The following is a 57,671-nucleotide window of genomic DNA, read 5'->3' on the forward strand; positions in this document are numbered from 1 at the left end:
CACAACGGTATGCTAAGAACAAAAATGCCGTTCACTCTTAAGTGAACGGCATTAGCCTATTGAGGCGCCTTTTTCTGTTATTCACTTGCTGTCATTTGCTTACTGTTATTGGAAAGTAAGCGAGCAACAAGATTGTTTACTGCTCTTGTTCGCGCGCAATCGCACGGTAACCAATATCATTGCGGTGGAACATACCATTCCAGCTAACTTGCTTCGTCAACGCGTAAGCGCGCTCTTGAGCCTCAGAAACCGTATTGCCCAGTGCTGTTGCACAAAGTACACGACCGCCGTTTGTCACAACGTCGCCAGCTTCATTATTTGTCGTACCCGCGTGGAAAACCTTTTGGCCTTCAACTTCGCTTGTTGGTAGTGAAATAACGTCACCTTTTGCGTAGTCAGCAGGGTAACCGCCAGCCGCAAGAACAACACCGATAGAAGCGCGTGGATCCCACTTCGATTCTGCTTCGTCGAGCTTCTCGTCGATAGCCATTAGGCAAAGTTCAACAAGGTCTGACTCCATACGCATCATGATAGGTTGCGTTTCAGGGTCGCCAAAGCGGCAGTTGTATTCGATAACTTTAGGTGTGCCGTCAGTATCGATCATTAGGCCAGCGTAAAGGAAACCTGTGTAAGGTGCGCCTTCTGCGTCCATACCACGTACCGTTGGGTAGATAACTTCCTCAAGGATACGGTTGTGGATTTCTGGAGTTACAACCGGCGCAGGAGAGTAAGCACCCATGCCGCCCGTGTTTGGCCCAGTGTCTTTGTCGCCAACACGTTTGTGATCTTGGCTGGTGGCCATAGGAAGCACGCTAGAGCCGTCAACCATTACGATGAAGCTTGCTTCTTCGCCTTCGAGGAACTCTTCGATAACAACGCGGCTGCCTGCTTCGCCAAAGGCGTTGCCCGCTAGCATGTCTTTGATTGCGTCTTCTGCTTCTTCAAGGGTCATCGCAACGATAACGCCTTTACCTGCCGCAAGACCGTCAGCTTTCACTACGATAGGAGCGCCTTGCTCGCGAACGTAAGCGATAGCTGGCTCAATCTCAGTGAAGTTTGAGTAGTAACCTGTTGGGATATCATGACGAGCTAGGAAGTCTTTAGTGAATGCTTTAGAGCCTTCAAGCTGTGCTGCAGCTTGAGTAGGGCCGAAGATTGGCAAACCTACTTCGCGGAATGCATCAACCACACCGATAACCAATGGTGCTTCAGGGCCCACGATAGTCAGTTCGATTTTTTTATCTTGAGCAAACGCGACTAAACCAGCGATGTCTTCAACGCCGATGTTTACGTTCTCTAGTTTTGGCTCAAGTGCAGTACCTGCGTTACCTGGAGCGATGAATACTGTTTCAACGTTTGGGTTTTGTGCTGCTTTCCAACCTAGTGCATGCTCACGACCGCCAGCACCAATAATCAATACATTCATGTTTTAAACCTTCAATCAAAATTGATAGTAGTAGAACTAAAAAATGTCTGAGCAACACTAAATGATAGTGTTGCTCATCTCGGAGCGCAGCGTTCTCGTTTCCCGTAGCGAAGCGCTCTCGTATCTTTTCTTTCTAGTGGCGGAAGTGACGCATGCCCGTAAAGATCATCGCCATGCCGTGTTCGTCTGCTGCTGCGATAACTTCGTCATCACGCATAGAGCCGCCCGGTTGGATAACACACTTGATGCCAGCCTCTGCAGCCGCGTCGATACCGTCACGGAATGGGAAGAATGCATCTGATGCCATCACACAGCCTTCAACCTGTAGACCTTCGTCTGCAGCTTTGATGCCTGCGATTTTCGCAGAGTAAACGCGGCTCATTTGGCCAGCGCCAACACCAATTGTCATGTCGCCTTTCGAGTAAACGATAGCGTTAGATTTAACGTATTTCGCTACTTTCCAGCAGAATAGAGCATCTTTCAATTCTTCAGCTGTAGGTTGGCGCTTAGAAACCACTTTAAGGTCATCTTCAGACACCATGCCTTGGTCGCGGTCTTGAACTAGCAAACCACCGTTAACGCGTTTAACGTCAAAGCCAGTTGTCTTCGTTGTCCACTCACCACACTCAAGTAGGCGAAGGTTTTTCTTAGCCGCTACGATTGCTACTGCTTCAGCAGAAACTGATGGTGCAATGATAACTTCAACGAATTGACGCTCAGTGATAGCCGTTGCTGTTGCAGCGTCTAGCTCACGGTTGAAAGCGATGATGCCGCCAAATGCAGAAGTTGGGTCTGTTTTGAATGCACGGTCGTAAGCTTCTAGGATGTCTTCACCTAGTGCAACACCACATGGGTTAGCGTGCTTAACGATCACACATGCTGGCTGGTCGAACTCTTTCACACACTCAAGTGCTGCGTCGGTGTCAGCGATGTTGTTGTAAGAAAGGGCTTTACCTTGAATCTGGCGAGCTGTAGAAACTGATGCTTCTTCAGGGTCTGCTTCAACGTAGAATGCGGCTGCCTGGTGGCTGTTCTCACCGTAGCGCATGTCTTGCTTTTTCTCGAACTGTTGGTTGAACGTGCGAGGGAATTTAGACTCTTCGTCAGCCTTCTTTCCTTCTTCATCAAGTAGAGAGGCACCGTAAGATGGAACCATAGTGCCGAAGTAGTTTGCGATCATGCCGTCGTAAGAAGCGGTGTGCTCGAATGCTGCGATAGCGAGGTCGAAGCGAGTCTCTAGTGTTAGAGATTTATCGTTCGTGTCCATTTCAGCGACAACGCGCTCGTAGTCGTGTGCGTTAACAACGATCGTTACGTCTTTGTGGTTTTTCGCTGCAGAGCGAACCATTGTAGGGCCGCCGATGTCGATGTTCTCAACAGCATCAGCAAGGGTACAACCTTCTTTAGCAACGGTTTCTGCGAATGGGTATAGGTTTACAACAACCATATCGATAGGGTTGATACCGTGAGTTTCCATCACGTCATCATCTTGGCCACGACGGCCTAGAACACCACCATGAACTTTTGGGTGCAGAGTCTTAACACGGCCATCCATCATTTCTGGGAAACCAGTGTAGTCAGATACTTCTGTAACAGAGATGCCTTTTTCAGCAAGCAGGCGAGCAGTGCCACCGGTAGATAGGATATCTACACCACGGTTAGCAAGAGCTTGTGCAAATTCAACGATACCAGTTTTGTCTGATACGCTGATTAGAGCGCGGCGAATTGGACGAGCGTTATTCATGCTTCCATCTTCCTCAAATTCATGGGGTTAAAATAAAGATATTTGCCAAAAAAGAACTTGTTTCTATCTTCTTAGCGTGGATTATCTTAGATACCAGTAAGAGATAAAATATTGGCCAGTTTTGGTAAAGACCTTTTGGGTTAGTCTTATGATTAAGCTATAAGATAACCAACTCCAAATTTGATGGCGCAGATTCTAACTAATTTATTACAAAAAAGCTCGCGCAATCGTTTGGCATCTCAAAATTAATTATGAAAAGTGCCATTTCAGCCTGAAAAGTAACGATAAGGTTAATTGTGGAATGGACGAAACAGTAGGAAAAAACATGTTTCAGATCGGTGAATTAGCGAAGCGATGCGGTGTGACAGCCGATACCTTGCGATTTTATGAGAAGAATAACCTGATCGCGCCAGCCAGTCGCAGTGACTCGGGTTATCGCCTATATGATGAAAATAACCAGAAACAGGTGACGTTTATTCTCAAATCTAAAGCGTTGGGGCTGAGTTTGGACGAGATTAAAGAATTGCTTGAGATTCGCCTCGAGGCCACACAGCACAGTTGCGCTGAAGTGAAGTCGATTACCTCAGCAAAGCTAGAGATGATTGATGAGAAGATTACCGAGTTAACTAAGATTCGCACCGCACTTAAAAAGATTAATGATGCGTGTTGTGGTCACGTAGACGATGATGCAAGCCATTGTTCGATTCTAGCAGCCTTGGACTCAGCAAACGTCGACAAAGGTCGCTGCTGTCGCACTGGAGAGTAATCAGCGACTATCACGGATCGACAAGCCAAAAAAAAGCCAAACTCAACAATGAGCTTGGCTTTCAATTCAATAAATTACGAAAGAACGATTAGTTCATGCCGTATTTTTTAAGTTTCTTGCGAAGAGTACCGCGGTTAATACCCATCATGGTTGCTGCGCGAGTTTGGTTACCGCGAGTGTACTGCATGATAGTGTCTAGTAGTGGCTGTTCAACTTCAGCTAATACTAATTCGTATAACTCGCTGACTTCTTGACCGTTTAATTGAGCAAGGTAATTTTTCAATGATGCTTTAACTGAGTCACGTAGTGGCTTCTGCGTGATTTGGTCTTGTGATGTAACTGTAGTTACTGTCAATGCTTCTGAAGTCAGATTTTGTTCGAACATATTCGGTCTAGCTCTTCTCGTAATTATGGTGCAACGTTATCAAAAAAACCTTCTAGCGCTTCAAGCTGCAGATCACCTGCTTCGAATGCGTTGAAGGTACGGCGAAACTCACTCGCTTGTTCATGTTCTTTTAGATACCAACCCACATGCTTACGAGCGATGCGAGGGCCTAAAAACTCTCCATAAAATTCATGTAGAGCGTGCACATGACCAAGCATGATGTCTTTCACTTCCGAAATCGGGAGTGGGTCCATCGTGGTGCCGTTTTCCAAATAGTGTAGGATTTCGTTAAAAATCCAAGGACGTCCTTGGGCAGGTCGACCTATCATTAAAGCATCAGCGCCGGTGTACTCCAGCACAAACTTCGCTTTTTCCGGACTATCGATATCACCGTTAGCGATAACCGGAATAGATACTGCTTGTTTCGCTGCTTTAATGTGTTTGTATTCTGCCTCACCTTTGTACATACAAGCGCGAGTTCTTCCATGGAGCGCAAGAGCTTGTATGCCGCAGTCTTCGGCTATTTTCGCGATTTGGACACAGTTTCTATTGTCTGTATCCCAGCCTGTGCGCGTTTTCAACGTTACTGGAACGTCGACAGCATTGACCACCGCTTTCAGAATGTCTTCAATGAGTTCTGGATGCTGCAGTAAGGCTGAGCCCGCAAGCTTCTTATTCACTTTTTTGGCTGGACAACCCATGTTGATATCGATGATTTGCGCACCGTTATCGACATTAAATTGAGCAGCCTCGGCCATAAGCTGTGGATCTGCACCAGCGATTTGTACTGAACGAATGCCCGATTCGCCTTCATGTACCATACGCTGCTGAGACTTTGACGTTTTCCAAACTTTCGGATTGGAGGACATCATTTCACTGACTGCCATCCCCGCACCGTAGCGAAGACACAACTCACGGAATGGTCTATCCGTTACGCCAGCCATAGGAGCGACGATTAGATTGTTCTTAAGTTGATAATTTCCGATTTTCAAAAATGTCATCACAGTTCTGTACCAGCAAGGGCGCGCATTTTACGCATTTTTTCGCTGCGTGAAAAGACTAATATTTGAGCATTTACAATTTGTTTTTGTAATTTGTTTAAATTTCAGTCAATTAGCGCCCAAAGTCTTGTCTAGCCTTGCTTGCGACCTGAGATTCGACACCATTCTTGTTGTTCGATGATCGGATCAATGTGAAGCTCATCACGATAATAAGTGGCAACATCTTCTGCTTGTGTATCTAAAACACCCGACATCGCAAGTACACCATTTGGCTTAACTAGGCCCTTGATGATGCCAGAAAGGTCGCGTAATGGACCCGCAAGAATGTTGGCAACAACAACGTCTGCTAGCAAACCTTCCGGTTGATCTTGTGGCAAGAACACCTCTAGTTGCTCAGCAACGCCATTGCGTTGTGCGTTGTCTTTTGATGCAAGCAGAGCTTGAGGATCAATGTCGATCCCGATAACTTTTGCTGCGCCTAGTTTGATCGCAGCGATCGCTAGGATGCCTGAGCCACAACCGAAGTCGATCACGGTTTTGCCTGCAAGGTCTAAGCCTTCAAGCCACTCAAGACACAATGCCGTTGTCGGGTGAGTACCTGTACCAAATGCAAGGCCAGGGTCTAGCATTACGTTAACAGCGTCAGGTTCAGGGATATCGCGCCAGCTAGGGCAGATCCATAAACGCTCACCAAACTTCATTGGGTGGAAGTTGTCCATCCATTCACGCTCCCAATCCTTGTCTTCAATTTGCTCTACTTTATGAGCAAAGTCTGCAGGGAACATGTTGCTTGCTTTAATCTGCGCTAGAACGACACCAGTATCAGTCTCAGCGTCGTAAAGCGCGAGAATGTCAGTATCACCCCAAAGGCGAGTTTCGCCTGGCAGAGGCTCAAATACAGGGGTATCTTGTGCATCCAGGAAAGTTACAGAAAGAGCACCAGTCTCTTCCATTAACATGTCGCCGATTTGTTCGGCATTTTCATTGGTAGCATTAAGCTTGATTTGAATCCAAGGCATGGCTGCATCTTCTATATGAGAAAAATTGGATGGCGATTCTAGCAGAAAATATGAGCAAATTCACCAAAACCCCACGGAATATAATGGGGATTAAAGATTGATTTTTTCGGCGGTTCAAAAACAAAAATGCTCACCGAAGTGAGCATTTTGACTGTTCTTAAACGAACGGATTATGACAAACCAAGTTTCTTCTCAAGGTAGTGGATGTTTGCACCACCGTGTTGGAAGTTTTCGTCGTTCATAATAGACAGTTGAAGCTCAGTATTAACGTTAATACCTTCAACAATCATTTCACCCAATGCGTTCTTCATACGAGCGATAGCAACATCACGGTTCTCACCGTAAGTGATCAGCTTACCAATCATTGAATCGTAGTGTGGTGGCACTGTGTAACCCGTGTAGATGTGAGATTCCCAACGTACGCCCATGCCGCCTGGTGCGTGGAAACGTTCAATCTTACCTGGTGAAGGTAGGAAACGAACTGGATCTTCAGCATTGATACGACATTCGATTGAGTGGCCACGCAGCTTAATGTCATCCTGAGTGAATGATAGAGGCTGACCAGCTGCAATACGTAGCTGTTCTTTCACTAGGTCGATACCCGTTACCATTTCAGTAATCGTGTGTTCAACCTGGATACGAGTGTTCATTTCGATGAAGTAGAATTCACCGTTCTCGTATAGGAATTCAAATGTACCTGCACCGCGGTAACCGATCTCAATACATGCACGAGTACAACGTTCGCCAATGTACTTACGCATCTCTTCAGTGATACCTGGAGCTGGCGCTTCTTCCACAACTTTCTGGTGACGACGTTGCATTGAACAGTCACGCTCACCTAGGTGGATAGCATTACCTTGGCCATCTGCAAGCACTTGTACTTCAATGTGACGTGGGTTTTCTAGGAATTTCTCCATGTAAACCATGTCGTTGTTGAAACATGCTTTTGCTTCAGCACGAGTCATCGCGATAGCTTCTGTTAATTCTGCTTCAGAACGAACAACACGCATACCACGACCGCCGCCGCCGCCAGATGCCTTGATGATAACTGGGAAGCCAATGCGTTTAGCGTGCGCTTTGTTTTTCACTTCATCATCATCAAGAGGGCCGTCAGAACCTGGTACACAAGGTACGCCAGCTTTCTTCATTGACGTGATAGCTGACACTTTGTCACCCATCATGCGAATGGTTTCAGCTTTAGGGCCAACGAAGATAAAGCCACTGCGCTCTACCTGTTCTGCAAAGTCTGCATTTTCAGATAGGAAGCCGTAGCCAGGGTGAACAGCTACTGCACCTGTAACTTCAGCTGCGCTGATGATACGAGGGATGTTTAGGTAGCTATCGATACCACGAGCTGGACCGATACAAATGGTTTCGTCTGCAAGCAGTACGTGCTTAAGGTCACGGTCAGCAGTTGAGTGAACCGCTACCGTTTTAATGCCAAGCTCTTTACATGCACGCAGAATACGTAGTGCAATCTCACCACGGTTCGCGATTACTAATTTATCTAACATAATGAGTGCTCTCTATTATTCGATAATTACTAGAGCTTGGTCGAATTCTACTGGTTGACCGTCTTCAACTAGGATAGCTGTTACAACACCAGATTTATCAGCTTCGATTTGGTTCATCATTTTCATTGCTTCAACGATACATAGCGTTTCGCCAGCAGTTACAGATTGACCAACTTTAACGAATGGTTTTGCGTCTGGGCTTGGAGCGCCGTAGAAAGTACCAACCATTGGAGAAAGAACTTGGTGACCAGCTGGAACTGCAGGAGCTGCTGCTTCTGCTGCTACAGGTGCCGCCGCAGGAGCTGCTGCCGCTACAGGTGCTGGAGCAGCTGCATATTGAACAGGTGCTACAGGTGCAGTGCTGTTACGACTGATTCGTACTGACTCTTCACCTTCAGAGATTTCTAGCTCAGAAATACCAGACTCTTCAACCAATTCGATTAGCTTTTTGATTTTGCGAATATCCATTGTTTCTTTCTCTTTATCTGTTAATTGAACTTACTCTATGACTGAGTAGGTTAGTAATAGTTCGTTGTTTATGTTTACTTTGAGTTGAGCTTGCTGAGCGCAGCGGTCAAAGCAAATTGATAACCTTGGGCACCTAAGCCACAAATCACACCTTCTGCTTTATCAGATAGGTAAGAGTGGTGACGGAATGGTTCACGCGCGTGAACATTCGATAGATGAACCTCAATAAATGGTATGGCAACGCCAAGTAGTGCATCACGCAGTGCCACACTGGTATGTGTAAAGGCTGCTGGGTTGATAATAATAAAATCAACATTTTGATAAGCACTATGGATAGCTTCAATCAGTTCGTACTCACGATTTGACTGTAAGTGAGATAGCTCAACATCGTGTGCTTTCGCTTGCTCGGTCAGTGAGCTAATAATCTGGTCAAGTGTTTGAGAACCGTAGTGTGCGGGCTCTCTAAGGCCTAACAGGTTAAGGTTTGGGCCATTTAAAACTAGAATGCGAAACTTTGTAGACATCGTGGGGCTATCTTCCTTTATCGTGTTTACGAACGTGAATGTTGCCATTTTATTGAAAATTTGCGGTTAATTTCCAGTGAGAAAAACCCAAATTTAAAAATTAGAACCAGATTATAGCTAATTCAGCGCAAATCGCAGCAATTTACTGGTCTAATCTCCTATTGATACAGCTTGGAATTGTTACCAACTTAACAAAAAAGCGTCTTAGCCTTAATTTGGGGCGGGATATTTGAGATCAAGATCAGCCATAAAAAAAACCGCCACATAGGTGACGGTTTAGAAAGTGCTGTTTTAAACAGTGATTAGCTGCTGTGACTGGTTGCTTATGCCAGTTCTGCTTTCTCGGCAATCAGCTTATCAACCACACTTGGGTCGGCCAGTGTCGAGGTATCACCTAGGTTACCTGTATCGCCAGTCGCGATTTTACGCAGGATACGACGCATGATTTTACCCGAACGAGTTTTTGGTAGAGAGTCGGTCCAGTGCAGTACATCTGGCGTTGCAATTGGGCCAATCTCTTTACGTACCCAGTCTTTTACTTCTTTATGAAGCTCTGCGGTTGGGAACTCACCATCATTCAGCGTGATGTAAGCGTAAATCGCTTGGCCTTTAATATCATGAGGGATGCCCACAATCGCGGCTTCTGCAATCTTATCGAACGCGACTAGAGCCGATTCAATCTCAGCAGTACCCATACGGTGACCTGATACGTTAAGTACATCATCGACACGCCCCGTAATCCAGTAGTAACCGTCTTCATCACGACGAGCGCCGTCACTGGTGAAGTACATGCCTTTAAAGGTCGAGAAGTAAGTCTGTTCGAAGCGGTCATGATCGCCATGAACGGTACGCATTTGGCCTGGCCAAGAGTCAAGAATCACTAGGTTGCCGTCTGTTGCACCCTCAATGATGTTACCCATGTTATCAACCAGTGCCGGTTGCACACCGAAGAATGGACGAGTTGCAGAGCCCGGTTTCAGGTCTGTTGCGCCTGGTAGCGGTGCAATCAAGATACCGCCCGTTTCTGTTTGCCACCATGTATCAACAATTGGAGATTGCTCATTACCGATTGTTTTGTAGTACCACTCCCACGCCTCTGGGTTGATAGGTTCACCCACTGAGCCCATGATTCTTAGGCTGTCACGAGAAGTACCTTCAACGGCTTCATTGCCTTTCGCCATCAATGCACGAATAGCCGTTGGCGCCGTATAAAGAATATTAACTTGGTGCTTATCGACCACTTCGCTCATGCGGCTGGTGTTCGGGTAATTTGGCACGCCTTCAAACAGAATCGTTTTTGCGCCATTAGCAAGCGGTCCGTAAACAAGATATGTGTGACCGGTAATCCAACCCACATCGGCTGTACACCAGAAAGTCTCGCCTTCTTGGTAATCGAATACGTATTTGAAGGTCATCGCAGCATAAACAAGGTAGCCACCTGTGGTGTGCATAACGCCTTTAGGTTTACCTGTTGAGCCTGACGTATAAAGGATGAATAGTGGATCTTCTGCGTTCATCTCTTCTGGTGGGCAATCTGCAGATACATTAGCAATAGCATCGTGCCACCACACATCGCGATGTTCGTGCCATGCCACATCACCGCCAGTGCGTTTGAATACAACAACCTTCTCGATGTTTTTCACTTCAGGGTTCGTCAGTGCTTCATCGACATTCTTTTTCAGTGGAACAGCACGGCCGCCACGCACGCCTTCATCGGCAGTGATAACGACTTTAGAATTTGAATCGATAATACGACCAGACAGTGCTTCTGGTGAGAAACCACCAAATACGACTGTGTGAACCGCACCGATACGGGTACACGCCAGCATGGCTACTGCCGCTTCTGGCACCATTGGCATGTATAAACAAACCACATCACCTTTGCGCACGCCTTGCTCTTTTAGAGCATTCGAAAACAGGCACACTTCTTTATGCAGTTCATTAAAAGTTAGAGTTTTATCATCTGCCGGGTCATCGCCTTCCCAGATGATAGCGACTTCATCACCGCGCTCAGCAAGGTGGCGGTCGATACAGTTAGCCGAAACGTTAAGCGTGCCATCTTCAAACCAGCGAATATCAATGTGGCCAGGGTCGAAAGAGGTGTTTTTTACTTGTGTGAAAGGTTTGATCCAATCAACGATTTTTCCGTGTTCACCCCAAAAGTCTTCAGGGTCAGAAACAGATTGCTGGTACATGGCTAGGTAAGTGTCATTGTCCGCGTGTGTGGTTGATTTAATATTTTCTTTTACCGGATAAACGTGGGCTTCACTCATTGCATCTCTCCTTGTGCCTACATTCCTAATGAACTGGCAACTTCCTTTGTGTTCAGTTTCTAGGTCTATTACAGAACCGTCTTTGTGTTATCACTCTCGGCTAGGACGGCGATTTCCACAATTAGACTTTAGGATGAGACGCTGCTTTTCACTTACAAAATAGCGAGTTAAGTTCAACTTTGAGATGTTGCTCTCTATGTGAAGCGCCAGTGGTTGAATTAAGAATAAGAAGAGTTGAAACGGGGAAGGTCACCATGTTTCAGGCGCACAAAGATCAGCGCAGCGGAGATAGCGTCTTGTAATGCATCATGTTTATTGACCGGGATAGGTAAATCGAGTTGGCGACAGATGGCGTCCATACTGAGATCAAAATAGGCATTGGGCAGCTGTCTTTCGAGTTTGTCTTGATAGAGTTGGCTCACTTCGACTAATCGGTTAGGCAGTGGAAATCCAAGCTGTTTTAAACAGGCGCGGTCGAGAATTTTTTTATCATAGCGGATGTGATAGCCGACTAAAGGACGATTTCCAATGAAGTTCAGTAGCTCGATTAAAGCCTGTTTTTCTTCGATGCCGTGCTTTAGATCTTGATGACGGATACGGTGGATTTTTATTGAATTGCAATCGAGCGATTGGGGGGCGCGCAACCGGACTTCAAAAGGTTGGCTGGTAATGATTCGGTTACCTATGATCTTGGTCGCGGCAATGGTAACTAATTCTGCCTGATTGGGATCTAGGCTGGTGGTTTCACAATCGAGCGATACATATTCATGATCAATAGGCGCGGTAAACAGAGGCTGATAGAGGGAGCCTTTGAGCTTGTGATGCCAGTAATAGCGAACCAACCTATTCATCGTTCAATGCCTAATCCCGTATCTGATAGTGGTAGCCGAGCCATTGCTTGAATTTCTTCACCACGTGCAGGCTATGACGAAGCAGATCCCTGTCTGCTCGTTCCATCAGTTTGACGTTAATCTTGTTGCTGCTGTGCTGCTGAGAAAGCCTTTGGGCTAAGCGCCACTTAAAGAATTGCTTGAGTGCTTCACTGAGATTATCGGCAGTACTTTGCTCTAATACTTTCTTGCTGACCAGCTGCTCAATGCGTTCGAAGGTGTTGTTGACCGTGACACCATGTTCTAGGCAAAGCGCTCTCACACCATGCACGATAGGGAAAATACCGCCTTGTTTGATATCGAGTCCGGACTTAGATTGCTTCACATTACCAAACAGGGTCAGGGGAACTGAGAAGTTCAGCGCCGGGCGGCAGAACTCCGTCAGAATCAATTCTTGTCCGAGCATTAAATCACTGAGGTGCTGCTTTACAGGTTTTAATAACTCTCTATTCCCCGCTACTGCGTGTGCATCTGCCATGATCGCGATATCCATCACGGTGTCTGGCGTGGCTTTTTTTACCCAATGGGTGAGGGTTTGTTTCCACTCTTGTTCTGAATGCACCCATTTCGGATTGTTGACCATTACGTTGCCCGGGCACAGTGGGTAACCCAATTGTTGAAGGGTATGGGTGAGGTCGTTCATGGCACTTTGGCATTGATGCCATTCCAAACCATCTTGAATAATCAGAGCGTTGTCTTGATCGGTTTTGAGAATTTGCTCTCCACGCCCCTCAGAACCCAGCACGATTAGGCAGCAATGATTATGCAGTGCAGGTGGGATCACCAACTCAAAAGCCTTCTCTATGATCTGTTCGTTGACCGCAGAAATCAGCTCCATGATAAAGCGTGTGCGAATCCCATTACTGAGCAAGCTCTCGACCAGTTGACGTTGTTTGTTGGATGCCATTGCCAATTCTTCAACGCTGGTGGCGCGCGCAATACGCAAAGTAAGAACGTGGGAGTGTGTGGAGAATGCACTGAGAATCTGTGTCATATCCACCATGCCGACCGCATTTTTACCATCACAAACCATCAACCTTTTTACTCGATTTCTGGTCATGGTAATCATGGCGTTAAATAAGAAATCGCCTTGGTTCACGTGCATCACCGGAAACGTTGCGATCTCACCGACAGGCGCATCCAGTGTGAAATTATCGAGCATCACAGCATGCAATAAATTGGTTCGAGTGACGATTCCATACGACAAGGAACATGATGATCCAAAAGCTTTTGGATCATTATGTTCCAAATGGACTAGGGCCGAGTCTAACCCTTGTTCTTTAAGGGTTTGAGTGACTTGGTTGATCGGTTGGTTTGGTTCAAGTATCAGTGGTGGGTGATAGATAGAGTCATCCACTTTGGTTAATATAAACTCGGCAAGATTCTGTTGCTGTTGGGCGGCTTCTATCAAAGCTTTTCGTGTTGATAGGTTGCTATCAAAGTAGGCAGCGAATTGGCCATTGGCGTGGTAAAGCTCAAGAAAAATATCGGTGGGCAGCAGATAACTTAATGTATCTTCGAGTGCGATATATTGGTGTTTGGTGTGGGGTTCAAACTGGCTGCGGACATCAAAAATATCGTCATTGGCATAGTGTGCGTAAATCTCACCATCACTGCTCGCGCGCTCTTCAACAGCTCCTTTGATCAAAATATGCAGGTGTCGGCTCGGCCTTTCAGCTTCCAGTATCACTTCTTGAGAGCGGTAATACACCACGTCTAATGAAGAGCGAAGCTTCAACTGTTCGGCGTCGGACAGGCTATCGAAGGGCGGGTGCTGCATATTAAATTTGTCAGGCATAAGCATCACAAGAAGAAATGGGAGTCTTTAATCAGTCTGACAAAATACCAGCGAAGCTCCAGACGACTTTAGTCTAAATGCGAGTATGAGTATTGATGAGCGTGAAATCTCTTGTTGAAATGCGATATCCAGACCCATTGAATATGGGAATACTATCCCAGTAATAATTCCCTTTTTCATCGTATGCGAGATAGGCATAATTGGTGCTGCCTTTTTCCGCACACTTTATAGGTCATTTATGTTTAGCCCTTCACCCTATGGCTGGATCTCTCAGTATTTTCTTGGTTTCTTTTTTGCGTATGGCGTGTATTTGCCATTTTGGGCGTTGTGGTTTGAAGACCAAGGCGTGTCTGCTGGTGATATTGGCGTATTGATTGGTATCGGCTTTGCGACTCGTTGTGTGGCCAACTTAGTGATTACGCCGCGTATCCATAAAGTGGAACACTTGATGCCAGCGCTACGCTGTTTGAGTTTCGCTGCGCTGCTGTTTGTCGGTTTCCACTTCTTCACCGGTGGCAGCTTTATACTGATGTTGTTGGCAACGGTACTGTTTAACCTCTGTTGTGGGCCGATCATTCCTCTTTCTGATGCGATGGCTAACCATTACAGTCGTTTGAAAATGCTCGACTACGGCCGAACTCGTCTTTGGGGATCAATTGCCTTTATCGCAGGTTCAACGGTTGTTGGCTATTTGGTGGCACAATTCGGCACTGACATGATTTTGTATACTGCGCTTGCCGGTGTGTTGCTGTCATTGATTCTTGCGATGAGAAACCCCAATGTGATGCCAGTAACACAATCTGAGCAACAAGCGGCGCGACCAAAACTAGGTGAACTGCTGCGTGAGTCGTCAGTGGTAAAGTTTTTAGCCTTGATGGCGCTGCTGCAAGGTAGTCATGCGGCTTACTACAGTTTTAGTGCGATTTATTGGAAAGAAGCGGGTCACTCAGAAGCTATCATCGGTTATTTGTGGAGTTTAGGTGTTGTTGCTGAAGTGGCCGTATTTGCTCTGAGTAAGCGATTATTCTCAGGCTGGTCACTGCGTACTTTGTTTGTCGTCGCGGCTATTGGGGTGATGGCGCGTTGGGGTATAACCGCATCAACCACGGCGATTTTTGCACTGGTGATGGTGCAGTTGCTGCACGGTGTGACATTTGCCATGGCACACATCGCCGCGATTCAATACATCCAATCTGAAGAACAAAACAAGATGGTTGCGCTACAAGCCCTGTATAACGCGATTCCATTAGGTGCCTTTATTGCACTGATGACCACCTTAAGTGGTTGGGGTTATGAGCTTTGGGGCGCAAATATCTTCTGGGGCATGGCTGCAATGGGTGCACTTGCTCTGTTCATTAAGTTGGATGAAAGAAGTTCAGTGGTTGAGATTAATCAATCAGATTCGGAACAGTCAGAATCTCACAGCAAATGCTGATAATTAGAGTCTAAAGCACAGAATTTAAGCGATGCGATTGAGTTAATCACCCATCCTTAGTTAAATGAAACCTCTCCCTTATGGAGAGGTTTTTTTATGGATGAAAAAGGGTTTTCAATGCAAGGATGGATAGTAATTCCAGTCTCTTTAGCCTACTTGGGCGTGTTATTTCTGATCGCTTGGTATGGAGACAGGCAGGTTCGTTGGCTATCGCGTTGGCGCCCGTGGATCTATAGCCTTTCGATTGCCGTGTATTGTACCTCTTGGACCTTCTATGGAACGGTCGGGCAGGCGAGTAACAACCCTTGGTCTTTTTTACCCATTTACCTCGCCCCGATTCTAGTCTTTACACTAGGCTGGCGGATCTTGGCGCGGCTGATCCTGATTGCGAAGCGGGAACATATCACCTCCATTGCCGACTTTATCGCGGCTCGTTATGGAAAATCTCAGGGCTTAGCGGTGGCGGTGACGGTTATCGCCGTGGTTGGTATCCTTCCTTATATTGCTCTGCAACTGCGTGGTATTACCATGGGGTTGGATATTGTTGCACCCAACCTAGCGGCTGACTTCGGTTATCAGGACTATCATGTGTCTTGGTTTGTGGTCGGTGCTTTGGCTATTTTCACCATGCTGTTTGGTACAAGACACATTGATAACACAGAGCATCACCGTGGCATGATGATGGCGGTGGCGTTTGAATCCATCGTTAAGCTCGCGGCATTCCTGATCGTTGGCCTATTCATCATGTATCTGGCGATGAGCAGCGACAAGATCGACTTGCTTGATGTGGCGGCTTCCACCTACGAATCACCCAATATTCCGACCTTAATTATTCATACCGTTTTAACCATGTTGGCGATTGTCTGTCTGCCACGCCAGTTCCATACCATGGTGGTAGAGAACGAACGTCCTCAAGACCTGCATACCGCTCGTTGGTTGTTTCCGCTTTACCTGATTTTGATGGGACTGTTCGTGCTGCCAATTGCTTGGGCAGGACAAGGACTACTTACTGGTATGCCAGCGGATACCTATGTGATCAGTGTGCCAATGTCAGAAGGCGCTAATCACATTGCCTTGCTGGCTTTCCTTGGTGGTACGTCTGCGGCAAGTGGCATGGTGATAGTGTCGACCATCGCCTTGGCGATCATGGTGTCGAATGATTTAGTGATGCCATTGTTACTGCGCCGTATGCGCCTAACTCAAAGAACCCATCGACACTTTTCTGGCCTGCTATTGGTGATTCGCCGCGGGCTAATTTTACTGCTGTTACTGGGTGCTTGGCTGTTTTATCAGGCGCTCGATACCATCCATTCACTGTCAGCGATTGGCTTTCTTTCCTTTGCTGCGATTGCTCAATTCGCGCCAGCACTTATTGGTGGTTTGTACTGGCGCCCGGGTAACCGCAAGGGCGTGTATGTCGGCTTAATGGTGGGCTCGTTGATTTGGCTGATTACCTTGATGAGCCAAACCAGCATGTTGGCTGGCGACAGTGACAGTAACCTTTTACTGTGGATTATCACGCCGCCAGAACTGCTCAGTAGCTGGAATATCAGCAGTTCAAACTGGGGCATTGTGCTGAGTATTGTACTTAATACCTTGTGCTATGCCGTAGTTTCGATGTCGACCAGGCCAAGCCTAAGTGAGCGCTTACAATCAGCAGCATTTGTTGGCACGCCGCTGCCTGAAAACGAGAATATCAGCCTTTACCAGAACCGAGTGACGGTCGCTGAATTAGAGATGCTGGCGTCGCGTTTTGTGGGTCGCAAACGTGCGAAAAGTGCCTTACACAGCTATTGGCAACAACACGGTCAGCCGCTGCTTCCTAATCAACAAGCGCCTGCAAGTCTGATTCGACACGCAGAGCGCGTGCTCGCCGGAGTATTCGGTGCTTCGTCTGCTAAGTTAGTACTTACTTCCGCTTTACAGGGAAGAAACATGCAGCTTGAAGAAGTCGCGACCATCGTGGATGAAGCTTCGGAACTGTACGACTTCAGCCGTGGTTTACTGCAAGGCGCGATTGAACATATTGGCCAAGGCATCGCAGTAATCGACAAACAAATGAGGCTGGTGGCGTGGAATCAGCGCTATCTAGAATTGTTTGAGTTCCCTGCTGGTTTGATACAAGTGGGCAGGCCGATCTCCGATGTGATTCGCCATAATGCTCAGCAAGGTTTGTGTGGTCCGGGTGACCCTGAAGATCATGTGCGTCGCCGTGTTTATCATTTGGAGCAAGGCACTCGACATACCTCTTCTCGCATTCGTCCTGATGGTCGAGTGATTGAAGTGCAAGGTAACCCGATGCCAAGTGGTGGCTTTGTGATGAGCTTTACCGACATCACGGTATTCCGACAAGCAGAGCAAGCGCTAAAAGATGCCAACGAAAGTTTGGAATCGAGAGTGCATGAGCGAACTCAAGAACTCGAAAAACTGAATCATCGCTTGGTAAAAGCCACGCAGATTTCGGATCAAGAATCACAATCTAAGAGTCGTTTTCTAGCCGCGGTAAGCCACGATTTGATGCAGCCGCTCAATGCCGCACGTCTATTTGCTTCGTCACTGTCTGAGGTGGCAAAAGAGCAAGAGGTGAAGCAATTGTCATCTCACATCGAGAGTGCACTTGGCGCCGCAGAAGATTTGATTGGTGACTTGCTGGATATCTCTCGATTGGAGTCCGGAAAGTTAGAAACCAACATTCACGCGATTGCCGTGCATGACGTATTAACCAATTTGAACGCGGAATTTAGCGCTCTAGCGAGACAACAGAAAATTGAGTTTAAGATGATTCCGTCGTCATTGTTCATTCATTCAGACCCTAAGCTGTTGAGGCGTGTGATTCAGAACTTTTTGACCAATGCGTTCCGCTATAACCCGGAAGGGAAAGTGGTACTGGGTGCGAGAAGAGTGAATGGACAGGTTCGAATTGATGTGTGGGATAATGGAACCGGTATCGATGAAGACAAGCAACAAGAAATCTTTGAAGAGTTTACTCGTGGCAGCCAAGTACGAGCCGATCAAGGATTGGGGTTAGGGCTGGCTATCTCGAAAGGTATTGCTCATGTGCTTGGCCATCAAATTTCGATGCGCTCATGGCCGGGGCAAGGCAGTGTCTTTTCCATCACCTTAGCGAGAGCTGAAAAGGTGGCTCCGGTTGTACAAGCTTCGACGCCAATGGCGACTAGTGATATCGAGCACTTGAAAATATTGTGTGTCGACAATGAACGAGAGATTTTAGTCGGTATGGAGAACTTGATTGGTCGTTGGGGTTGTGAGGTTAAGACAGCCGTTGATCTAGTCGAAAGCTTGAAGTGCCTAGATGATGGTTGGCAGCCGGATGTGATTTTCTCTGATTATCGTTTGGATAATGGTCGAACCGGACTCGAAGTCCTGCAGCAGTGTCGCTTGCGCCTCGGAGACTCTTTTGAAGGGGTCATCATTAGTGCCGATAGAACCGATGACATGTTGGCAGCGATAAAGGCCAACAGCTTTCGCTTTATTGCCAAGCCAGTGAAGCCACTTAAGTTAAGAGCGGTCTTGAATCGAGTGAGCTAGTTTGGGTTAACAGGCTCGGATTAGTACGTTCGTGAGCGGATAGTGAAAAGGCCTCAGATGAGGCCTTTTTTGTCTCTGTTTTTTTTGCGAACGCCGATTCGCTTGTTAATTCAATAACTAACCAGCAATGCCACCTTGTGTCAGTGTGGTTGGATCAAGCAGTTTACTGAGCTCTTCTCGGCTAAGATCGGTTTCTCTTTCTGCGACATCCAGAATTGGTAAGCCTTCTTTGTAAGCTTTCTTGGCAATATCAGCCGCCTTCAAGTAGCCAATCACAGGGTTAAGTGCGGTCACTAGGATTGGGTTCTTTGACAGTGCCAAATCGAGATTGTCTTGGCGTACCGTGAAGGTCGCGATGGCTTTGTCCGCTAAAGCGACTGAGCTGTTTGCCAATAACTCAATACTTTCCAACACGTTATGAGCAATCACTGGCAGCATCACATTAAGTTGGAAGTTACCTGATTGTCCGGCTACGGTAATGGTGGTGTCGTTGCCAATGACTTGCGCCGCCGCCATAGCTGCAGCTTCTGGAATCACAGGATTTACCTTGCCAGGCATGATCGATGAGCCTGGTTGTAGAGCCTGTAATTCAATTTCCCCTAAGCCAGCCAACGGCCCAGAGTTCATCCAGCGAAGATCGTTTGAGATCTTCATGATCGCAACTGCTGCCGTTTTGAGCTGACCTGACAGCGCAACGATCGCGTCTTGACTGCTGAGGCTAAAAAAGAAGTTTTCACTCGAGCTAAAACTGATCTTTGTCGATTGAGACAGGTTACTCGCAAACTTATCGGCAAAGCGTGGGTCAGCATTGATCCCTGTTCCAACCGCAGTACCACCTTGTGCTAAAGCCTTGATAGCGGGCAGGGTGTTCTCTATTGCTTGCTTAGCGTGTTCTATCTGAAATTTCCAACCACCTAGCTCTTGAGCAAAGGTCATTGGCATCGCATCCATTAGATGAGTGCGGCCGGTCTTCACGACCTCCGCAAGTTCCTGTTGTTTGATGGTGAGTGCTTCAGAAAGGTGAGTTAATGCAGGTAATAGCTTATTTTCAGCCATCAAAGCAACGCTCACTTGAATTGCGGTTGGCACCACATCGTTACTGCTTTGGCCCATGTTGACGTGATCATTGGGGTTCACGTCGCCTTGCAAGCTTCTTGAGGCAAGCGTAGCAATCACTTCATTGGCATTCATGTTGGAACTGGTACCTGAACCGGTTTGGTAGACATCGATAGGGAATTGATCGAGGTGTTTACCCTCAATGATCTCTTGGCTGGCTTCGGCTATCGCGTTGGCAATATCACCTTCCAGTAGACCTAACTGAGCATTGGTATCTGCCGCTGCCTGTTTAATTGACGCCAGTGCTTGAATAAAACTGGTCGGCATCTTGTGAGAGCTAAACGCGAAGTTATCCGCTGCACGCTGAGTTTGTGCTTGGTATAGCGCATCGGCAGGGACTTTCACTTCGCCCATGCTGTCTTTTTCAATCCGAAATTGTAGGGTCATGTTCTATCCTTGTTAGCCAAGTGGGGCTTGGACTTGTTTTAGTGTTTGGCTGAGATTCAAAAAACGCGCTTGGCCTTGAGGTTGCTGGCAGTAGTGGCGCTTCAAATAAAATAGTGGTGAGTGAATAGAGTCTAGGCAGATATGACGAAAGGCGAAACTGCGCTGAGGAGACTCAATCGCTTCAATCAAATGAAAGAAAACTTGGCGTAGATACAGCTCGCACAACAAGATGTTTTCTTGAGCGGCATGCTTTTCATAGTAAGCCGAAAGCGTCAGTGCACACTCGATATACTCTCGAATTACAAACGGCTCATGGCCTTGAACTTGTTCTAATGAAGCAAAGCGATCCTGTGCTTTGTAAAATCTCGAATAGAGAACCTGCTGCTCTTTCATCATCATCTGCATCTCTTTATTGGATGTTAATGATAATTATTATCAAATAAAATTTTAAAAACAACCCTTTGTTTATCTTTTTATAAAGTGAGCAGAAAAAGAAAAAGCCGATACACGAAGTATCGGCTTTCTGGAGTCAGTACCTAATCCCTACAATGTAAGTACTGATTCATTTTTTGCTAAACATCTTTGTTTAATGGTCGTGCTTAGTGGTCGTGAGCTTCACCTGCACCTTTCGGGTAACGGATGTTCTCAACCATATCTTGTACATCTTGTGGTACTTCAGCAGTTACTTTGTTTACAGCAATCGATACTACGAAGTTTAGACACATACCTAGCGTACCGATGCCTTCTGGGCTGATACCAAACCACCAGTTTTCAGGTGTGCTTGCTGCTGGGTTAATGAACTTGAAGTAGATGATGTAGCTTGCTGTGAAGGCAATACCTGACAACATACCTGCAATTGCGCCTTCCTTGTTCATCTTCTTGTAGAAGATACCTAGGATAATCGCTGGGAAGAAGGATGCTGCGGCTAAGCCGAAGGCAAACGCTACTACCTGTGCTACAAAGCCTGGTGGGTTAATACCTAAGTAACCGGCACCGACAATCGCGACCATGGCTGCCAGACGAGCGGCTAACAGCTCCTGCTTGTCGGTCATGTTTGGTCTGAAGCCTTTCTTCAACAAGTCATGTGAAATCGACGTTGAGATGACCAATAGTAGACCCGCGGCTGTTGATAGTGCGGCTGCTAGGCCACCGGCTGCAAGCAGTGCTACAACCCAGTTTGGTAGTTTCGCTAGCTCTGGAGAAGCCAGTACGATGATGTCACGGTTAATCTTCATCTCGTTGCGCTCATCGCCCGAGTAGAACATTTTGCCATCGCCGTTCTTATCTTCCCAACCTACTAGGCCAGTGCTTTCCCAGTTTTTGTACCAGCTTGGTGCGTCCGCTGCAGCGACACCTTGCATGTCAGGGCCGTTGATTGTTTCGATCATGTTTACACGAGCGAATGCTGCAACGCCTGGTGCTGTTGTGTATAGCAATGAGATGAACAGTAGTGCCCAACCCGCTGAGATACGAGCATCACGTACTTTTGGTACCGTGAAGAAACGAATGATTACGTGTGGAAGACCCGCAGTACCGACCATTAGAGCCGCACAGATGAAGAATACATCTACCATGCTCTTGTTACCTTCGGTATAGGCGGTAAATCCGAGTTCTTCGGTCAGTCCATCCAGTTTATCAAGAAGGTAAACATCTGTGCCTGATAGCGTAGAGCCCATACCAACTTGTGGAAGTGGGTTACCTGTCATCATGATTGAGGTAAAGATTGCTGGAACAAGGAAGGCGAAAATGAGGACACAGAATTGAGCTACCTGCGTATAAGTGATGCCTTTCATGCCACCTAGTACTGCGTAGAAGAACACAATACCCATACCAATGATGATGCCTAGGTTAATATCAACTTCTAGGAAACGAGAGAATACAACGCCCACACCACGCATCTGGCCTGCAACGTACGTAAACGATACGAAGATTGCACAGAATACCGCTACCATACGTGCCGTTTTCGAGTAGTAACGCTCACCGATGAAATCAGGAACCGTAAACTGACCGAACTTACGTAGGTAAGGTGCTAAACATAGCGCAAGTAGTACATAACCACCTGTCCAACCCATTAGGTAAACCGCACCGTCGTAACCAACGAATGAGATGATACCTGCCATTGAGATGAATGATGCTGCCGACATCCAGTCAGCGGCGGTCGCCATGCCGTTTGCTACTGGGTGTACACCACCGCCAGCAACGTAGAACTCACTAGTAGACCCTGCACGAGCCCAGATTGCGATGCCGATATATACCGCGAAAGTAATACCGACGAGAATAAACGTCCAAGTTTGAATATCCATGTTCTAGCCTCTAGTCTTCCTGTACGTTGTATTTTTTGTCGAGCGCATTCATGCGGACAACGTAAATAAATATCAGCGCCACGAAGGTGTATATCGAACCTTGCTGAGCGAACCAAAATCCTAGCTTGAACCCGCCAAACTGAACGGTATTGAGGGCATCCACAAATAAGATGCCAGCGCCGTAAGACACCGCAAACCAGACCGCGAGCAGTGTTCCCATAATTCCCAAGTTTTCCTTCCAATAGGCTTGAGCATGTTCCGTAGATTCGAACGCCATTGCCTTCTCCTTTATTCCGTTTTCGTAGAAACTGTTTTTGTGAAACCGTTTTGTAAAATAGCGTGTTAACGTAATGTTACGATTTAGAATGTAGCAAGGATAAGTCAAGGGATCTGTGCAACTTTAGTCGGGATGGTATTAGCGCTAATGTACTGAAATATGGGAGCTAGGAGACATAATCATAGAAAAATGTGATGTTAAAATGTTGTTAAATTAGCCAAAGGTCTAACAAAAAGGGATGAATTAGACTGCGAGTCATAAAATTTAACAACTAAATGACCGAGAAACGGTATTTAGTCCTGCCTATGACACGAAGCGAAACATAAGTTTGTTATAGTAACTACGGTACTTTCACCGGCTGTGACTTGCTTAACGGCAGAAGATCAACAAGCTAGTGGCAAAAGATCAACAGGCTTAAAGCTCGAGTTTTATTCTTTGGGGGAACGAATTGGACGCAATAACCATTAATCACTTATTTTTGACTGGTGCCGTACTCATCGCCATCAGTGTACTTTTCTCACAAGTGTCCTCTCGATTGGGCGTTCCTATTCTTTTGATCTTCCTTTTCGTTGGCATGTTAGCCGGTGAAGATGGCCCGGGCGGTATTAATTTCGATGATTACTCACTGACTTATTTGGTGAGTAACCTCGCGCTTGCCGTGATCTTGCTGGATGGCGGTATGCGAACCAAGGTCGCAAGCTTCAAGGTCGCTTTCTGGCCGTCGCTCTCATTAGCAACAATAGGCGTAGCCTGTACTGCGACTCTAACCGGTTTAATGGCGGCTTGGCTGTTCGACCTGTCACTGATGCAGGGCATTTTGGTGGGCGCGATTGTTGGTTCGACCGATGCGGCAGCGGTATTCTCTTTGTTGAAAGGGCAGAGCCTCAATGAACGTGTTGGCTCAACCCTAGAGATCGAATCCGGTACCAATGACCCAATGGCGGTGTTCCTGACGGTGACCTTAATTGCGCTGCTGGGCACTCCTGATGCTGAAATGGGGATGAACTTCCTACTGAAAAGCTTCGCGATGCAGTTTGGTATCGGCACTCTTATCGGTCTTGGTGGGGGCTGGGTGCTATGGAGCTTAATCAATCGAGTACAATTGGCTGATGGCCTTTATTCCATTCTGGTACTCAGTGGGGGTGTGGCTCTGTTTGCGTTCTCTAACATGCTTGGCGGCAGCGGCATCTTATCGATTTACCTAGTGGGCTTGTTCATTGGTAATCGTCCGACGCGCTCGCGACACTCGATTCTTAATGTTCTTGATGGCATGACGTGGCTAAGCCAGATCGTGATGTTCTTGGTTCTGGGGTTATTGGTGACGCCATCGACATTGATGGACATTGCACTTCCTGCGTTAGCATTGGCTTTCGGTATGATTTTGTTTGCTCGCCCGTTGTCTGTTTGGTTGGGTTTACTGCCGTTCAGAAGCTTTACCACCAAAGAACGTTGGTTTGTTTCTTGGGTAGGTTTACGTGGCGCTGTGCCGATCATTTTGGCGGTGTTCCCGATGATGGCTGGCCTGCCTAATGCCCAGCTTTACTTCAATATCGCCTTCTTCGTGGTTATGGTTTCGCTGATTGTTCAGGGCGGTAGCTTGATGAAAGTTGCGAGGTTGGCTCAGGTGACCTTACCACCGACACCAACCCCAATTTCTCGTACCGGCATGGAGATTTATCCGACCAGTGAGTGGGAGATGTTTGTTTACAAATTGAAAGACGAGAAGTGGTGTGTCGGCGAGCCGCTTAAACGCTTATCTATGCCAGAAGGGACGCGCATTGCGGCAGTGTTTCGACAAGATGCCATGCTTCACCCATCAGGCAGCACCGTGTTAGAGGCGAACGATATCTTATGTGTGCTTGGTCAAGACAAAGATTTGGACAGCTTAAGTTCGTTGTTCAGTGAGGCGCCTCTAGCAGAAGAGGCGGCACGATTCTTTGGTGACTTCTTCTTGGATGTTGAGCTATCAGTTGCGGCAGTGAGTGATTGTTATGGTATTGAACTTGGCTCGGAAGAAGAGCGAGAAATGACGCTAAAACAATTGGTTGCTCAAGAGCTTGGCGCACACTCTGTATTGGGTGATAGCTTTGAGTGGCATGACATCACTTGGGTGGTTGCAGAGATAGATGATCATAAAGTCGTCAGGTTGGGTTTATGTTTACCTAAGACGACTTTAGAAGAGGATATCAGTGAAGCTTAATTGTGGACTTCTTGTAGCAAGATAACCGCTTGAGTACGATTTTTCACATCCAGTTTACGGAAGATGGCCGTCATATGTGCTTTGATGGTCGCTTCCGAAACATTCAATTCATACGCGATTTGCTTGTTAAGCAAGCCGTCAGAAAGCATCCCTAATACCTTGTATTGCTGAGGCGTCAGTGTGGAAATCTTTTCTGCAAGGTCGCTACACGCTGCATTATTGGTGATAAGCCCTTCAGGGAAGAACGGGTCGCCATTCAGCACTTGATTCAGTGCACTCACCAACTCACGCATATCACTCGACTTAGGAATAAAGCCAAACGCACCGTGGCTCTTCACCTGAGTGACCACGCTGGCATCTTCACTGGCAGAAACCACCACAATCGGTAGATCTGGGTATTCAGCGCGCAGTTGAATTAAGCCTGACATGCCATTGGCGCCCGGCATTTTCAGATCGAGCAGTAATAGATCCGGCTCGCCTTCTTTCTTTAGCAGAGTCAGTAAGGCATCGAGAGAATCGGCCTCAAGCAGGTTCGCACCACTGATCGCCATATGAACTGACTGAAACAGGGCGTTGCGAAAGAGAGGGTGGTCATCAGCAATGATGATGGTATAGGTCGAGTCCATGACGTTCATACTTTTAACAATTTAGTTAATATTTATTATCATCCTGATTGAGTATGTGGACAATATCTATGCATTAAAAGTCTGAACCATATCGACTTTTATCCCCGGAATAAGAAAGCGTTACTCTGAATAGCAAAAAAGCCGCACTGCCATCTCGTTACGGAGGGGCGGTGCGGCTTTCGATTCGGCTTATATTTTAGTGAATATTGCCGTTATAGCTGGTGGTTTTTCATGTGTTTTAAGAATACATCAGCAGGCATAAAACCGGTTACACGAGCATTTGGAACATGGTTACCCTCGCCATCCCAGAACTCAATCGTCGGTAAGCCAAGTACCTGTAATTGTTTAAGCAGTTCAATGTCTTGAGGCATGTTTCTCGTTACATCGGCTTGTAGCAGTACGAAGTCAGAAAGCTTGTTTTCCACATCAGCTTGATGGAAGGTGTACTTCTCGAATTCTTTACATGCCACACACCAATCGGCGTAGAAGTCGAGCATCACAGGCTTACCGAGTTTCTTCGCTTCGATGAGCTGGATTTCTAGTTCTTCAACCGTGTTGATGCGTGCAAATTGGATGTGTTGTTCTACCGTCACGCTCTTTTCTGCAAACCAGTAATTGAGCGCAGGTTGAGCTGATGCGAACAGGCCAAGCATCGCAATGATGCCCACAGCGCTTTGCTTCCAGCCACCAAATGGCAGTGCATTCTTACTGTGGTAAAGCCAACCAAAGGCGATGAAGCCAAGGCCAGACCAAAGCACGGTTGCCCACAATTCAGGAATGATGCGCTCTAGCAGGAAGATAGGCGCGGCAAGCAAGATAAAGCCGAATACGATCTTCACCTTGTTCATCCAGCTGCCCGCTTTAGGCAATAGCTTATTACCAAACACTGCCACTAAAATCAGTGGGATACCCATACCCATAGCCAACGCGTACAGAGCAATTGCACCGGTAAATAGGTCACCACTCTGAGCCACATACAGCAGTGCGCCTGACAATGGCGCCGTGGTACAAGGTGAACACACCAAGCCAGAGATAGCGCCCATTGCGAATACGCCCAAGGTATTGCCACCTTGCTGCTTGTTGCTTTGGTTGTTGAGCCAAGTTTGGATGCTGCTTGGCAGTTGCAGGTTATAAACGCCAAACATCGACATTGCTAACGCCACGAACAGAACACTCAGCGCGATCAGCACGTAAGGGTGCTGCATAGCGGCTTGGAATTGCATGCCTGCTGAAGCAACCACTAAACCTAATAAGGTGTAGGTTAACGCCATGCCTTGCACGTAAATAAAGGACAGCATCAGCGCGCGACCTTGGCTGAGTTTGCCACCACCTAAAACGATACCCGTTAGAATCGGATACATAGGCAGCACACACGGCGTAAAGGCTAAACCAACACCGAGTGCTAAGAATAATAGAGGGGTCCACCAACTGTCACCGAGCTTATCGGCTAAGCCTGCTTCTTTTGAAACAGGGGCATTTGGCTGTTGAGTCGTGTTACTTACAACGTCTGCTTTCGGAGATGTTGGTTGCGTAGAAACATCGGTTTCGTTGCCAGCAGAAGATGAAGCTTGTGAGTCACTACCTTGCGAATTAGCAGAACCTGTTGCTGTGAAAGGTTCAATGTCGATTACTCGAGTTTCTGGTGGGTAGCAGAAACCAGCATCTGCACAACCTTGATACTTAACGATCAGCTGTGAGCCATCTTGGTAACTCTGTAGTGGAACTTGCACGAATAACGGCTGAGTATAAATGCTCACCTCACCGAAGAATTCATCTTGGTGTGGTTGGCCATCTTCCATTTCAACATTGCCGATAGCGAGATTTTGGCCAGTGAACGAGAGGCTATGTTGATAGAGGTAGTAGCCCTCTTTTACTTGCCAGTCGAGAAGGACCTTGCCGTCTTGCTGGTAGTAATTGAAAGGGAAAGCTTGGTCTACAGGGACAAAACCGTTGTTATTGCCTCCGAAGCTTGGCTCGGCGTTGTCGTTTCCAAAAAGCGCCCACGCAGGCTGGGTGAACAGGGAAACACAAACAAAAAGTAATGTGGCAAGTCGTCGCATACTATTTAGTCATCAAAATGGAGTTGAAGGTATCTTAACTCAATCAGACCGTAATAGTTTGTGATTAGTTTCATCGACCAGCAAATATCCGCTAGGGCGGGTGAGCCACTTTCTTAGGCAGTCGAGAGAGGGTTAGCAGCGCAACTGCAGTGAACTGCCCTTGCCAATAAGACATTTAGGCAACACCCAAGCGTGCTCTTACTACTTGTTCGCAAGCATCAATGTTCATCGTGTCTTTCGGGATAATTAGCACGGTGTCATTGCCGCCAACGGTGCCGATAATCTCGGTATGTGGGTCGATATCGACTAATCTTGCGACCAACTGTGCACAACCAGGGTTTGTTTTTACGATCACCATCGCTTGGTTGTGAGTAATTAATTCGATTTGTGATGAGATGGATGCATCGACACGAACCGGTGCACTTTCAACCGTGATGCAGTAAACCTTTTTACCGCAAGCATTCTGAATTTTGACAACACCAAGCTGTGACAAAATACGAGATACGGTCGATTGGCTGATACCGGTATAGCCAATATCGACGAGTTTCTCTCGCAGTTGATTTTGGGTCGAGAAGCTTTGTTGTTGTAGTAAGCGTTTGCACGCTGCAGTCAGTGTTTTATCTTCAGCTGAATACAAGCAACCGTGCTCAGTGATTGGGTTCATGAACAACTCCTTAAGGTCAACATGTGGTTATCGCTTGTCCATAGCGCCGAGCGTACTCCCAAAGCCGTAGAGTACGATTGTTAAATAGGGCTTACCGATGAATCCCGAAATAAAGAGGGAAGGTATGCGTGATGTATGATCGTCTACCCATTGAGTCTACCACTAAAGGATAGTTATCTTTTTGAAGGGGGTCACCAAATAAAATTCTAGTTAATTGCTTTTATTTTGGAGTTTTATTCTTTTGTTAAATGGATATTTATTCCAAGTTTGGCATAAATATCCATCGGTATTAGGGTGCTTTGGAGACCGTGATAATGGCGCTAAGGGTTAGCGAATTTCACTCATGATCTCGCGAGAGAATACTTTTTCACAGTAGTGACATTTTAGCTGCACGTTTTCCTGTTTTAGCTGCACTTTAAAGCTGCTTTCGACTGGCTCACCGTGCGAAATACAGTTGCTATTCGGGCAAGAGTAGACACTGTTGATTTGGTCTGGCAGCACTAATGTTAGCTTGTTAACCACCTTGTACTCTTCAATCTGATTGACCGTCGCTTGCGGGGCGTACAGAGCCAATTGGTTGGCTTGTTCCTTGGTCAGAAAGATGTTCTCAATCTTGATTAGATCTTTATGGCCAAGTGCCGATGATGGCAGGTTTAAGCCCATAGTGATGCGCTGTTCTGTCTTGTGTAGCTTAAACAGTTTAAGGATTTTGATACCAAGGTGAGCAGGGATGTGGTCAATCACGCTGCCGTTACGGATCGCTTCTACTTGTAGCTGAGTTTGTTTAACCATGACTGTTTCTCCTGCTTATAAAGTGTCGTTAAGAACTAGGGCCAATAGGGCTTCGCGAGCGTATACACCGTTTTCAGCTTGTTCGAAGTAGTAAGCGTGTGGCGTTTTATCAACGTCGGTGGTGATTTCGTCGACGCGTGGCAGCGGGTGAAGTACCTTCATGTTTTGACGAGCGTCTTTCAATGTATCGGCGGTGAGGATGTAAGCCGATTTCATGTGTGCGTATTCCGACGCATCAAAGCGCTCTTTCTGCACGCGAGTCATGTACAGAACATCCAGTTCCGGCACGACTTCTTCAATGCTGCTGTGAGTGCTGTATTGGATGCCCATCTCTTCCAATTCTTCACAGATGTAATCTGGCATCTCTAAGACTTCTGGCGCGATAAAGAAGAAACGCACGTTATTGAATTTCGATAGTGCTTGCGTCAATGAGTGCACGGTACGGCCATATTTTAGGTCGCCGACGAACGCCACATTGAGGTTATCGAGCGTGCCTTGTGTTTCGTAAATCGAGAACAGGTCCAGCAAGGTTTGCGTCGGGTGCTGGTTAGCACCGTCGCCGCCGTTTACTACCGGCACACCGTTAGAAAATTCAGACGCTAAACGTGCTGCCCCTTCTTGTGGGTGACGCATTACAAAGGCATCGACGTAGGATGAAATAACCTGCACCGAATCGGCAAGTGTTTCGCCTTTCTTCGCCAGTGACGTGTTACCGCCATTATCAAAACCGATGACAGTGCCACCTAGGCGTTGAACTGCGGTTTCAAATGAAAGGCGAGTTCGAGTTGAAGGCTCAAAGAAGCAGCTCGCAACCACCTTATTTTTCAGCAGCTCTGGGTTTGGCTCTGCTTTGAGTCTTGCTGCAGTATCGACGATAAGCTCCAGTTCATCACGAGAGAGCTCTGGAATGGAGATGATGTGCTTGTTAAATAACGAATGCGCCATAACGGGTCTTCCTTTTTCTATGCATACAGTCAAATTGCGGACAAAAAAAAGCCCCCTAAAAATAGGAGGCTTCGAAACGATCAATAGAGCAAAATAAAAATGACACTAACGCCACTCTTTGGCGTGTAGTTTGACAATTATGTGCGACAGAACTGCGGTTCATTTTTTGCTCTCTTTAGACAAATTGCGGAGGATTATACTCAGATAAAAAGGCCATGCAATACTTTCTGTAAAGTATTCATTTAATGGATTTTTATGCGAAATCACGTCCGTTTGTAGCTTCCATTTAAGCCTTTGTCGGAACTGCGAATCTCAGGGTTTTTCAGGTAATAATCTTTTTTAGTACATGAAAAAAAATGCGGGTTTTATCCAAGGTCAAAATCCCAAGAACGCCACCCGCATTTCCCTGTTATTGCACTTAACTTGTCAATGTCTTGCGAACAAGTGAGTGCTTAACTTTTTAACTTCGTAACTTTTTAATATATTAGCTGCCTAGTGTCGCAACCATGACTGCTTTGATGGTGTGCATGCGGTTTTCTGCTTCATCGAATACGATTGAGTATTCAGACTCAACTACCTCATCTGTCACTTCTACGCCATCTTTAAGTTGCGGATATTCAGCAGCAAGTTGCTTACCGACTGTTGTATCTTCGCCGTGGAAAGCCGGTAGGCAGTGCATGAATTTCACATGTGGGTTGCCTGTTGCTTTGATCATTTCCATGTTCACTTGGTAAGGCATCATTAGGTTGATACGCTCAGCCCATGCTTCTTTCGCTTCGCCCATGGATACCCAAACGTCGGTGTATAGGAAGTCACAACCTTGCACGCCTTCTTGAACATCTTCAGTCAGTGTAATTTTGCCACCTGTGTGCTCTGCGATTTCACGACACTGAGCCAATAGTTCTTCTTGTGGCCAGAACTGTTTTGGAGCAACAAGGCGAATGTCCATGCCCATTTTAGCTGCGCCAACCATCAGAGAGTTACCCATGTTGTTGCGAGCATCACCTAGGTAAGCAAAGCTGATTTCATGCAGTTGTTTACCACGGCCGTATTCCGTCATGGTTAGGAAGTCAGCAAGAATTTGTGTAGGGTGGAATTCGTCAGTCAGACCATTCCATACTGGAACTCCAGCGTAAGCGCCTAGCTCTTCAACAATCTCTTGACCGAAGCCGCGGTATTCAATGCCATCGTACATACGGCCAAGAACGCGAGCGGTATCTTTCATTGATTCTTTGTGGCCAATTTGAGAGCCAGATGGGCCTAAGTAAGACACGCGAGCGCCTTGGTCGAATGCCGCTACTTCGAATGCACAGCGAGTACGAGTTGAGGTTTTCTCAAAGATAAGCGCAATGTTTTTGCCAGTTAGTGTTGGCTGTTCGTAACCGTTGTACTTCGCTTTTTTTAGCTCCATAGAAAGATCTAATAAGTGTTGAATTTCGCGTGGAGTGAAATCTAGTAGTTTTAGGAAGTTACGATTGCGTAGGTTAAAAGCCATGATGTATTCCTTCTTAGATTTAGGCGCTTTCTTTTTACAGGGAAAGAAAATTCAAGAAAGCGCGATTCAATTTTTGTGTATTAATTTCAGTTCAAACGGTGATTCAGTTTTCTCGCAAGGTTTGAAAAGCTCGCGAGTAGATTAATCTTTGGTGATGTTGGTGCCCGCCAAGCCTTGCAGGATTTGCAAACCATCTTCGAGTGCACCAATACCGACGACTTTGCCGCCTTGCTGAATGAATTCGCACGATGCTTCAATTTTTGGTCCCATAGAGCCTGCATCAAATTCGAATTTCGCCAGTTCACTTGGTGTGGTGCTGCGCAGTGCGTGTTGAGTCGGTTTGCCCCAATCAAGGTAAACAGCGTCCGCGTCGGTCAAAATAAGCAGTGCATCCGCATCCAGTTGTTTCGCTAAGAAAGCCGCTGACATGTCTTTGTCGATAACCGCTTCAACACCCACTAATTTGCCGTTCTCTTTTTTCACTGGGATGCCACCGCCGCCAGTACAAATCACTAGGTGGCCTGCATCGATAAGTTGGGTGATCGCTTCGTGCTCAACAATGCCAGTAGGGCGTGGGCTTGGCACAACGCGACGGAAGTGTTGGCCGTCTGGTTTGACGATCCAGTGGAATTTCTCCGCCAATTCACGCGCTTCCGCTTCTTCGTAGATCGGGCCAATCGGCTTCGTTGGATCGGCGAATGCAGGATCGTTTGGATCAACGGTCATTTGCGTCAACATGCACGAGATGTTGCGGTTAGGTAGATAGTTCTTGAACTCTTGCATCAGCATGTAGCCGATCATGCCTTGAGTCTCACTGCCCAATACATCTAGCGGATACGGGTTTACTTTTTTGTATTCCAAACCTTGCAGAGCCAGTAAACCAACTTGTGGGCCATTACCATGTACTAGAACCACGTTGTACACTTTCGCGATTTCAGAGATGGTTTTAACCGCTGTTTCAATATTACGGCGTTGAACATCGGCTTCTAACGGCTCACCGCGACGAAGTAAGGCATTACCGCCGAGTGCAACAACAACAGTTTGCTTAGTCATAATTGTGTTCTCTCATTTTGGCCAAGCTGAGATTATTTAAGATCATTCAACTTGGCCGTTTTCGTCTTAGTGATTAGATACCATCACGCTCAATTGGGCAGCTCATGCAGCGTGCGCCACCGCGACCGCGGCCAAGTTCATCTCCAGGGATAGGAAGAACTGTGATGCCTGCTTTATCGTATTTTTCATTGGTGTAGGTGTTGCCTTCGTAGCCAATCACAACGCCAGGTTTAACCGTTAGAACGTTGTTTGCATCGTTCCACTGCTCACGTTCTGCATGGAAGTTGTCACCACCGGTCGTGATTAGGTTTAGCTTGTCTACGCCAAGTGCTTTTTCGATAGCTGTTACGAAGTAGCCTTCTTCTTTCACTTTCACTGCGCCAGACTCATCACCAGTTAGGTTCCAGCACTGTACGTCTTTACTCACCACTTCAGGGTAAACAGAGAACGTATCTTCGTTCATGTGCGTCATAACGGTGTCTAAGTGCATGCAAGAGCGGTGTTTTGGTAGCTGCATTGCGATAACTTGTTTCGCTTGACCGTGTTTGAATAGGCTCGATGCTAAGTGCTCAACACCTTGTGCTGTTGTACGCTCAGACATACCGATAAGAACCGTACCGCGACCGATTACAAGAACGTCACCACCTTCAATCGTAGAGTTGTCGTAATTGATTTTTTCTTCATCGCCGAAGTATTTAATGAAGTCTTGGCCTGCGAATGTTGGGTGCCAACGGTAAATAGCGCGAACGTGGTTTGTTTCACGTTGACGAGCTGGTTTCGCCATTGGGTTGATAGATACACCGCCGTATACCCAGCAAGATGTGTCGCGAGTAAATAGGTGGTTTGGTAGAGGCTCGATAATGAAGTCGGTTGGTGCATGCATGCCTTGCATCATTGAAGATGATTTCATTGGCATCTCAGCGTAAGACAAACCGCCCGTTAGGATTTTTGCTAACTCTAGGTTTGGTAAGTCGCCTAAGTAGCAGCGCACATCATTGGCGAATGTTTTACCCAAACGGTAATCAGATACTTGGCAGGTTAGTAGCCAATCTTTCGCTTCTGACACCGCTAGTGTGTCGGCTAGCAAGTCAGTAAGAAGAAGAACCTCAACACCTTGATCACGTAGCGTTTGAGTAAATGCGTCATGCTCTTTACCTGCACGCTCAACAGCCAGTACGTCATCAAATAGCAAATCGTGACAGTTAGAGGGCGTTAGGTGAGTCAGTGCGCGTCTTGGGCGGTGAACTAGAACGCGGCGTAATTGACCTATTTCAGAACCTACATAGAACTTACTCATGATCGTCTCTCTCTTATATATTTGAATTACTTTTATTGCTAAGAGTAATTATTTATTTTCAGTTGAGAAGAATGAATTATTTTATTCATATCTCTTGTCTGGAATTAATATTACGCCTGCTAGTCAGGTATTCTTAGAGATCTATCACAAATCGTTTTTTATCCCGCAGCCCTTTAAAATCAAGGGTTTTAACAAACTTTATGCACTTTCAACTATTGTCAGTCTTTTCTAAATAGTTAACTCCTTGGGAATATTATGCATGCTTTTTTCATTCGCCTAGTTAGAATCCGATTTGTGAGGGATTATATGCAGAATAGTTTTATTTATAAGAGTGTGCTTAGTTTGGAAGTATGCAGTGTTTTTATTTAGATATTTAATTTTGGATGTGGAATTAATTGTTTATTAACAAAGTAAATGCGAATAAAGCTGTTGCGATCACATTTTAAAATCGGCTGTTTAAGTGTGTTTTTTGATAGAAAAGGGCATTAATCCTCGTCTGTTTATTAGGCTATTAATTACTTTAAATATAATTAACGCTAATAAGTGACTAACTATTTGTTTAAACATCATGGTTGAAAATAGAGTGTTATTTCATCAAGAAAATTAGATGTTTAAAAGTAGGATTGATTCTTCTATTGCGAGTGCTTTGAGTTTAGTTGAGCTTGGCTACGAACAGAAGAACCTTGAATATCGCGTGTATGGCTTTGAGGATCTGTTTCAGTGGCAGAAGGTTACATTGAGAGGGAACAATAAAAAAGCCGCTGTGAGAAGCGGCTTTGGATGAGAAAGGAGTGAAGTGCTGTTAGTTAGATCAGCGCACCAATACTCAGTACAACAATGCAGAACACCATCAATATACCGACTAGTGGCATCACCCATTTAACCCAGCGCACGTAAGGGACACGAGCAATCGCCAAACCACCCATCACCACCGCGGAGGTTGGGGTGATTAGGTTCACCAAGCCAGATGCAGATTGGTACGCAGTGATAACCAAGTCACGACCTACGCCAGCAAAGTCGGCCAGTGGTGCCATGATTGGCATGGTCAGTACCGCTAAGCCAGAGGTCGATGGCACTAAGAACGACAGTAGAATCTCTAAGAAGAACATCACGTTAATGAAGATAACCGAAGAAAGCCCCGTTACCATCTGTTCTGCTGAGAAGAGAATGGTATCGGTGATCATACCGCGGTCCATCACCACTACGATACCACGTGCAATACCTATGATGAGCGCAACGCCAAGTAGGTCGCGGGCACCATCAATGAAGCTGGTGGTAAACTCTTCTTCGCTCATGCGAGCCACAATACCAACGATGATGGTTGCTGCTAAGAACATCGCTGAGATCTCAGCCATCCACCATCCAGCAACGGATACACCATAAATCATTACAGCGAACGAGCCACCAAAAATGGTCAGAATCAGTTTGCGAGTCGCGGTGAATTCAAGTTTTTCGCCGCTCGCATTACCTAAGAAGTGCGCTTTGTTCTCTTCGTATTTGTCGTAGACAATTGATGTTGTTGGATCGGCTTGAACCATTCTTGCGTAACGCATTACGTAGGCAACACAAATACCCCAACCAATAATCAACATCGCAATGCGCAACACGATACCGTCTGTAAATGGAATACCAGAGGCGTTGGCAGCGATCACGGTTGCGAATGGGTTAATCGTTGAACCCAGCACCCCAATACCTGCACCAAGCAGTACGGTCGCAGCGGCAACAAGAGGGTCAAAGCGAGCTGCCATCATTACCGGCACTAGCAATGTATAGAAGGGCAGTGATTCTTCCGCCATGCCGTAGACGGTACCACCTGCGGCAAATAGCGCCATCAGTATTGGTATCATCAACTCTTCTCGCCCTTCTAAGCGGGCGGTGACGCGCTCGATACCGGCATCAATGGCACCCGTTTTGGTTACTAGCCCTAAGAAGCCACCAATGATTAAGATGAACAGCGAAACGTCGATAGCCGCCGCTTCATAGCTATTGTGGTCATAGAAGCCGTCAATAGGCGCGAGCAGTACATCAATCACGCCTTGAGGGTTACCTTCTACCGCTTGATAGGTTCCGGTTACGGGTACTTCTCGGCCTAGCTCTTCATTCATTGCACGGTCGTATTGGCCTGCTGGAACAATCCAGGTAAGCAGTGCGACGAACGCAATCAGAATAAATAGAATGGTGTAGGCAGAAGGGAATTTAAAGTTGGCAAAGAAGCCGCCCTTTTTTTTCTCGCTTGGTATCGTTTGAGTTGTCATGGCTATCTCCTTACATCATCTTAAATAGAAGTGATGTGAATTAGCGACTAATGATTTATAGATTGTAAATACACGGACACTTATAAAGCAATCAACGATATAAAGTTGCTGACTTTAAATATAAGTATCTTTATATTTATATATCCAAATTAATTTAGATTTAATTTAACTGCGGTTATTTTATTCCTTACGTTGGAATTTAAGTTTGGTATTGTTCACAAAAATAGTGACCAATGAATAGGCTGGAAAACGTTAGAAAAAGAGCAAGGTTTTTTTGTTGGTTAGCTTGGATTAATATTCGATGTTAATTAGAAAGAAACAAGGGGTGGTTGTGTTGGCAGGCATTGTTAATGAATGACGTGAATATTCCTGGAATTTTATTCAAACTTTATTTTTATTCGGATTTTTAGGTTTATAATGTTTATTTGATACGTATCAAATAAACACATTGTGCAGAAAAGAAAAAAGGAAGCCGAAGCTTCCTTTTAGGTTTGGTTTTCAGTGAGTGTTAGATAAACAGACCGCCGAATGCGAAGCCGAGTGCTACCGCTGTACTGATTGTTGCCACACCAGGAATGAAGAATGGGTGGTTAAATACGTACTTACCAATACGAGTTGAACCTGTGTCATCCATCTCAACCGCTGCCAGTAGCGTAGGGTAAGTTGGAAGTACGAACAGTGCACTTACCGCAGCAAAAGAAGCCACGGCTGTTAGTGGTGCAACGCCAATCGCTAGAGCTGCAGGCATCAGTGCAACCGTTGTCGCGCCTTGAGAGTAAAGCAGCATAGAAGCGAAGAACAGAACAAGAGCCAGCATCCAAGGGTAGTCAGCCAGTAGAGCACCAGCAACGTCTTTGATTTCAGCAACGTGTGCATTCACAAACGTTGAACCTAACCAAGCCACACCCAGTACACATACACACGCAGTCATACCAGAGCGGAATGTTGGAGCCGAAGAAATCTTCGCTGCATCAATCTTAGTGAACATCACGATTGCCGCTGCTGCTGCCAGCATCACAGACATGATCGCTTCGTTACGGCCCAGTGCTGGGTTTTCAATTAGGCCAACAGAGCTAGAGATAGCGGCTGCGTAGCAAACAACAAAACCAATCGCCGCAAGGAAGATGTAAGTCGCTTTCTTCGCTGTTGGTAGAATTTCGCGTTTCTCTTCTGTTGCTAGCTTGATTAGACCTTTCTCTAGACGTTCTTGGTAAATAGGATCGTCTTTCAGTTCGCTGCCCATGTAGTTCGCGACAACCGCACCAACCATACAAGCGATGAAGGTTGTTGGAATACAAACCATCAATAGCGTTAGGTAGTCGACACCAAAGGGTGCCAGCATCGCTGCGAAAGCCACAACTGCTGCCGAAATAGGCGAAGCTGTGATCGCAATTTGAGAGGCTACAACTGCGATAGACAGTGGACGAGAAGGACGAACACCTTGGCCTTTTGCTACTTCTGCAATAACAGGCAACGTAGAGAATGCTGTGTGACCAGTACCCGCCATCAGTGTCATTACAAAGGTCACAATCGGCGCGTAAAAGGTGATTCGTTCAGGGTGTTTACGCAAAAAGTTTTCTGCAATTTGTACCAACCAGTCCATACCGCCAGCAACCTGCATTGCTGCAATTGCGGTGATAACCGACATGATGATCAAAATTACATCGACCGGGATGAAAGATTGGCTTGTTGGAACACCAAGAATTAATGAAAGGGCAATAACACCAGCACCACCGGCAAAACCAATACCAATACCGCCAATTCTGGCCCCCAAAAAGATAAAGAGCAGGACGACAAACAGTTCTACTGCAATCATAAGTAACACCTCATTTTAGATTTTATTATGTGAACATTCGCCGCTGGAATGTTCACATAATAGTTCTATGGTTTAGGTTCAATTAAGCAAAAACGCAACCCACGGAAATCCACAAAATAATCAGGGGTAACCGCATTGGAGCCTAAAAAAGGGCTCCGCTTGGAGCCCTTTCTCGCTAACTTTACTCGTAGCGCTTAGCTTTATACTGAGGATGCATCAGATTTTCAACAGAGAAAATGTCATCAAGTTCTTCTTCGCTCAATAAACCGCGCTCTAGAACTACATCACGAACACTCTTACCTGTTTCCGCACAAATCTTACCAACGATGTCACCTTCGTGGTGGCCAATGTATGGGTTTAGGTAAGTCACGATACCGATAGAGTTAAATACGTGAGATTCACATACTTCTTTGTTCACAGTAATGCCGTCTACACACTTGTCGCGTAGGTTCACACATGCGTTTGTTAGGATGTCTAAAGACTCAAACATGCTTTGTGCGATAACAGGCTCCATTACGTTCAATTGAAGCTGACCGCCTTCTGCTGCGAAAGAAACCGTGTTGTCGTTACCTAGAACTTTAAAGCAAACTTGGTTTACTACTTCAGGTACAACTGGGTTTACTTTAGCAGGCATGATTGAAGAACCCGCTTGCAGTTCCGGTAGGTTTAGTTCGTTGAAGCCAGTACGTGGACCTGAAGAAAGAAGACGTAAGTCGTTACAGATCTTAGACAGTTTCACCGCTAGACGTTTAAGTGCGCCGTGCGTCATTACGTATGCGCCACAGTCAGACGTTGCTTCGATTAAATCTTCAGCCGCTACACACTCTAAGCCAGTTACTTCTGCTAGGTGCTTAACTGCTAGGCCTTGGTAACCCGGTGCTGCGTTCAGACCAGTACCGATAGCCGTTGCGCCTAGGTTAACTTCAAGCAGTAGTTTTGAAGTGTATTCTAGGTTTTTGATTTCTTCGTTGATGGTTACAGCCCAAGCGTGGAACTCTTGGCCAACCGTCATAGGCACAGCATCTTGAAGTTGAGTACGACCCATCTTCAAAATTGTGTTGAACTCTTGGCTCTTAAGCTCAAATGCACCTTTTAGGTATTCGATAGCATCGATCAGTTTACGCACGCTGTTGTAAACAGAGATGCGGAAGCCCGTTGGGTAAGCACAGTTTGTAGATTGGCTGCGGTTTACATGGTCATTTGGGTTGATGAACTCGTATTGGCCTTTTTCTTTGCCCATAAGTTCAAGTGCCACGTTCGCAACGACTTCGTTCGCGTTCATGTTTACAGAAGTACCAGCACCACCTTGGAAAACGTCCGATGGGAACTGATCCATGCACTTGCCAGTGTCTAGAATGAGGTCACAAGCTTCGATGATGTATTTAGCCACTTCGCTTGGAATTACACCTAACTCTTTGTTTGCTAAAGCCGCTGCTTTCTTTGTCATCACCATACCGCGAACGAATTCAGGTACATCTGAGATCGTTACATTTGAGATGTTGAAGTTTTCAACTGCGCGTAGAGTGTGGATGCCGTAGTAAGCATCAGCCGGAACATGACGTTGACCTAATAGATCTTCTTCGAGACGAGTAGCTTGAGGAGCTTCAACTTGAGCTTCTGATTGAGTAGCCATAACAGGATCCTTAGAGAATTATTCTGATTATATAGTTAGTTATTAGCCTATTCTGTGTGCAAATACTCCGTTCGCTAGAATATTGGGCTGATAAATCCGTCCTGACTTATGTGGCACATGATACTGTACTTAGCGCATAAAAATATTAAGTTGATCACCTTTTTCGTTTTTGTTTCGTCAATATTTAGCAAACTTATTCCGGGTCAATAAACACGCTTATTTACAGGATAAATTTGAGATTGATAGGGCTTTCAGCGTAAACTGGATGTAACAAAGGAGGGCGTGTGTTTCCTATCTTATTATTACTATTTATCTTCGTACCCATCATTGAGATTGGGCTATTTATTCAAGTTGGTGGCTTCTTAGGATTGTGGCCAACTATCGCGTTGGTTCTGATCACTGCATTTGTGGGTGCATCGCTGGTTCGTAGCCAAGGCATTCAGACACTTATGTCTGTTCAAGGTCGGTTGCAACAAGGCGAAATGCCAGCACAACAGATTCTTGAAGGCGTGATGCTTGCGGTTGCAGGCGTATTGCTGCTGACTCCGGGTTTTATGACGGACGCACTCGGTATGTTGGTATTGTTACCAGCACCAAGAGCGATGATTGCCAAGAAAATGATGGAAAAAATGGTGGTGACCAATATGTCTGGTGGTTTTCATGCGGGTGGACAAGCTGGTTTTGGCCAGAGCCCATTTGGACAAGACCCATTCAATTCAGGTCCATCTGACCAATCAAAAGACGGCAACACCTTTGAGGGTGAGTTTGAGAAGAAAGACGACGACAACGATCGTAACCGCTTAAATTAATCCGTTTTTTCTCTTTTCTTTATATAGAGGGAAAAACAGAAAAGGCTCTTACCGTTATCCTTCGCAAGAAAGTGATAATGGTAAGAGCCTTTTTTATTGCATGTTATCTGCTTTTACGATTACTAGCTGGAACAGGTAACAGGCCGTGCGAGCGGTTATTTACTGAGATTGGTATTATACCGCGCCTTCAAATCCCATTTGTCGCCATGCTTCGAACGCAATAATGGCCACTGCGTTAGACAGGTTCAAGCTGCGTGCTTCTGGCATCATTGGAATACGAATACGTTGCTCCATTGGCATGCTTTCAATGAACTCAGCAGGCAGACCGCGAGACTCAGGGCCAAACATCAGTACATCACCTTGTTGGAATTTCGCATCAATGTGGTGGCCTGTGGTCTTGGTCGTACAAGCAAAAATACGGTAGTCACCCTCACGTTCATTCTCTAGATACTCAAGGAAGGCTTCTAGATTCTTGTGACGCTTAACTCGTGCGAGGTCGTGATAATCTAAACCCGCACGACGAACCTTCTTCTCTTCGAAATCAAAACCAAGCGGCTCGATAAGGTGCAGGTTTGCGCCGCAGTTAGCTGATAGGCGGATGATGTTACCCGTATTGGGCGCGATTTCTGGTTCGTATAGAGCGATATCAAACATGTTGGTTCACAAGAATAATCAAAGATAGCCAGAGTATACGGTGGCAAGCTGAGTGAGTACAGTTCGCCACCCTCAGCTTACGCTTGGTTCGCTAGTGCCTGCGCGTAGTTTTCAGATACCGCATTCCAATTCACTACGTTCCACCATGCATTGATGTAATCAGGACGACGGTTTTGGTAGCTGATGTAGTAGGCGTGTTCCCAAACATCGAGTGCAAGAATAGGCTCGCCATTACTGGCAACGGTATCCATCCACGGATTGTCTTGGTTCGAAGTCGAGATGATCTTCAGTTGTCCTTCTTCAACCACTAGCCAAGCGAAGCCTGAACCAAAGGTATTGATTGCCGCTTGAGCGAACTGATCTTGGAATGTCTCGAAATCTCCGAAAGTATTTTGGATAGCCTCGCCAAGCTCGCCCGTGGGTTTACCCCCACCGTCTTGCGACATGCAGTTCCAATACAAGATGTGATTGTAGTAACCGCCACCATTATTACGAACCGCAGGGCTGAGCTGAGAAATGTTAGCGAAGATCTCGGTCAGAGACTGTTGCTCTAGCTCGCTGCCAGAAACAGCCGCAACAAACTTATCGTAGTAGGTTCTATGGTGCTTGCTGTAATGCACTTCCATCGTCTTAGCATCAATGTAAGGTTCTAGGGCGTCGTAAGCGTAGGGTAAAGCAGGGAAAGTGTGTGACATGGTAAATCCTCCTTAATTAGAGGATTTACCATAATGATAATAACAATCATTATCAACTGTGATCTTTGTGGGGGTATTATACCGGCAAGATTGGCAGGGTGATTTCGAGCTGTAATCCACCGAGCTGGCTACGGCTTGCAGTGATGGTTCCGCTGTGTTGGCGAATCGCACTTTCTGTAATGGTGAGGCCAAGCCCAGTACCACCTGAATTACGATCGCGTGCCGTTGAAACTCGGTAGAAAGGTCTGAAGATAGAATCCAGTTCATCCTCTGGTACACCATCACCGTTGTCATTGACGCAAATCGTCAGCTGATCTTGGACAACATGGAATTGCACATCGACTTGGTCTTTGCCGTAGTAGATAGCATTGCGCGTAATATTGTCCAAGGCACTCATCAGCAGCTTAGGGTTACCCGAAATAGAACGCTCTGGGATCTCTGAAAACGTCAGTAATTTACCCATCTGTTCAGCTTCAAACTCTGCATCTTTTAAGATCTCTTCCCATAAGCTCGAGATAGGTTGAACCTCGCGAGTGATGTGGCTGTCGACCTGCATACGAGATAGCGTCAGTAGCTCACTGATCATTTGTTCCAAACGCTGCGCTTCGGTATCAATACGTTCTAATTCTTGGCTCTCACCTTGCTTACGAATTGCCAGTGCATTGGCCATGCGTAGACGAGTCAATGGCGAGCGCAGTTCGTGTGAGATATCTGAAAGTAGGCGTTGTTGCCCCGAAATCATCTGGTTTACCGCTTCGACCATCTGGTTAAAGCTTTCACCCGCTTGTCTAAATTCTGAGGTGCCTTTTTCAAGTGTTGGATCAACCTCAAACTGACCTTTCGCTACACGTTGCGCTGCGCGCTCTAGCCTACGTGCGGGTTGGCTCAATGCCCAAGCTAGCCATAGCAATAGCGGGGTACTTGCTAGCATTACCGCAAGCAATAGTTGTAAAGGTCTATCAAACAGTCGTAGCAAAAATGGCGGTGGTTGGTTCCATTTTACTCCGGCATACATCAGTAATTCTTCACCAGCGAGTGTGATAGGTACTGGCCCTGCCACCATGTAGTGTCCGTATAGTTTCTGTTTTGGTACTTCAGGGTTATCAATCGAGGTAACAAAGTTGCGAATCGCCTTAAGTTTATAGTCCGAATGTCTTTTCGACGTAAGGACAGCCCCTTCAAGGTCGGTTAAATAGATACGAGCACGAGAATCCTTGCGGCTACGTGGTGCCTCAAGTTGGAAGACAATCTTGCCCAGATTAGGTTCTTTGGCGTAGCGTTTCTCTGTGATTTTAGCGATACGCTCGAGTTTATCGAGGTGATCTGCGGGCACATCTCGCGCGACTCGAGGGTCTAAATGGGGAAGTGACAGCACCGACAAAAGCACCAGTAACATGGTGAACCAAAAGATAGCAAAGATACGTCCATATAAGCTGGTGATTTTAGGTATACGCATTAATCTTCCTCTACCAATAAGTAGCCACGGCCTCGTAAGGTTTTGATACGTGATTTGCCGTCAGTGCGCTCAGGAATCTTCTTACGTAGATTAGAGATGTGCATGTCTATCGCGCGGTCAAACGCTGCGAGCCTTTTACCCAGCACATCCAAACTCAATGCTTCTTTGGTGATCACTTGCCCTGGGTTTTGGATAAGGTGACTCAGTAGGGCGAACTCGGTTGTGGTGAGGTCGATGAGCTCCCCATTGCAGTAGGCTTCTTGTTTGCCCGGGAAGACTTCGATGTCTTGATATTGAACTCTATCACTGGCCGCCTTAGGTGCGGTGTTGGTTTGAGTACGACGCAAGATAGCTCGAATACGAGCTAACAACTCTCGGTCACTGAAAGGTTTAGGCAGGTAATCATCCGCGCCAAGTTCAAGACCAATCACACGGTCGATCTCTTCGCCTTTTGCGGTCAGCATTAGTACCGGCGTTTCCCAATTTTCCCTCAGCTTTTTTAGCGTTTCCATGCCATTAAGGCGCGGCATCATCACATCCAAAAGGACCAGATCAATCTCATCATTGATCGCTTCAAGCCCGGCATAGCCATCATTGGCTTCGGAGACAGTGAAGCCCTCAAAGCTCAAAATGTCTTTAAGTAAGCTGGTTAACTCTGTGTCGTCATCAATAAGAAGAATGTTCGCCATTGGGAAGCCTTAATCATTTAGTTAGGTTAATAATACTGCTAATTATTCGTCAACTTTCACTCTTTACGATTCTTTACGCTTTCTAAACGTCACTTTACGAGGGAAAGACTAATCTATATTCAAGCGCTGAGAAACAGACGCAACACATGACTTATTATACCGAATTGAGGCAACAATTATGAAAATGACTAAGAAACTTGTACTAGCAGCTGCGGCACTTCCACTTATTTTTGGTACAGCAAGCGCGTATGCTTACGGTGGTGGTGATAAAGGTGACCACAAAGGTATGCACGACAAGTGTGGCGGTTTCGATAAAAAAGTAATGCGCCAACTAGACCTAACCGACGCTCAAAAAGAACAGTTAAAAGAGATGCGTGAAGCAGACCGTGCTGAGATGAAAGCAAAGCGCGGTGCAAACAAAACGGCAAAAATGGCGCAAATGAAAGCGCATCACGAAAAGGTTCAAGCATTGGTACTTGCTGACAACTTTGACGAAGCAGCAGCAAACGACCTAGCAAGCCAAATGGTTGAGAAGCAAACTGAGCGTCGCGTAGCAATGCTTAAGAAGCAACACCAAATGATGAGCGTACTAACGGCTGAGCAAAAGACTCAACTGAAAGAAATCCAACAAGAGCGCATGACTAAGTGTGCTGACAAAATGGGAAAACGCATGAACAAAGACAAGTAATTCATTGCTTGAAAAATCAGCGTTGAATGAAAGTGTTTAGAAAGAAGCGGCCGAGTGCCGCTTTTTTTGATCCTTAAAAATGAATGTTTTACATCATAGCTGTCATATTCAATTGGTTGTTTGCAGGTTATACTTTGTGCTATCAGTCACTTTATAGCCAAGTTATGAAACAAGAATACGCACGTTTAGTTACGCTCGCCGCTTGGGCAGCCACCACCATCGCCACTATTTTATTGATAGTGAAAGTCGCAGCGTGGTGGGTAACAGGTTCTGTGAGTCTGTTGGCTTCCGTCGTGGACTCCATGCTTGATATCGCAGCCTCTGTCGTTAACCTTATCGTGGTTCGCTACTCTCTGCAGCCTGCCGACAAAGAGCACACCTTTGGTCATGGTAAGGCTGAATCTCTCGCTGCATTAGCGCAGGCAATGTTTATTTCAGGCTCTGCATGTTTCCTTATTCTCAATGGTATTGAGCGCTTCTTCCGACCTCATGAACTGAACTCTCCAGAAATTGGTATCTACGTCAGCCTGTTCGCGATAGTGATGACCTTTGGTCTGGTTCGCTTCCAAAAACATGTGGTCAACAAAACGGGTAGCCAAGCTATTGCAGCCGATTCATTGCACTATCAATCAGACCTTTATATGAACGCCGCGATTATGCTGGCACTGGCATTGAGCTGGTTTGGGATTGGTCAGGCGGACTCAGTATTCGCGGTCGGTATCGGTATCTACATTCTGTACAGCGCTTATCAAATGGCGATGGAAGCGGTTCAGTCTCTGCTTGATCATAAGCTGCCAGATGATGAGCTGAAACAGATTAAAGAGACATCATTGAGCGTGGAAGGCGTGTTGGGTGTGCATCAATTACGAACGCGTCGCTCGGGGCCAATACGCTTCATCCAACTGCATCTAGAATTGGAAGATAATATCCCACTTATTGAAGCGCATCGCATTTCTGACGAAGTAGAGGCTAAGCTTATCTCCGTGTTCCCTGATGCTGATGTATTAATTCACCAAGACCCGTATTCGGTCGTATTTGGACCAGAGAAGCAGCAGAAATTCCACTCGTGGTAATGCGTGCTAAAAATCAGCGGGCAAATGGTAAGTGAGTGGCTTTTGAACTAAAGTGAGTAAAAATTATTAACTGTTAGGTGATTCAAAAACCACCTTAGTAACAATTAATGTTGATTCTGATGTGAATCAACAAAGTTATTGAGTAAAACTGTAATACTCTTACAGAAGTAGAAATGTTACATAATTTTACGCGATTTGAGTGCTATTCCTGTTGAGGAAATGTAACATAACGCACAAATATAGATTTAAAATCTTGTTGATATACAATCAGCAAGAACAAGAATTGAATAATAGATTCCCAAAAATCGAGGGTGAGCATGATTAAGAAGATCGGTGTTTTGACCAGTGGTGGTGACGCTCCAGGTATGAACGCAGCAGTTCGCGGCGTTGTTCGTACTGCGTTATCAGTTGGCATTGAAGTTTACGGTATTTACGATGGCTACCAAGGCCTTGTTGAAGACCGTATCGAAAAGCTTGACCGTTCAAGCGTATCTGACGTGATCAACCGTGGTGGTACTTTCTTAGGTTCTGCACGTTTCCCTGAATTTAAAGACGTTGCTGTTCGTGAGAAAGGCATTGAGAACCTTAAGAAGCACGGTATCGAAGCACTTGTTGTTATCGGTGGTGACGGTTCTTACATGGGTGCTAAGAAGCTGACTGAAATGGGTTACCCATGTATCGGTCTTCCAGGCACAATCGATAACGATATCGCGGGTACTGACTACACAATCGGTTACCTAACAGCGCTTAACACTGTTATTGATTCAATTGACCGTCTACGTGACACGTCTTCTTCTCACCAACGTATTTCTATTGTTGAAATCATGGGCCGTCACTGTGGTGACCTTACGCTTATGTCAGCAATCGCGGGTGGTTGTGAGTACATCATTACTCCAGAGACTGGCCTAGATAAAGAACAGCTTATCAGCAACATCCAAGATGGTATTGCGAAAGGTAAGAAGCACGCAATCATCGCTCTAACTGAGCTAATGATGGATGCTAACGAACTGGCTAAAGAGATCGAATCTTCAACAGGTCGTGAAACTCGTGCAACGGTTCTTGGTCACATCCAACGTGGTGGTCGTCCTACTGCATTTGACCGTGTATTGGCTTCTCGTATGGGTAACTACGCTGTTCACCTTCTTCAAGAAGGTCACGGTGGTCGTTGTGTTGGTATCGAGAAAGAAGAACTTGTTCACCACGACATCATCGATTGTATCGAGAACATGCAGAACCCAGACCGTTCTGAGCTGTTCCGCGTTGCAGAAGAGTTGTTCTAAGCCACGCTTAGCGTTCTCTTAAAGAATTTAAAAACCGCTGATTATTCAGCGGTTTTTTTGTGCCTGCCGTTTGGGTTTCAGAAACGACAGGTAATAAAAAAGGCCAACCTAAGTTGACCTTTCATCTAATCTAAACGGTGAGGTTTAAATTAAGCTTTTGCTTCAGCTGCTGCTTTAGCGATAGCTGCGAAGCTTTTCGCGTCTAGAGCTGCGCCGCCAACTAGAGCACCGTCGATGTCTGGTTGTGCGAAGTAAGCTGCTGCGTTTTCTGGCTTAACAGAACCGCCGTATTGGATAACAACTTTCTTAGCAACTTCTTCAGATTTCTCTGCGATGTGTGCACGGATTTGAGCGTGGATGCGTTGTGCATCTTCAGCTGTAGCTGCTTTACCAGTACCGATAGCCCAGATTGGTTCGTAAGCGATGATAGCGCCTTCAAGAGCTTCAACACCTTGAGTGTTGATAACAGCGTCAAGTTGACGAGCACATACTGCAACAGTTTCGCCTGCTTCGTTTTGTGCTTCAGATTCACCGATACAAAGAACTGGAGTTAGGCCGTTCTCTTTTAGGAATGCGAATTTCTTAGCTACGAACTCATCTGATTCGTTGTGGTATTCACGACGCTCAGAGTGACCGATGATGATGTGAGATGCGCCGAACTCTTTAAGCATTGCTGGAGACATGTCGCCAGTGAATGCACCGCTGTTGTTTAGGTCAGAGTTTTGAGCACCTAGGATGATCGCGCTGCCCGCTTCAGTAAGCGTACGCTCAGCAAGATCAACGAAAAGTGCTGGTGGAGCAACTGCTACGTCTACGCCTGTTACGCCTTCAAGTTCAGCGTTAAGACCGTTTAGTAGATCAACAACCATTTCTTTGCTGCCGTTTAGTTTCCAGTTACCCATAACTACAGGATGACGCATAGGAATATCTCCAAAGTATTTAAATAAATCGAATGTAAAAAAGTAAACTTTATTACGAAATAATATAACAGATTAATATCAACAGATCATGACTGTGGTCATGACTTTCTTGGATCTTACTCAATGGTCAGAGTAGATTTTGAGCATATATCAGTGATCCGGCAGACAGAATAATAGCTAACTTCTCGGATTTTTCATCGTTAGTTGTTATTAAGGGACAAACGATTGCGTTAACAACAGGAAGTAACAATGCCGAATCTAGTTCTAGAGTACTCCAATTCAGTGGATGAGCGAGTAAATATCCAAGGCTTACTGGAAGATCTCCACCAAGTCGCTCTCACATGTGGCTTGTTTGATGTGCCATCAGTGAAATCTCGTTCACTGCGTTGCCATAATTGGTTGGTCGGTGATGAGGAAGATAGTGTAGACTTTATTCATATCAGCTTTGAGTTACTTTCGGGACGAACGGAAGAGCAAAAGCGAGAATTGTCACGATCGTTAATGCAGATCCTGCAAGAACAAGCGAGTCATGTAAGAAGCTTAACGGTGAATATTCGTGATATGGATAAAAGTTGCTTTCAAAAAGTAATAAACTAACCATTGCTGCTGACTTTTAGCGGCGTATAAATTTGAGTATTTAAGATGTCGATGAAAGAATTACTGCTCTCTTTCAAGGGGAGAATTGGTCGTAAGACTTACTGGATTTGGAATGTTTTCTACTACATAGCGATTACCGGTTTTGCTTCAGGTATCTCTGTGTTGTTCCCTGCTTACTCTTATATCCTGCTACCAATCATCCTATTGATGCTTGTGACCCCAGACCTTGCGGTAACCGCTAAGCGCTGGCACGACCGCAATAAGTCTAATTACTGGCTACTATTGAATGTGCCATTAGTATTGGGTCGTTTAGCTTCGCCAATGGTTGCAACGACGACAGAGCCGGTATCGCCAATTCATATGGCGGCAACCGTCGCGGCATTAGTGTGTGGTTTCTGGATTCTGATTGAGTGTGGTTTGTTGAAAGGTACAGAAGGCCGTAATGACTACGGCGAAGACCCATGTAAATATTGAACAGCGAACCAATAAGAAGGGGGCATTACGCTCCCTTTTTCTTTTTAGTGCTTTGCTAATTTCAGTACATTTTAGGTTCGGTATTCGGCTTAAAAGGCACGACATTTTCAGGCAGAGATTCTTCAAAGCCGCAGCGCCCTTCGAGTGCATCTTGGAACTTACAGACCTGACAGCGCAGCTCTTGCATGAGTACGACATTGGCGTGGTGTGGGTTTTTACAACGGCTAACCACTAAGTCGATGTGACTTTGCTGCGCACGAAGTCGGTCTTGCATCACGTCTGAAGCCGAACAAATCATCTGTTCGCACATCTCGTGTTTGAATTGATTGAATGCTTTCGGGTCGCTTTTCGCGAGTTGGACAAGTTCATCAAAGGGTGGCAGTTTTTGAGCGGGTTGTGGATGCGCCATCATTCCTTCCTTAGCATTAAGCGTGTTTCATATGCTCTAAGCTTAAGAAAGAAATCTGTACAAATTTTAATCTATTTGTATTTTCTCAATATTGAGACGGTATTAGCCGATTACCTTTGCAATCAAAGGGCGGGTGTTAAGGTGTAAGTGCAGCGTCGTTCGCCAGCAATGATGTGCTCTGTACGGCTCACGTGACACTCATCTTTTAGTAACTCAGTAAACACGTTGAGCTCAGATTGGCACAGGCTAGGGCAGCGAGTTGCAGCCTTACAGATAGGGCAGTGGTTCTCAATTAAGATGTAGTGATCATCATGCTCTTGAAGCTCAGCCATGTAGCCTTCGTCTTCACGAAGCTGGGTGAGTTTTTTAAGCTTGCTGATGAGTGAATCACAGCCAGACAGCGCAGTTTGATACTGCTTAAGAGTGTGTTGTTCACGCTCGGCAGCAACCTTAGCCAGCCCTTCTTTACCAAATAGATTCTCGACAGCATCAATCACTTGAATGGTGAGTTCACCATGTCGGTCTGAAAATTGGTTATGACCTTGTTGAGTCAGGGACCAGTGGCGAGTCGGGCGACCCACTTTCACTTTCACATCATGAAACGCAAGAATACCGTCATCTTCCAGGCTTTGCAGATGTTGCCTTGCCCCCATTGTCGTCATGCCAAATTCTTCTGACAGTTGTTTCGCGGTTACCGCGCCTTGACGCTTAATGGTCTGTAAGATTCTGTCGCTTGTTTTCATACTATCCCTACCTAATGAACCTTACTATTATGAGGCAAGGTGTTTATAAAGCAAACCATTTACTATATTGATGATAATTTACTCTATAGATAGCGTTTTACTCTATTGGCTGCCATGGTCAGATTCTGGTGCGCTAATAAAACAAAAGGCTGATACTAGGTATCAGCCTTGGAATATTCTGTTTCACCGAATTTAGGCTTACAGGATATGACCTACTACTTCTGGATCTTTACGCTCTAGGTAGTGGATAGATTTGATGCGGCGAATTGTACGGCAGCGGCCACGGATAAGCAGGGTTTCTGTGGTTGCGATATTACCTTGACGAGAAATACCTTCTAGCAAGTCACCCTTAGTGATGCCTGTTGCTGAGAATACAACGTTGTCGCTGCGTGCCATGTCTTCCATCTTCAATACGATACCCGCCGTTACGCCCATTTCTGCGCAGCGCTCAAGTTCAAGTTCACCGTGCTTGCGGTTCTCTTCTGTGTCGCCTTTCACTTCGTGGCGAGGTAGAAGACGACCGTGCATGTCGCCGTCGAGTGCGCGAATTACCGCAGCCGAGACCACACCTTCAGGTGCGCCGCCGATGCAGTACATGACGTCTACTTCACTGTCTGGCATACAGGTTAAGATAGAAGCCGCAACATCACCGTCTGGCACAGCAAATACACGAACGCCCATTGCTTGCATGTCGGCGATGACTTGATCATGACGAGGCTTAGCAAGCGTGGTTACGACTAGAGTATCAAGTGTTTTACCTAGTGCTTTAGCTATGTTTTCTAGGTTTTCTGTTAGTGGCAGTTCTAGGTCAATCACGCCTTTAGCGCCAGGGCCAACAACCAACTTTTCCATGTACATATCAGGCGCTTTAAGGAAGCTGCCTTTTTCGCCCGCAGCCAATACAGCCAATGCATTTGATTGGCCCATTGCTGTCATGCGTGTCCCTTCAATTGGGTCAACTGCGATGTCGACAGCGTCGCCGCCCACACCTACGTTTTCGCCGATGTATAGCATAGGTGCATCATCGATTTCACCTTCGCCGATAACAATCTCACCGCTAATTTCGGTTTTGTTTAATAGGCTACGCATTACTTCTACAGCAGCGCCATCTGCAGCGTTTTTATCGCCACGGCCAAGCCACTTGTAACCAGCTAGTGCTGCACCTTCTGTGACACGAGAGAATGACATTGCTAAATCGCGTTTCATGCGGACTCCAAAATTTTCAAAGGGGGAATAGAAATTTCGCGGCGAATTTTACCATATCCAAAAGGAAACGTTTGCCTTTTTGTTTTTTGGAGATTGCTCTCGATCAATTCGCAGTGGAAAACAGTTATTATTCATCAAAATAATCGGTTTGCCGTTGTGGCGGTAATCGTTCACGTCAATATTCGGTAAAAAGTGCTGTTTTTTTCATCGAATGGCGCAAAATATCGAATATATTGAGTGTTTATCCTTGCTCTGCTGAGTAGAATGGGGAAATAAGTGGAGTGAACCTTCACCATCAAACGGATAACTTAAAGGTAGGCCAGAATGTCTTTTGAAGTACTAGAGCAGCTAGAAGCAAAAATTCAAACAGCAGTAGATACAATTGCACTTCTTCAAATGGAAGTGGAAGAGCTTAAAGAAGAGAAACAAGCACTAGCAACAGAAGCTGGTGAGCTTAAAGCAAGCCGTCACGAGCTAGAGCAAAAAACTCAGCAAATGCAGGAAGAGCATTCAGCATGGCAAGATCGCATCCGTAACCTTCTTGGTAAAATGGATGAAGTAGAGTAATCGACTCTTCAGATTTAAAAAAACGCCCGCTACTCAGTAGCGGGCGTTTTTGTTTGTGTTCTTATGATTTGTTTTATTATTTGAAGCTGAGTGAGAGTTACTCGACGTCTTCTTCCTCGACATCCAAATCGAGTTCTACATCTAGAGGTTCGGCAGAAAGAATGATGCCAGTGTTGTCTGCGTAGAGGTAATCTTCAGGTAAGAAGGTCACGCTGCCAAAGTTCACTGGAACGTCTAATTCACCGACACCTTCTTGGCTCGCACCAACAGGGATAGAAGCCAAGGCTTGGATACCTAGGTTCATGTCTTCAAGCTCATCGACTTCACGAACGCACCCGTAAACCACAATACCTTCCCACTCATTGTCTTCGGCAAGTAGGGCTATCTCCGCATCGATCAGCGCTTTACGTAGTGAGCCGCCACCATCGATTAACAACACTCGTCCCAAGCCATCTTGCTCTAATACGGAGCGAATCAAAGCGTTGTCTTCAAAACACTTTAATGTCGTGATCTGTCCGGCGAAGGATGCTCGTCCACCGAAGTTGCTGAACATTGGCTCCACGACATCCACTTGATCCAGATATATGTCGCACAGTGCTGAAGTGTTGTATTCCATTTGCGTACCTTTTGAACAATGAGCTTAGTTTGAGTATATCGGTGCTTGATCCCTTTGCAATGATTAGTCTCAATTAACTCAGTAGAGTTTGAGCTACGACAACCCCTGCAAACAATAGGTTAGTGACCAGTGAGCATTTCACAATGACAGGCATCATCGGCGCTATTTGTGCTGGCTTCTCTGTTTCCCACACGGCCTTGCCATGCTTATAGACAATAATAATGCTGAGTAAAAACGGTAGACTGATCCAGACTGGTTTTTCTTGAATGAGTAGGTACAGAGCGAAAGACGCGAGAGCCAATCCAAGAAGTGCAAAGTGGTATTGCTTAGCTTTGCGTTGTCCTAGACGAACGGCCATGGTGCGTTTCCCGCATTCACTGTCGTTTTCGATATCACGCATGTTATTGATATTGAGTACCGCAACCGCCATCAGTCCGCAGCCTAACGCTGGAAGAAATAGACTTGGTTCAACATGACCAGTGTGTAAGAAGTAAGTACCAGAAACACCTAACAAACCAAAGAAGATAAAGACAGATAAGTCCCCTAGGCCAATATATCCATAGGGTTTGTTGCCTACGGTATATGCGATAGCCGCGACAATCGCTAATACGCCGAGTGCGATGAAAGACAGAATGCTTTCAATTGATGTCAGCGCATGGAAAATCAGAATGAGCCCTGCGATAACGGTAAACACGATATTGAGGATGATCGCTTGCTTCATGATTGTTGCCGTCACCGCGCCAGATTGCATTGCGCGTGTTGGTCCTAGACGATTTTCGTTGTCGGTGCCTTTAGCCGCATCGCCATAGTCATTCGCTAGGTTCGATAAAATTTGTAAGAGTGTGGCGGTTAAAAAAGCCAGTAGTGCTATCGATAAAGAAAAGTGATCGCTGGAGAACGCTAAACTACTTCCTGTAAGAATAGAGACGAGTGCGAGAGGCAGAGTTTTCGGTCGTGCGGCATCAAGCCAAATCAGTAGAGATTGTTTCATCGTAGGTCTATTTCTTTGTAAGTCTTCGTTTCAAACTGTGATTTGAGTATACGCCCATTCTTCAAGTAATAAAAAGCCCACTCGAAAGTGGGCCTTGAATTCGCTTATTAGCTGCTATTTCTTTGAGATAGAGCAATAAGTTGGAGTTTCGTGTGCTACAGGATGAAGCGGCTTAGGTCTTCGTCTTCAACGAATTCACCGAGCTTCGACGTTACGTAAGCTTCATCAATGACGAGTTTGCTGCCGGCTTTTTCTGTTGCGTCGAATGAAATCTCATCCATTAGGCGTTCCATAACAGTATGTAGGCGACGCGCACCGATATTCTCCGTGGTTTCGTTAACACGCCATGCCGCGTCAGCAATCTGATTAATGCCATCTTCAGTGAACTCAATGCTCACATCTTCTGTTTTCATCAGGGCAATGTATTGCTCTGTTAAAGATGCTTTTGGCTCAGTAAGAATTCGTTTGAAGTCATGTGCAGAAAGCGCTTCAAGTTCTACACGGATTGGTAGACGACCTTGCAGCTCAGGGATCAGGTCAGATGGCTTAGCCACTTGGAATGCGCCTGATGTGATAAACAAGATGTGATCAGTTTTAACCATGCCGTGTTTCGTTGATACTGTGCTGCCTTCGATAAGAGGCAGTAGGTCACGTTGAACACCTTCGCGAGATACGTCTGGGCCTGAGCTGTCACCACGTTTACAGATTTTGTCGATCTCATCGATGAACACGATACCGTTGTTTTCAGCGTTGAAGATCGCGTTCTCTTTTAGCTCTTCCTGGTTCACAAGCTTCGCAGCTTCTTCTTCTGTCAGTGCTTTGAATGCGTCTTTGATTTTCATCTTACGCTTTTTCTTGGTGTCGCCAGCGAGATTTTGGAACATGCCTTGTAGCTGGTTAGTCATCTCTTCCATACCTGGAGGTGACATGATTTCAACACCCATTTGCGGTGCCGCTACATCAACTTCGATCTCTTTGTCGTCTAGCTTACCTTCGCGCAGTTTTTTACGGAAAATCTGACGAGTGTTTGAAGAGGTTGTGTCTTCAGTTGATTGCTCATTCTGACCCCAAGCATCACGAGCTGGTGGTAGAAGGGCATCAAGAATGCGTTCTTCAGCTTGTTCTTCAGCGCGGTATTGTACTTTTTCCATCGCTTGTTGGTGCGTCATCTTGATCGCAACGTCCGTTAGATCACGGATGATGGTTTCAACTTCTTTACCAACGTAACCCACTTCGGTGAACTTAGTCGCTTCTACCTTGATGAAAGGCGCGTTTGCTAATTTCGCTAGGCGGCGAGCGATTTCAGTTTTACCTACACCCGTTGGGCCAATCATTAGGATGTTCTTTGGTGATACTTCAACACGCAGGCTTTCTTCAAGCTGCATACGACGCCAGCGGTTACGCAGGGCAATAGCAACTGAACGCTTAGCGTTGTCTTGGCCGATAATGTGGCGATTGAGTTCGTGAACAATTTCGCGAGGAGTCATCTCAGACATGGTTTTTCCTTAATTCTTTAATCACTGTTGAATACAACGTTATTGATGGAAGCGGTCGTTACTCTGGCTTTGGCAGCTCAACGGTGCTTTCTAGTTCTTCAATAGTGTGGTGATGGTTGGTGAAGACACAGATATCGCCGGCAATGTTCAGCGACTTTTCTGCGATTTCACGCGCATCTAAATCAGTATTTTCTAATAGTGCAGTAGCTGCTGCTTGAGCGAAGTTACCGCCCGAACCGATCGCAATCAGATCATTCTCAGGTTGAACTACGTCACCGTTACCAGTGATGATCAGTGAAGCGGTCTCATCCGCTACTGCAAGCAATGCTTCTAACTTACGTAGAGCACGGTCGCTACGCCAATCCTTCGCTAGCTCAACGGCAGCTTTGGTCAGGTGGCCTTGGTGCATTTGTAGCTTGCTTTCAAATTTTTCGAATAGCGTGAAAGCATCAGCGGTACCGCCAGCAAAACCTGCCAGTACTTTGTTGTTGTATAGGCGACGTACTTTACGGGCATTGCCCTTCATTACAGTATTGCCTAGAGATACTTGTCCATCACCCGCGATGACGACTTTATTATTACGACGTACAGATACAATGGTAGTCACGAGTAGGGCCTCTTAATATTTCTTATCTTTGGGTATAAAAAGTATATGAGGATGGTGCTCGGATAATTCAAGGAAGGGCGAGTGATGTCGCGCAACTTATCGGCGGAAGTTGTAAGGAAAACTGACTAAAGGGAGTAAATAAAAGAAAACCTCCACAATGGGAGGCTTTCGGAGTTTGTTTTTCGGCTTTTGCTAAGATTAAGACTACGACTATCGCTAAATCTAATCGGTGTCTTTCCAAATAGCGCAAGGTTCGATTTTCGCCCGTTGCAGCTTATGGCGATCGCGCTCGGCGTCACGCTTCAACTTGTATGGCCCTAGAACCACACGGTACCAGCTACTGCCGTCTTTTTTACGGATTTCACTCGAGATACCTTGGAACGCAATATCTAACTTGCGCGTTTCTGCCTGTGCTGACGTTTTGTATGCGCCACACTGCATCACGTAAGGGATCTTAGAGATCTCTTGTTCTTTGGCTTTAACTTCAATCTCGCGGCTTGGCAGCGTTTCAACGTAGTCCCACTTCTCTTCTGGAGGCGGTGGAATCACTTTCGCTGGTTTTGGCTTAGGTTTTGGTTTGGTAGCCACAGGTGTTGGTGCTGGCGGCTCAGGATCATTACTCAATAAGTAAAGTCCATAACCAAAACCACCGGCAAGGAGGATCGCCAAAAGACCACTGCGCCAAGGTTTACGGCGAGGGGCTTGTTTCTTGGTCGGTTTTTTCGTGCCACGACCGCGTTTTACATAATCTCTATTAGCCACAAGACAATTCAATAGTTGCTGATTCTGTCCTCATGGTAATCCAGATTGCGCGAGGATAATAGTGCAGAAATGGAAGCGGCACATCAAAATGTGCCGCAGATTTATAAGGGTATTTCTGAGGGTTACATTCGAGGTGGTGCGGTGCTGCCTCTAACGACTAATTTAGCTTCAAGCAGACGCGAACCTGCTTGCACATCGTTGCCCTTCAATAGATCAAGCATCATCAACATCGCTTGGCGTCCAATCTCATAACGAGGCTGAGAAATAGTGGTTAGCGGTGGATCGCAGTATTGAGCGAATTGGATGTCATCGAAGCCAACAATCGATAGGTCTTGAGGAACGCGTAAACCTAGCTTCTTCGCTTCTTGAATCGCACCAATCGCCATCGCATCGTTATGACAGAAGATCGCTGTAGGTTGTTCAGGAAGTGCGAGTAATTGACGAACCGCTTGCGCACCAGCTTCAAAGGTGAAATCGCCCACAGTGCTGTAAGCTGGGTTCATTGATACTCCAGCGCGGCGCAATGCTTGTTGGTAGCCTTGTTGACGGAACTTACACAGGGTTGCAGTCGTTGGCCCAGAGATCTGAGCGATGCGCTTATGACCTAACTGAGCGAGGTAATTCACGGCTTCAAATGCAGAGGTTAGGTTGTCGATGTGAACCGTTGGCAGTTCAAGCTCAGGTGCGAATTCACACGCCATAACCATTGGCGGTAAATTCTTTTGCTCAGGCTTACTGACATCAAACGGATGATCAGTGCCAAGCAGTAGCATACCGTCTGCTTGCTTTGTGAAGACCAAGTTAACAAATGAAGACTCACGCTTCTTTTGTTGACCACTGTCACCCAGTAGAACGAGGTAGTCATTCTCTACAGCGGCATCTTCGATACCACGAATGATTTCGGCGAAGTAAGGGTCACAGATATCAGGAACGATAGTGATGATGGTTTTTGATTCGTTGCGACGTAAATTTCTAGCTAATGTATTGGGTGAGTATCCAGCTTCAAGTACTGCTGTCTCAACTCGTTTACGAGTAGAAACCGAGACTTTTTCAGGGTTCATCAATGCACGTGATACCGTTGCCGTTGAGACGCCTGCTAGCTGGGCAACATCCTTCATTGTCGCCATAAATTAAACCCTCTTTTAAGTTCCTTTGTCGCCTAAGTATTTAAGGCGTGAATAATAAATGTAATCGAATAGATATTATGAAAGTGTTGCTAACACTTTTT

General features: G+C 46.0%; 51 protein-coding genes. 11 read left to right on the forward strand and 40 right to left on the reverse strand.

Annotated features, from left to right (window positions below):
• Window positions 1-136: 136 nt before the first annotated feature.
• On the reverse strand, window positions 137-1,426 hold the full coding sequence (purD, locus tag AB6D06_RS18365) for a phosphoribosylamine--glycine ligase (RefSeq protein ID WP_372111298.1): 1,290 nt from the start codon (window positions 1,424-1,426) through the stop codon (window positions 137-139).
• A 133-nt stretch (window positions 1,427-1,559) separates the two neighbouring features.
• Complete coding sequence (purH, locus tag AB6D06_RS18370; RefSeq protein WP_372111301.1) at window positions 1,560-3,170, reverse strand: bifunctional phosphoribosylaminoimidazolecarboxamide formyltransferase/IMP cyclohydrolase; 1,611 nt, start codon at window positions 3,168-3,170, stop codon at window positions 1,560-1,562.
• A gap of 325 nt (window positions 3,171-3,495) precedes the next feature.
• Here purH and zntR point away from each other — a divergent pair, with 325 nt between their 5' ends.
• Window positions 3,496-3,936 (forward strand): Zn(2+)-responsive transcriptional regulator, encoded by a 441-nt coding sequence (gene zntR / locus AB6D06_RS18375; RefSeq protein ID WP_017062704.1) that lies wholly within the window; start codon window positions 3,496-3,498, stop codon window positions 3,934-3,936.
• Between the two features lie 88 nt (window positions 3,937-4,024).
• On the opposite strand, the gene fis is transcribed toward zntR, so the two are convergent.
• The 9 genes from fis to AB6D06_RS18420 form a co-directional block, all read right to left on the reverse strand.
• Window positions 4,025-4,321, reverse strand: coding sequence for a DNA-binding transcriptional regulator Fis (fis, locus tag AB6D06_RS18380; protein ID WP_004729744.1), 297 nt, complete (start codon window positions 4,319-4,321; stop codon window positions 4,025-4,027).
• 23 nt (window positions 4,322-4,344) lie between these two features.
• A complete protein-coding gene (gene dusB / locus AB6D06_RS18385) occupies window positions 4,345-5,313 on the reverse strand; it encodes a tRNA dihydrouridine synthase DusB (protein WP_032546269.1) in 969 nt (322 codons plus the stop codon).
• Between the two features lie 140 nt (window positions 5,314-5,453).
• Window positions 5,454-6,341 carry a 50S ribosomal protein L11 methyltransferase gene (prmA, locus tag AB6D06_RS18390; RefSeq protein ID WP_017055901.1) on the reverse strand — a complete coding sequence of 296 codons (888 nt, stop codon included), beginning with the start codon at window positions 6,339-6,341 and terminating at the stop codon, window positions 5,454-5,456.
• 170 nt (window positions 6,342-6,511) lie between these two features.
• Window positions 6,512-7,855, reverse strand: coding sequence for an acetyl-CoA carboxylase biotin carboxylase subunit (gene accC / locus AB6D06_RS18395; protein ID WP_102429029.1), 1,344 nt, complete (start codon window positions 7,853-7,855; stop codon window positions 6,512-6,514).
• 15 nt (window positions 7,856-7,870) lie between these two features.
• The gene (gene accB / locus AB6D06_RS18400; RefSeq protein ID WP_017062707.1) at window positions 7,871-8,323 is read right to left on the reverse strand and encodes an acetyl-CoA carboxylase biotin carboxyl carrier protein; all 453 of its coding nucleotides are present in this window, start codon (window positions 8,321-8,323) and stop codon (window positions 7,871-7,873) included.
• A gap of 74 nt (window positions 8,324-8,397) precedes the next feature.
• A complete protein-coding gene (gene aroQ / locus AB6D06_RS18405; protein WP_010435475.1) occupies window positions 8,398-8,847 on the reverse strand; it encodes a type II 3-dehydroquinate dehydratase in 450 nt (149 codons plus the stop codon).
• A 323-nt stretch (window positions 8,848-9,170) separates the two neighbouring features.
• Window positions 9,171-11,120 (reverse strand): acetate--CoA ligase, encoded by a 1,950-nt coding sequence (gene acs / locus AB6D06_RS18410; protein WP_372111304.1) that lies wholly within the window; start codon window positions 11,118-11,120, stop codon window positions 9,171-9,173.
• Between the two features lie 218 nt (window positions 11,121-11,338).
• Entirely contained in the window at window positions 11,339-11,971 is a 633-nt protein-coding gene (locus AB6D06_RS18415) for a 3'-5' exonuclease (protein ID WP_017062708.1), read from the reverse strand.
• Between the two features lie 10 nt (window positions 11,972-11,981).
• Entirely contained in the window at window positions 11,982-13,814 is a 1,833-nt protein-coding gene (locus AB6D06_RS18420; protein WP_102429028.1) for a DUF294 nucleotidyltransferase-like domain-containing protein, read from the reverse strand.
• Window positions 13,815-14,046: 232 nt separating this feature from the next.
• Here AB6D06_RS18420 and AB6D06_RS18425 point away from each other — a divergent pair, with 232 nt between their 5' ends.
• Complete coding sequence (locus tag AB6D06_RS18425; protein WP_017062710.1) at window positions 14,047-15,243, forward strand: 3-phenylpropionate MFS transporter; 1,197 nt, start codon at window positions 14,047-14,049, stop codon at window positions 15,241-15,243.
• 117 nt (window positions 15,244-15,360) lie between these two features.
• Window positions 15,361-18,792, forward strand: a complete 3,432-nt coding sequence (locus tag AB6D06_RS18430) for a PAS-domain containing protein (RefSeq protein WP_372100979.1) — start codon at window positions 15,361-15,363, stop codon at window positions 18,790-18,792.
• A 117-nt stretch (window positions 18,793-18,909) separates the two neighbouring features.
• Here the strand turns inward: AB6D06_RS18430 and AB6D06_RS18435 are convergent, their stop codons facing one another.
• The 4 genes from AB6D06_RS18435 to AB6D06_RS18450 form a co-directional block, all read right to left on the reverse strand.
• On the reverse strand, window positions 18,910-20,295 hold the full coding sequence (locus AB6D06_RS18435; RefSeq protein WP_372100977.1) for a class II fumarate hydratase: 1,386 nt from the start codon (window positions 20,293-20,295) through the stop codon (window positions 18,910-18,912).
• Between the two features lie 12 nt (window positions 20,296-20,307).
• A complete protein-coding gene (locus tag AB6D06_RS18440) occupies window positions 20,308-20,694 on the reverse strand; it encodes a hypothetical protein (protein WP_017068852.1) in 387 nt (128 codons plus the stop codon).
• A gap of 200 nt (window positions 20,695-20,894) precedes the next feature.
• Complete coding sequence (locus AB6D06_RS18445; protein ID WP_017062715.1) at window positions 20,895-22,598, reverse strand: sodium:solute symporter family protein; 1,704 nt, start codon at window positions 22,596-22,598, stop codon at window positions 20,895-20,897.
• 10 nt (window positions 22,599-22,608) lie between these two features.
• A complete protein-coding gene (locus AB6D06_RS18450; RefSeq protein ID WP_010435433.1) occupies window positions 22,609-22,875 on the reverse strand; it encodes a DUF4212 domain-containing protein in 267 nt (88 codons plus the stop codon).
• A gap of 448 nt (window positions 22,876-23,323) precedes the next feature.
• On the opposite strand from AB6D06_RS18450, the gene AB6D06_RS18455 reads away from it, so the two are divergent.
• Window positions 23,324-25,075: a potassium/proton antiporter gene (locus AB6D06_RS18455; RefSeq protein WP_017063662.1), complete on the forward strand. Its 1,752-nt coding sequence runs from the start codon at window positions 23,324-23,326 to the stop codon at window positions 25,073-25,075.
• Here AB6D06_RS18455 and AB6D06_RS18460 read toward each other — a convergent pair.
• The 11 genes from AB6D06_RS18460 to aspA form a co-directional block, all read right to left on the reverse strand.
• On the reverse strand, window positions 25,072-25,701 hold the full coding sequence (locus tag AB6D06_RS18460; RefSeq protein ID WP_017062717.1) for a response regulator transcription factor: 630 nt from the start codon (window positions 25,699-25,701) through the stop codon (window positions 25,072-25,074). The two genes, AB6D06_RS18455 and AB6D06_RS18460, sit on opposite strands and share 4 nt — an antisense overlap.
• Window positions 25,702-25,913: 212 nt before the next feature.
• Window positions 25,914-27,761 carry a protein-disulfide reductase DsbD gene (locus AB6D06_RS18465; protein WP_372111310.1) on the reverse strand — a complete coding sequence of 616 codons (1,848 nt, stop codon included), beginning with the start codon at window positions 27,759-27,761 and terminating at the stop codon, window positions 25,914-25,916.
• Between the two features lie 175 nt (window positions 27,762-27,936).
• Window positions 27,937-28,425 carry an arginine repressor gene (locus AB6D06_RS18470; protein ID WP_285953288.1) on the reverse strand — a complete coding sequence of 163 codons (489 nt, stop codon included), beginning with the start codon at window positions 28,423-28,425 and terminating at the stop codon, window positions 27,937-27,939.
• Between the two features lie 327 nt (window positions 28,426-28,752).
• On the reverse strand, window positions 28,753-29,217 hold the full coding sequence (gene pyrI / locus AB6D06_RS18475; protein WP_048605441.1) for an aspartate carbamoyltransferase regulatory subunit: 465 nt from the start codon (window positions 29,215-29,217) through the stop codon (window positions 28,753-28,755).
• A 15-nt stretch (window positions 29,218-29,232) separates the two neighbouring features.
• Window positions 29,233-30,162, reverse strand: a complete 930-nt coding sequence (gene pyrB / locus AB6D06_RS18480; protein ID WP_017063665.1) for an aspartate carbamoyltransferase — start codon at window positions 30,160-30,162, stop codon at window positions 29,233-29,235.
• Window positions 30,163-30,646: 484 nt separating this feature from the next.
• Window positions 30,647-31,657: an ornithine carbamoyltransferase gene (locus AB6D06_RS18485; RefSeq protein ID WP_017063666.1), complete on the reverse strand. Its 1,011-nt coding sequence runs from the start codon at window positions 31,655-31,657 to the stop codon at window positions 30,647-30,649.
• A 141-nt stretch (window positions 31,658-31,798) separates the two neighbouring features.
• Window positions 31,799-32,710, reverse strand: a complete 912-nt coding sequence (gene arcC / locus AB6D06_RS18490) for a carbamate kinase (RefSeq protein WP_017062723.1) — start codon at window positions 32,708-32,710, stop codon at window positions 31,799-31,801.
• A gap of 73 nt (window positions 32,711-32,783) precedes the next feature.
• Window positions 32,784-34,007 carry an arginine deiminase gene (gene arcA, locus AB6D06_RS18495; protein ID WP_372111316.1) on the reverse strand — a complete coding sequence of 408 codons (1,224 nt, stop codon included), beginning with the start codon at window positions 34,005-34,007 and terminating at the stop codon, window positions 32,784-32,786.
• Window positions 34,008-34,813: 806 nt separating this feature from the next.
• Window positions 34,814-36,262, reverse strand: a complete 1,449-nt coding sequence (locus AB6D06_RS18500; RefSeq protein ID WP_017062726.1) for a YfcC family protein — start codon at window positions 36,260-36,262, stop codon at window positions 34,814-34,816.
• 508 nt (window positions 36,263-36,770) lie between these two features.
• Entirely contained in the window at window positions 36,771-38,078 is a 1,308-nt protein-coding gene (locus AB6D06_RS18505) for an anaerobic C4-dicarboxylate transporter (RefSeq protein WP_004729714.1), read from the reverse strand.
• Between the two features lie 181 nt (window positions 38,079-38,259).
• Window positions 38,260-39,711, reverse strand: a complete 1,452-nt coding sequence (aspA, locus tag AB6D06_RS18510) for an aspartate ammonia-lyase (protein WP_004729713.1) — start codon at window positions 39,709-39,711, stop codon at window positions 38,260-38,262.
• 284 nt (window positions 39,712-39,995) lie between these two features.
• Here aspA and AB6D06_RS18515 point away from each other — a divergent pair, with 284 nt between their 5' ends.
• Window positions 39,996-40,520 carry an FxsA family protein gene (locus AB6D06_RS18515; RefSeq protein ID WP_004729712.1) on the forward strand — a complete coding sequence of 175 codons (525 nt, stop codon included), beginning with the start codon at window positions 39,996-39,998 and terminating at the stop codon, window positions 40,518-40,520.
• A 174-nt stretch (window positions 40,521-40,694) separates the two neighbouring features.
• On the opposite strand, the gene AB6D06_RS18520 is transcribed toward AB6D06_RS18515, so the two are convergent.
• From AB6D06_RS18520 to AB6D06_RS18535, 4 genes are all read right to left on the reverse strand, one after another.
• Window positions 40,695-41,174 carry a tRNA (cytidine(34)-2'-O)-methyltransferase gene (locus AB6D06_RS18520; protein ID WP_372111319.1) on the reverse strand — a complete coding sequence of 160 codons (480 nt, stop codon included), beginning with the start codon at window positions 41,172-41,174 and terminating at the stop codon, window positions 40,695-40,697.
• A 77-nt stretch (window positions 41,175-41,251) separates the two neighbouring features.
• Complete coding sequence (locus tag AB6D06_RS18525; RefSeq protein ID WP_102458229.1) at window positions 41,252-41,869, reverse strand: superoxide dismutase; 618 nt, start codon at window positions 41,867-41,869, stop codon at window positions 41,252-41,254.
• Window positions 41,870-41,945: 76 nt separating this feature from the next.
• Window positions 41,946-43,325, reverse strand: a complete 1,380-nt coding sequence (cpxA, locus tag AB6D06_RS18530; protein WP_065682698.1) for an envelope stress sensor histidine kinase CpxA — start codon at window positions 43,323-43,325, stop codon at window positions 41,946-41,948.
• Window positions 43,325-44,014, reverse strand: coding sequence for a response regulator (locus AB6D06_RS18535; RefSeq protein WP_017066566.1), 690 nt, complete (start codon window positions 44,012-44,014; stop codon window positions 43,325-43,327). Before AB6D06_RS18535 ends, cpxA begins: the two co-directional genes overlap by 1 nt.
• 178 nt (window positions 44,015-44,192) lie before the next feature.
• Between AB6D06_RS18535 and AB6D06_RS18540 the strand changes: the two genes are divergently transcribed.
• The 3 genes from AB6D06_RS18540 (at window position 44,193) to pfkA (ending at window position 47,055) form a co-directional block, all read left to right on the forward strand.
• Window positions 44,193-44,702 carry a CpxP family protein gene (locus AB6D06_RS18540; protein WP_017063671.1) on the forward strand — a complete coding sequence of 170 codons (510 nt, stop codon included), beginning with the start codon at window positions 44,193-44,195 and terminating at the stop codon, window positions 44,700-44,702.
• A 164-nt stretch (window positions 44,703-44,866) separates the two neighbouring features.
• The gene (fieF, locus tag AB6D06_RS18545; RefSeq protein WP_050649603.1) at window positions 44,867-45,775 is read left to right on the forward strand and encodes a CDF family cation-efflux transporter FieF; all 909 of its coding nucleotides are present in this window, start codon (window positions 44,867-44,869) and stop codon (window positions 45,773-45,775) included.
• A gap of 317 nt (window positions 45,776-46,092) precedes the next feature.
• Window positions 46,093-47,055, forward strand: a complete 963-nt coding sequence (gene pfkA / locus AB6D06_RS18550) for a 6-phosphofructokinase (protein WP_017061160.1) — start codon at window positions 46,093-46,095, stop codon at window positions 47,053-47,055.
• 149 nt (window positions 47,056-47,204) lie between these two features.
• Here the strand turns inward: pfkA and tpiA are convergent, their stop codons facing one another.
• Window positions 47,205-47,975 carry a triose-phosphate isomerase gene (gene tpiA, locus AB6D06_RS18555; protein WP_017061158.1) on the reverse strand — a complete coding sequence of 257 codons (771 nt, stop codon included), beginning with the start codon at window positions 47,973-47,975 and terminating at the stop codon, window positions 47,205-47,207.
• A 249-nt stretch (window positions 47,976-48,224) separates the two neighbouring features.
• Between tpiA and AB6D06_RS18560 the strand changes: the two genes are divergently transcribed.
• Window positions 48,225-48,572 (forward strand): 5-carboxymethyl-2-hydroxymuconate Delta-isomerase, encoded by a 348-nt coding sequence (locus AB6D06_RS18560; protein ID WP_017061157.1) that lies wholly within the window; start codon window positions 48,225-48,227, stop codon window positions 48,570-48,572.
• Between the two features lie 45 nt (window positions 48,573-48,617).
• Window positions 48,618-49,046, forward strand: a complete 429-nt coding sequence (locus tag AB6D06_RS18565; protein WP_372111326.1) for a DUF805 domain-containing protein — start codon at window positions 48,618-48,620, stop codon at window positions 49,044-49,046.
• Window positions 49,047-49,107: 61 nt separating this feature from the next.
• Here AB6D06_RS18565 and AB6D06_RS18570 read toward each other — a convergent pair whose 3' ends face one another.
• The 3 genes from AB6D06_RS18570 to glpX all read right to left on the reverse strand — a co-directional run bounded on the left by AB6D06_RS18570 (window position 49,108) and on the right by glpX (window position 51,404).
• On the reverse strand, window positions 49,108-49,455 hold the full coding sequence (locus AB6D06_RS18570; RefSeq protein ID WP_017061155.1) for a DUF3135 domain-containing protein: 348 nt from the start codon (window positions 49,453-49,455) through the stop codon (window positions 49,108-49,110).
• A 122-nt stretch (window positions 49,456-49,577) separates the two neighbouring features.
• Window positions 49,578-50,198, reverse strand: a complete 621-nt coding sequence (locus AB6D06_RS18575; protein WP_017063674.1) for a metalloregulator ArsR/SmtB family transcription factor — start codon at window positions 50,196-50,198, stop codon at window positions 49,578-49,580.
• A 198-nt stretch (window positions 50,199-50,396) separates the two neighbouring features.
• Window positions 50,397-51,404, reverse strand: coding sequence for a class II fructose-bisphosphatase (gene glpX / locus AB6D06_RS18580; protein ID WP_017061153.1), 1,008 nt, complete (start codon window positions 51,402-51,404; stop codon window positions 50,397-50,399).
• Window positions 51,405-51,728: 324 nt separating this feature from the next.
• Here glpX and zapB point away from each other — a divergent pair, with 324 nt between their 5' ends.
• Window positions 51,729-51,971 (forward strand): cell division protein ZapB, encoded by a 243-nt coding sequence (gene zapB, locus AB6D06_RS18585; RefSeq protein ID WP_008219652.1) that lies wholly within the window; start codon window positions 51,729-51,731, stop codon window positions 51,969-51,971.
• 97 nt (window positions 51,972-52,068) lie between these two features.
• Here the strand turns inward: zapB and rraA are convergent, their stop codons facing one another.
• The 6 genes from rraA to cytR all read right to left on the reverse strand — a co-directional run bounded on the left by rraA (window position 52,069) and on the right by cytR (window position 57,570).
• On the reverse strand, window positions 52,069-52,587 hold the full coding sequence (rraA, locus tag AB6D06_RS18590) for a ribonuclease E activity regulator RraA (protein WP_017061152.1): 519 nt from the start codon (window positions 52,585-52,587) through the stop codon (window positions 52,069-52,071).
• A gap of 73 nt (window positions 52,588-52,660) precedes the next feature.
• Complete coding sequence (locus AB6D06_RS18595; RefSeq protein WP_372111329.1) at window positions 52,661-53,578, reverse strand: 1,4-dihydroxy-2-naphthoate polyprenyltransferase; 918 nt, start codon at window positions 53,576-53,578, stop codon at window positions 52,661-52,663.
• 155 nt (window positions 53,579-53,733) lie between these two features.
• Window positions 53,734-55,074: an HslU--HslV peptidase ATPase subunit gene (gene hslU, locus AB6D06_RS18600; RefSeq protein ID WP_016767976.1), complete on the reverse strand. Its 1,341-nt coding sequence runs from the start codon at window positions 55,072-55,074 to the stop codon at window positions 53,734-53,736.
• A gap of 58 nt (window positions 55,075-55,132) precedes the next feature.
• A complete protein-coding gene (gene hslV, locus AB6D06_RS18605; RefSeq protein ID WP_004729692.1) occupies window positions 55,133-55,681 on the reverse strand; it encodes an ATP-dependent protease subunit HslV in 549 nt (182 codons plus the stop codon).
• Between the two features lie 222 nt (window positions 55,682-55,903).
• Window positions 55,904-56,443 carry a cell division protein FtsN gene (gene ftsN / locus AB6D06_RS18610; protein WP_029222060.1) on the reverse strand — a complete coding sequence of 180 codons (540 nt, stop codon included), beginning with the start codon at window positions 56,441-56,443 and terminating at the stop codon, window positions 55,904-55,906.
• A 122-nt stretch (window positions 56,444-56,565) separates the two neighbouring features.
• On the reverse strand, window positions 56,566-57,570 hold the full coding sequence (gene cytR / locus AB6D06_RS18615; protein ID WP_004729690.1) for a DNA-binding transcriptional regulator CytR: 1,005 nt from the start codon (window positions 57,568-57,570) through the stop codon (window positions 56,566-56,568).
• Window positions 57,571-57,671: the final 101 nt, after the last annotated feature.

Source organism: Vibrio sp. 10N.239.311.G01 (genome assembly GCF_041465805.1).
In the GTDB taxonomy this organism is placed as follows: Bacteria; Pseudomonadota; Gammaproteobacteria; order Enterobacterales; family Vibrionaceae; genus Vibrio; species Vibrio crassostreae_C.

Coding starts and splice junctions, on each gene's coding strand:
- purD (WP_372111298.1), bottom strand. CDS start 1,426: ATGAATGTATTGATTATTGGTGCTGGCGGTCGTGAGCATGCACTAGGT.
- purH (WP_372111301.1), bottom strand. CDS start 3,170: ATGAATAACGCTCGTCCAATTCGCCGCGCTCTAATCAGCGTATCAGAC.
- zntR (WP_017062704.1), top strand. CDS start 3,496: ATGTTTCAGATCGGTGAATTAGCGAAGCGATGCGGTGTGACAGCCGAT.
- fis (WP_004729744.1), bottom strand. CDS start 4,321: ATGTTCGAACAAAATCTGACTTCAGAAGCATTGACAGTAACTACAGTT.
- prmA (WP_017055901.1), bottom strand. CDS start 6,341: ATGCCTTGGATTCAAATCAAGCTTAATGCTACCAATGAAAATGCCGAA.
- accC (WP_102429029.1), bottom strand. CDS start 7,855: ATGTTAGATAAATTAGTAATCGCGAACCGTGGTGAGATTGCACTACGT.
- accB (WP_017062707.1), bottom strand. CDS start 8,323: ATGGATATTCGCAAAATCAAAAAGCTAATCGAATTGGTTGAAGAGTCT.
- aroQ (WP_010435475.1), bottom strand. CDS start 8,847: ATGTCTACAAAGTTTCGCATTCTAGTTTTAAATGGCCCAAACCTTAAC.
- acs (WP_372111304.1), bottom strand. CDS start 11,120: ATGAGTGAAGCCCACGTTTATCCGGTAAAAGAAAATATTAAATCAACC.
- AB6D06_RS18415 (WP_017062708.1), bottom strand. CDS start 11,971: ATGAATAGGTTGGTTCGCTATTACTGGCATCACAAGCTCAAAGGCTCC.
- AB6D06_RS18420 (WP_102429028.1), bottom strand. CDS start 13,814: ATGCTTATGCCTGACAAATTTAATATGCAGCACCCGCCCTTCGATAGC.
- AB6D06_RS18425 (WP_017062710.1), top strand. CDS start 14,047: ATGTTTAGCCCTTCACCCTATGGCTGGATCTCTCAGTATTTTCTTGGT.
- AB6D06_RS18430 (WP_372100979.1), top strand. CDS start 15,361: ATGCAAGGATGGATAGTAATTCCAGTCTCTTTAGCCTACTTGGGCGTG.
- AB6D06_RS18435 (WP_372100977.1), bottom strand. CDS start 20,295: ATGACCCTACAATTTCGGATTGAAAAAGACAGCATGGGCGAAGTGAAA.
- AB6D06_RS18440 (WP_017068852.1), bottom strand. CDS start 20,694: ATGATGATGAAAGAGCAGCAGGTTCTCTATTCGAGATTTTACAAAGCA.
- AB6D06_RS18445 (WP_017062715.1), bottom strand. CDS start 22,598: ATGGATATTCAAACTTGGACGTTTATTCTCGTCGGTATTACTTTCGCG.
- AB6D06_RS18450 (WP_010435433.1), bottom strand. CDS start 22,875: ATGGCGTTCGAATCTACGGAACATGCTCAAGCCTATTGGAAGGAAAAC.
- AB6D06_RS18460 (WP_017062717.1), bottom strand. CDS start 25,701: ATGGACTCGACCTATACCATCATCATTGCTGATGACCACCCTCTCTTT.
- AB6D06_RS18465 (WP_372111310.1), bottom strand. CDS start 27,761: ATGCGACGACTTGCCACATTACTTTTTGTTTGTGTTTCCCTGTTCACC.
- AB6D06_RS18470 (WP_285953288.1), bottom strand. CDS start 28,425: ATGAACCCAATCACTGAGCACGGTTGCTTGTATTCAGCTGAAGATAAA.
- pyrI (WP_048605441.1), bottom strand. CDS start 29,217: ATGGTTAAACAAACTCAGCTACAAGTAGAAGCGATCCGTAACGGCAGC.
- pyrB (WP_017063665.1), bottom strand. CDS start 30,162: ATGGCGCATTCGTTATTTAACAAGCACATCATCTCCATTCCAGAGCTC.
- AB6D06_RS18485 (WP_017063666.1), bottom strand. CDS start 31,657: ATGGCTTTTAACCTACGCAATCGTAACTTCCTAAAACTACTAGATTTC.
- arcC (WP_017062723.1), bottom strand. CDS start 32,710: ATGACTAAGCAAACTGTTGTTGTTGCACTCGGCGGTAATGCCTTACTT.
- arcA (WP_372111316.1), bottom strand. CDS start 34,007: ATGAGTAAGTTCTATGTAGGTTCTGAAATAGGTCAATTACGCCGCGTT.
- AB6D06_RS18500 (WP_017062726.1), bottom strand. CDS start 36,262: ATGACAACTCAAACGATACCAAGCGAGAAAAAAAAGGGCGGCTTCTTT.
- AB6D06_RS18505 (WP_004729714.1), bottom strand. CDS start 38,078: ATGATTGCAGTAGAACTGTTTGTCGTCCTGCTCTTTATCTTTTTGGGG.
- aspA (WP_004729713.1), bottom strand. CDS start 39,711: ATGGCTACTCAATCAGAAGCTCAAGTTGAAGCTCCTCAAGCTACTCGT.
- AB6D06_RS18520 (WP_372111319.1), bottom strand. CDS start 41,174: ATGTTTGATATCGCTCTATACGAACCAGAAATCGCGCCCAATACGGGT.
- AB6D06_RS18525 (WP_102458229.1), bottom strand. CDS start 41,869: ATGTCACACACTTTCCCTGCTTTACCCTACGCTTACGACGCCCTAGAA.
- cpxA (WP_065682698.1), bottom strand. CDS start 43,325: ATGCGTATACCTAAAATCACCAGCTTATATGGACGTATCTTTGCTATC.
- AB6D06_RS18535 (WP_017066566.1), bottom strand. CDS start 44,014: ATGGCGAACATTCTTCTTATTGATGACGACACAGAGTTAACCAGCTTA.
- AB6D06_RS18540 (WP_017063671.1), top strand. CDS start 44,193: ATGAAAATGACTAAGAAACTTGTACTAGCAGCTGCGGCACTTCCACTT.
- fieF (WP_050649603.1), top strand. CDS start 44,867: ATGAAACAAGAATACGCACGTTTAGTTACGCTCGCCGCTTGGGCAGCC.
- pfkA (WP_017061160.1), top strand. CDS start 46,093: ATGATTAAGAAGATCGGTGTTTTGACCAGTGGTGGTGACGCTCCAGGT.
- tpiA (WP_017061158.1), bottom strand. CDS start 47,975: ATGCGTCATCCTGTAGTTATGGGTAACTGGAAACTAAACGGCAGCAAA.
- AB6D06_RS18560 (WP_017061157.1), top strand. CDS start 48,225: ATGCCGAATCTAGTTCTAGAGTACTCCAATTCAGTGGATGAGCGAGTA.
- AB6D06_RS18565 (WP_372111326.1), top strand. CDS start 48,618: ATGTCGATGAAAGAATTACTGCTCTCTTTCAAGGGGAGAATTGGTCGT.
- AB6D06_RS18570 (WP_017061155.1), bottom strand. CDS start 49,455: ATGGCGCATCCACAACCCGCTCAAAAACTGCCACCCTTTGATGAACTT.
- AB6D06_RS18575 (WP_017063674.1), bottom strand. CDS start 50,198: ATGAAAACAAGCGACAGAATCTTACAGACCATTAAGCGTCAAGGCGCG.
- glpX (WP_017061153.1), bottom strand. CDS start 51,404: ATGAAACGCGATTTAGCAATGTCATTCTCTCGTGTCACAGAAGGTGCA.
- zapB (WP_008219652.1), top strand. CDS start 51,729: ATGTCTTTTGAAGTACTAGAGCAGCTAGAAGCAAAAATTCAAACAGCA.
- rraA (WP_017061152.1), bottom strand. CDS start 52,587: ATGGAATACAACACTTCAGCACTGTGCGACATATATCTGGATCAAGTG.
- AB6D06_RS18595 (WP_372111329.1), bottom strand. CDS start 53,578: ATGAAACAATCTCTACTGATTTGGCTTGATGCCGCACGACCGAAAACT.
- hslU (WP_016767976.1), bottom strand. CDS start 55,074: ATGTCTGAGATGACTCCTCGCGAAATTGTTCACGAACTCAATCGCCAC.
- cytR (WP_004729690.1), bottom strand. CDS start 57,570: ATGGCGACAATGAAGGATGTTGCCCAGCTAGCAGGCGTCTCAACGGCA.